The following is a 55499-nucleotide window of genomic DNA, read 5'->3' on the forward strand; positions in this document are numbered from 1 at the left end:
TGCAGTAGTACTTTATTTGCGCATGACCCAGAAAATCGAATTCGATTTTCTGGGTCATGCGCTGGTCCGCCCTGGCACTCGCCACTTGCCACCTCATGTTCTTGTCTGGCTTAAGGCAGGAGAACGATATGACCGGATCCGCCAAGGCCACCGTCTTCATCGACAATGAGCGCGTCATCGTCACCGAATACCGCTTCGCGCCAGGCGACAACACCGGCTGGCACCGTCATGGCCACGATTATGTCATCGTGCCGCTGATGGACGGCAAGCTCAAGCTCCTGACCAAGGACGGCGAATCCTTCGCCGAGATGAAGAAGGGGGCGCCCTATTTCCGCAAGGAGGGCGTGGAGCATGACGTCATCAACGCCAATGAGGGCGAGTATGCCTTCATCGAGATCGAGCTGAAGTAATCCACCAAGGCCGTCTCAGCCCGCCATAGGCCGGCGGCGCGGTCACCAATCCGCGATACGATCGCCTCCGACGAATTGTGCACTTTTCTCAGTATATTCAAACAGTTCTATCTTCACATCGTTAGGATCGCGAATCCATGCCTGGTAGGTATCATCGCACGCGTGTTTCTTTGAAGTGACGTCAACGCCTTTCGACCTTACGTGGGCGATCGCGGCGTCAATGTTTTCCACGTCGAGGCAGAAGTGGTTGATCTGGTTCAAGTCGCTAAAGCTGGCCCCATCTTTCCGGAACACCTCGATGTGGCTGCGGCTGCCGCAACTGAGGTAGAAACCCAAAATCTTGCCGTCGCGCAGGAAGTTGAATTGGGTGTCCATGCCGAGGACGTCCCGATAGAAGCTTCGCGTCGCCTCGAGGTCATCCGCGAAGATGCAAACGTGAGCGAGCTGCTTTACCTTGATCATGACTGGCTCCTCGCGGTGATCTGACGAAGTCCGCGTCATCGTGCCCTGGTCAACACGCGCCTCAAACCGGCGGCGTGCCGTTTTCGGCCAGCACTGCGCCGGCCAGATACAATGAACCGCTGATCAGGATGCGCGGCGGCGGTCCGTCCCATGTGTCGCGCAGCAGCATCAGCGCATTGGCGACGGAGGTCACCGGTTCGGCCGACAGGCCGGCCTCGACGGCGCGGATCGCCAGTTCGTCATTCGGCACGCTGGCCTCGCTGAGGCTCACCGGCACGGTGTAGACATGCCGCACCAGCCCCTTGAAGGCGCTGAAATAGCCGCTCTGGTCTTTGGTGTTGATCATGCCGGAAATCAGGAACAGCGGTCGCGGGTTCTTTTCCTCCTGCTCGGCAAGTGCTTCGGCGACGACCACGCCGGCGCCCGGATTGTGGCCGCCGTCGAGCCAGATGTCGGCGCCCTTCGGCGCCAGTTCCGTCAGTCTGCCTTGCGGCAATTTCTGCATCCGCCCCGGCCAGGCGACATTGGCCATCGCCTTGTCGGCGACGCGATGGCTGATCTCGAAGCCCGCCGCCTTGACCGCCGCAATCGCCGCCGCCGCATTGGCGAACTGATGGCGCCCCGGCAGGCGCGGCGGCGACAGGTCCATCAGCCCGTCTTCGTCCTGATAGACCATCCGGCCGTTTTCCTCGAAGGCGAGGAAATCCTGGCCATAGACGAAGGCGGGACAGTCAAGCCGCTCGGCGGTTTCGATAAGAACCTGTAGCGCCGTTTCGCTTTCCTGCGCGCCGATGACCACCGGGCAACCGCCCTTGATGATGCCGGCTTTTTCGGCTGCGATCAGTTCGACACGGTCGCCGAGAAAGGATTCGTGGTCGAGCGAGACCGGCATGATCACCGACACCGCCGGCTCGCTGATGACATTGGTGGCATCAAAACGGCCGCCAAGGCCGACCTCGATGATGACGGCATCTGCCGGATGTTCGGAAAACAGCAGGAAGGTGACGGCGGTGAGGATTTCGAAGACGGTGATCTTCTGGCCATCATTGGCTTTGGCGACGCGGCCGATTGCGTCGGCGAAGACCTTGTCCTCGACCAGCCTGCCGCCGCCATCGGCGGCCAGCCGGTAGCGCTCATGCCAGTTCACCAGATGCGGCGATGTGTGGACATGGACGCGGTGGCCGGATGCTTCCAGCAGAGCCCGCGAAAACGCGGCGCAGGAGCCCTTGCCGTTGGTGCCGGCGATGTGGATGACCGGCGGCAGATGGTCCTGCGGATTGCCCAGCCGCTCCAGCAGCCGCGAAATGCGGTCAAGCGAAAGATCGAAGCCCTTCGGATGAAGCGACATCAGGCTTTCGATTTCGCGGTCGGCGGCAAGCGTGGTCATGGGAGAATCCTAGCGCATGACCCCGAAAATCGAAATCGATTTTCGGAAAGGATCACGCGCGAAATCAACATGCTACAGCGCCACGGATGGCGCGCAATCGCGGTTCGCGACGACGGATGTCGCGTCAGGCTTGCGGGCGCGCTTCCGCCGGGAGCGCCACCGGCGGCAGGATTTCCGGTTCCAGCGGCTTTTCTTCCTCCGGCAGCTTGAGCAGCATCTTCAGGAGCCGCGCGATCGTCTGGCGCATCTCCAGCCGCGACACCACCATGTCGACCATGCCGTGCTCCATCAGATACTCGGCGCGCTGGAAGCCGTCGGGCAGTTTTTCCCTGATGGTCTGCTCGATGACGCGCGGCCCGGCAAAGCCGATCAGTGCGCCGGGTTCGGCGATGTGCACGTCGCCCAGCATGGCGTAGGACGCGGTGACGCCGCCGGTGGTCGGGTTGGTCAGGACGACAATATAGGGAAGGCCGGCTTCCTTCAGCCGATCGACGCCGATCGTGGTTCTCGGCAATTGCATGAGCGACAGGATGCCTTCCTGCATGCGGGCGCCGCCGGAGGCCGCGAACAGGATCAGCGGCCGCTTGCGTTGCACTGCGACCTCGAAGCCACGAACGATGGCGTCGCCGGCGGCCATGCCGAGCGAGCCGCCCATGAAGGCGAAGTCCTGCACGGTCACCACTACCGGCAGGCCTTCGACGGTGCCCAGCGCATTGATGATCGCGTCCTCCAGCCCGGTCTTGGCCTTGGCCTCCTTCAGTCGGTCGGTGTAGCGCTTCTCGTCGCGGAATTTCAGCGGATCCTGCACCACCTTGGGGTTTTCGAGCATCTCGTACTTGCCGTCGTCGAAGAAGAATCTCAGCCGCTCCTTGGCCGAGATCTTCATGTGATGGCCGGAAGACGGGATAACGAACTGGTTCTGCTCCAGGTCCTTGTGGAAGACCATCTCGCCGGTCTCCGGATCCTTGATCCAGAGGTTCTCAGGCATGTCGGTGCGCCGGCCGAGCATCGAATTGATCTTCGGGCGAACGTAGTTGGTGATCCAGTTCATCGCTTCGGCTCCTGTCCTGACGAAGAGTTAGACCATGATCCCGAAAAGTGGAAACCGGTTTCGCTGGGGATCATGGTCAACCAGAAGATCAAGACTATTCGGCGGCAGCAAGGCGGGCCGCGCGCACGCCTTGCGAGAGCCCGCTGACCAGCGTGGCGACCGCCTCGGCCGGGTCGGCGGTCTTTTCGCCCTTCGGTCCCAGAACATTGGCGACCGCATTGACGATCGCGGTGCCGACAACGACGCCGTCGGCCGAGGCCCCGATGATGCGTGCCTGCTCGGCGGTTTTGACGCCGAAGCCGACGCAGACCGGCAGGTCGGTATGGCCCTTGATGCGCGTGACCGCCGCCGCCACCTTGCCGGTGTCGGCAAGTGCTGAGCCGGTGATGCCGGTCATCGACACGTAGTAGACGAAGCCGGAGGTGTTCTGCAGCACCTTGGGCAGGCGCTTGTCGTCGGTGGTCGGCGTCGCCAGCCGGATGAAATTGATGCCGGCCTTCAGCGCCGGAATGCAAAGCTCCTCATCCATTTCCGGCGGCAGGTCGACGACGATAAGCCCATCTATGCCGCTGGCCAGCGCATCCCTGAGGAAGCGGTCGACGCCGTGGATGTAGATCGGATTGTAATACCCCATCAAAACGATCGGCGTTTCGTTGTCGGCGGCACGGAATTCCGACGCCATCTTCAGCGTCTTGACCAGCGTCTGACCGCCTTTCAGCGCGCGCAGGCCGGCCGCCTGGATCGCCGGGCCGTCGGCCATCGGATCGGAAAACGGCATGCCCATTTCGATGATGTCGGCGCCGGCCTTGGGCAGCGCCTTCATGATCGACAAAGCGGTACCGTAGTCCGGGTCGCCGCTCATGAAATAGGTGACCAGCGCCGGGCGGCCCTCGGCCTTCAGCTTGGCCATGCGGCGGTCGATGCGGGTGGTCATGATCAGATCTCCATGCCCAGCATATTGGCCACCGTATGCACGTCCTTGTCGCCGCGGCCGGACAGGTTGACGATGACGATCTGGTCCTTGTCCATGGCGGGTACGATCTTTATCGCATGCGCGATGGCGTGGGCGGATTCGAGCGCCGGGATGATGCCTTCGACGCGTGTCGTCAGCTGGAATGCCTCCAGCGCCTCGTCATCGAGGATTGGCACGTAGTCGACGCGGCCACTGTCGCGCAGCCAGGAATGCTCCGGCCCGACGCCCGGATAGTCAAGGCCGGCCGAGATCGAATGCCCATCCATGATCTGCCCGTCGGCATTCTGCAGGAGGTAGGTGCGGTTGCCGTGCAGCACGCCGGGGGCGCCGGCACTCATCGAGGCGCAATGCTCGATGCCGTCGAGGCCTCGGCCGCCGGCCTCGATGCCGATGATCTTTACGCTGCGGTCGTCGAGGAAGGGATGGAACAGGCCGATGGCGTTGGAGCCGCCGCCGACCGCGGCGATGATCGTGTCCGGCAGCCGGCCTTCCTGCTCGAGGATCTGGGCGCGCGCCTCGGTGCCGATCACCGACTGGAAGTCGCGCACCAGCTCCGGATAGGGGTGCGGGCCGGCGGCCGTGCCGATCAGGTAGTAGGTGTCCTCGACATTGGTCACCCAATCGCGCAGGGCTTCGTTCATGGCATCCTTGAGCGTGCCGTGGCCGGCGGTCACCGGCCGCACCTCGGCGCCGAGCAGCTTCATGCGGAAGACATTCGGGCTTTGCCGGGCGACGTCGGTGGCGCCCATATAGACGACGCAAGGAAAGCCGAAACGCGCCGCCACCGTGGCCGACGCCACGCCGTGCTGGCCGGCGCCGGTCTCGGCGATGATGCGCTTCTTGCCCATGCGCTTGGCCAGCAGGATCTGGCCGAGGCAGTTGTTGATCTTGTGCGAGCCGGTGTGGTTCAGATCCTCGCGCTTGAAATAAACCTTCGCGCCGCCGCCCAGGCCCTTCGTCGAGGAAACCTCGCGAAGATGCCGGGTCAGGCCTTCGGCGAAATAAAGCTTAGACGGCCGCCCGGCATAATGGGTCGAAAGGTCTGTTAGTTCGGCCTTGAAATCCGGATCGTCCTTGACCTCATTCCAGTGCCGCTCGAGGTCGAGGATCAGCGGCATCAACGTTTCGGCAACGAAGCGACCGCCGAAGATGCCGAACATGCCCTGCTCATCGGGTCCGGTGCGGAAGGAATTGGGTATGGCCGGCTTGTTCATCGCCGATCTCCTAGCTTGTGGTTTGAAGCACGGTCAGGCGGCGCGGTTGTCGCGTGCTGCCCTGACGGCCTGGAAAAACTGTTCGATCAGCGCCGGATCCTTGACGCCCGGCGCGCTTTCCACGCCCGAGGAAATGTCTAGTCCTGGCGGGTTGGCTAGCCGAAGGGCATCGCCGATATTGGCGGCGTTGAGGCCACCGGAAAGCATGTAATCGACGCCTGCGTCAAGGCCGGCCAAAACGCGCCAGTCGAAGGCAATGCCGTTGCCGCCCGGCAGTTCCGAACCCTTCGGCGGCTTGGCGTCAAACAGGAAACGGTCGGCAATGCCGACGAAGGGTCTTATCCGCTCCAGATCGGCAGCCTCGCCGACCAGCAGCGCCTTCATCATCGGCAGGCCATAGCGGGCCTTGATCTCGGCCACCCGCTCCGGCGTTTCCGAGCCATGCAGCTGCAGCATGTCCGGGCGCATTTTTTCGACGATTTCATCCAGGAACACATCGCCGGCGTCGACCGTCACAGCAACCGCCTTGGCCTTGCCGATTGCCGCTTCGCGCAAGCGGCCGGCTTCAGCCGGCTCGACATAGCGCGGGCTTTTGGCAAAGAAAATAAAGCCGACATGGCTGGCACCGCCGGCCAATGCCGCGGCCAATGCCTTGTCGGTCTTCAATCCGCATATCTTGATTCCGAGCGCCATGGCGCGGGGATTGGCACGAAACGGCAAAAGAGTCGAGAAAAAGCATCCTGTTTGCCGGCGTTGGGAATGGCCCTAGTTTCAATGGATGGATGAAGGCGGGAGCAAACCATGACGGACAAGACGGTTACAGAGCTCAGGCAGAAGGTCGCGCAGGCCCGCGAGGTCATCGCTCATCTGATGGACAAGGCCGCCTTCAACGGCGCCGAGGCACACCGCGCGCTCGACTATTTCAGCAACGACGCCTTCAAGAAGGACTTCTTGCCATGGCCGCGCCAAACCGACGAAGGCTTGCGGCCGGAGGAGTTGAACGCGGCGAATGACGATTGAGCGGCAGTGCAGAACCTGTTGATGCGGCAGGACAGAGGGGGGCGCGAAGGATCGCTACAGTTTTTATTCCGCTCCCTACAAGCATTCTATTCGAACATGATCGCTTGCAGCGCGCCGCCATTGCGCTTCAGCCAATCCTTGCAGCGCTCGGTGTCGGGGCAGAGCTGCTCGCACAGTTTCCAGAATTTCGGGCCGTGGTTCATTTCCTTGAGATGCGCCACCTCATGCGCGACGAGGTAGTTTATGACCGGTCGCGGCGCCATCATGATGCGCCAGGAGAACGAGAGGTTGCCGTCCGACGTGCATGACCCCCAGCGGCTCGAGGTGTCCTTGAAGCGGATTGCCTTGGCGCGCTTGCCGACCGCCCCGGTATGCTTGACCACCAGCGCCTCGATTTCGCGCTTGGCTTCGCGCTTGAGGAAATCGGCGATACGGCGCGGCAGGTGCACGCGGTCGCCATGGACGATCATCAGCGGACCGCGCTCATCACGCGACAGCGTGACCGTCCCGCGTTTCGAAGGCTCATGAACGATGCGGTGCGGCACGCCGCGCACCGGTATCTTGATGCCGGGCCGCACCTGCGGCCGGTTGGGCACCTTGGCCAGCCGCTGCTCCAGCCAGTCCTGATGGCGGTCGAGGAATTTTTCCACCTCGCCTCGCCGCAGGCCCGGTGGCACGGTGATGCGCAGGCCCCGGCCACCGGAATCGATGCGCAGCGTCAATCGCCGCGCCCGGTCGCTCTCGACGATCTTGAGCGGCAGCGTGCGGCCGGCAACACAATGCTCTCGCTCCACGACTGGGGCGGGCCTGGGTTTGGTCAGGTTGCGGAAGAAGCCGAATGACATGGCCGGGACGATACGTGATTCGAGGAAAACGAATAGAACAAAAAAGAAACGGCGCCGCTGACGCGACGCCGTTTTTGAATATTTATGTCAGGGCAAGTGCCTTACTCGTCAAGTAGGCCCGGCGTGGAATTGCTACCGCCGGTTGTGGGGCCGCCGGTTGTGGGCGACGTCGACTTGTTGCGGTTCGCCATGAAGCGGTCGAACTCTTCCTGGTCCTTGGCGCGACGCAATTCCCTGGCGTACTCGTCGAACTCGCTCAGCATCTCGTCGAGCTTGCGGCGCTCTTCATTGAGCCGCTCGAGTTCTTTTTCGCGCCAGTCGTCGAAAGCGACATTGCCGGTGCGGGCGGAGCCGTGGCCCCAGCGCGCCGCTCTGTCAGAACCACGGCGGCAGCCGGCGAAGATGCCGTCGGTCGCGCGGTTGACGTCGCGCTTGAAGCCGTCAAGCCGGTCGCCCCAGATGATATAGGCGAGCATGGCGAGGCCGAGCGGCCAGAACACCATGAAGCCGATCACCATCAGAGCGATGGTCGCCGGCGTCCAGGCCGGACGGATCAATGCAGATGTGTTCATTTTCTCCCAATCCTTCAGTTGGAGACAGCCAATCCCGGCTGCGTGGATTCGAAATGGGATGAGAAAAACGGCGATTCAAGACAATGTCGGCCAAAACCGGACAAGCATTTGAAATGCTTATTGCTTTTTGAGCGTTTCAAGGAAAAGAACGACCAGGCCCGCAATCAGCCCCCAGAACGCCGCGCCGACGCCGAACAGCGTCAGCCCCGAAGCGGTGACCGCAAAGGTGACGGTAGCGGCCATGCGCTCGCCGTCTTCCGTCAAGGCGATCGCCAGCGCGTTGGCGAGCGGCGCCATCAGCGCCAGCCCTGCAACCAGCACGATTAGGCTCTGCGGCAGCACGGCGAAGATCGCCACCAGCGAGGCGCCGAAAATGGCGAAGACGAGATAGGCAAGCGCATAGAAGGGACCGGTCTTCCAGCGCTCGCCCGGATCGGGATGGACGTCGGGGCCGGTGCAGATCGCCGCCGAGATCGCCGCCAGGTTGGTGGTCGAGGCCCCGAATGGTGCCGACAGCAGCGAAAGCAGACCGGTGACGCCTATCAGCGGGCCGGGTTCGGGGTGATAGCCCGCGGCTCTCAGCACGGCGAGGCCGGACAGGTTCTGCGAGGCCATGGTGACCAGATAAAGCGGCAGCGCCAGGCCGACGATCGCAGTGACGGTGAACTGCGGCGCAATCAGCGTCAAAGTCGAAAGTTCCGGGGTCGGCAGACCACCGACCCGGCCGGTAAGGAAAGCGGCAGCGCCGCCGCCGATCAGCACTGCCAGCACCGAGAGCGCCGGATTGAACAGGCGGATGACAAAGAAGGCGGCGATCAGCGGCAGGATCAGCCACGGGTCGACGGGAATCGCGTTCACCGCATTGATTGCGAAGGTGACGACGATGCCGGCGAGCATCCCCGACGCGACCGAGGCCGGTATCCTGGCGATCAGCTTGGTCAAAGGCCTGAACAGGCCGGTGGCAATCAGCAAAATCCCGGTGACGATGAAGGCGCCGACGGCCTCGCCGATCGAAAAGCCGCTCGATGCCGCGATCAGGGCCACCCCCGGCGTCGACCATGCGGCGATGACCGGCATCTTGGTGCGCCACGACAGCCACAGGCTCTCGATCGCCATGGCGAGGCAGATCGCCGTCACCCAGCTCGCGGTTTCGACCTGCGTCGCGCCGACTGCCTTGGCGGCGGCGATGACGATGGCCAACGTGCCGCCGAAGCCGACAATCGCTGCGACGAAGGCGGATACCGGAATGGAAATGCGCATGTCCTAGCCTGCCTGCCGCACCATGGCGTCGACCGCCCGCACCAGCATGTCGAGATCCTGGGGCCGCGACAGGCGGTGGTCGCCGTCGGGGATCATCGACAGCGTGACGTCGTCGGCCGGCAGCAGGCCGACCAGTTTAAGCGCATGGCTCGGCGGCACGTCGGCATCGGCCAGCCCCTGCAATATGTGGACGGGGCAGTGGGTGTCGATCGGCCCGGTCAGCACCCGGTTGTTGCGACCGTCCTCGATCAGCGCACGGGTGTAGATGTAAGGCTCGGCCGAATAGTCCGACGGCTCCTCGAAAAAACCCTTTTTGGCAAGATCGCGTTTCTGCGCTTTGGTCAGCGCCGGCTCGACCAGTTCGGCGGTGAAATCCGGCGCCGGCGCCAGAAGCACCAGGCCGGCGACGCGGTTCTCGCCTGGCTGGTGCAATTCCTGGCGCAATTCCTGGACCATGCGCAGCGCGATCCATGCGCCCATCGAGGAGCCGACCAGGATTTGCCTGCCTTGCGTGAAATGGCGGAAGACGGCGAGGCTTTGCGAAAGCCAGTTCGAGACTGTGCCGTCGGCAAAGGCGCCGCCCGATTCGCCGTGACCGGAATAGTCGTGGCGCAGGAAAGCGCGGCCTTGCCCGCTCGCCCATTGCGCCAGCGTCTCGGCTTTGGTGCCCAGCATGTCCGACTTGTAGCCGCCAAGCCAGACAATGCCTGGCGCGGCACCCGCAGCGCGCCTGACAGCGATGCTGGTTCCGTCGACATCGAGAAAAACCGGTGCGGTCATGGCTCACTCCTCACGCAGGTCTTTTGACACAGCGGACGGTTCAACGAAAAGTGCTCGGCAACTTTCTTCGTTTGGTACAGGCAGAAGTCAGGCAACAGGTGATTTCCTGTCAGCGCTGTGCTATTGACTCCGGCCGCGCGCTCACCACAGTGGCGCGTTCGCAATTCTGAATTGAAAACCCTGAACGAAACGGCTCAAGGAGACCACGACCATTCGCAGACCTTTCAAAGCAACGGCGCCTACCAAGGATGGCCCGCGCTCCAACCGTGACATCCGGGTTCCCCGGGTCCAGCTTATCGACGCCGAAGGCCACAACCACGGCGATGTCTCCATCAACGACGCATTGCTGCTCGCCGAAGAGGCTGGGCTCGATCTGGTCGAGATATCGCCCAACGCAGTGCCGCCCGTCGTAAAAATTCTCGATCTCGGCAAGCTGAAATACGCCAACCAGAAGAAGGCGGCCGAGGCGCGCAAGAACCAGAAGGTCATCGAGATCAAGGAGATCAAGATGCGCCCGAACATCGACAGCCATGACTACGAGACCAAGATGAAAGCGGTCCGGCGGTTTTTCGAGGAAGGTGACAAGGTCAAGCTGACATTGCGCTTTCGCGGCCGCGAGATGGCGCATATGGAACTCGGCATGCAGCTTCTGAACAAGGTTCGCGAGGAAGTGGCACCGATCGCCAAGGTCGAAGCCGAACCGAAGCTCGAAGGCCGCCAGATGATGATGGTGCTGGCGCCCCGCTAAAGTGATCCCGCTAAAGCGGTCCCGTCACAGCAAAGGCCGCTTCGGCGGCCTTTTGTTTGTTTTTGTCTTCGCCATGATTTCTCCGCAAGTTGCATCGACAAGCAGTCCGGTTGCCGGTCCTCGCGGCGAAAGGATTGTCCATGGCCGCTGCGGCACGTTCTCCGATTGAAAGATCGTTCGACGAAATGGGCCGCTATCAGCGGCGCCGGCGCGTCCTGCTGGCGCTGCTGATCGGTGCTTTTTGCGCTTTGCTGATCTTCGGCGGCTCCACGCACGATGAATTAGGCCACGAACGCATAGAGGGGCAGTACGGCATCGCCCTGATACTGATCGGGATCGGCGGCCGGCTCTGGTCGATCCTCTATATCGGCGGCCGCAAGTCGGCCGAACTGGTTGCTACCGGCCCATATTCGGTTATGCGCAACCCGCTGTATTTTTTCTCCACCGTAGCGGCCGGCGGCATCGGCGCCCAGACCGGCAGCGTGATCGTCTCGGTGGCGTCGGCTGTTTTATGCGCGTCCGCGTTCTACGTCGTCACGCTGCGCGAGGAACGGCATTTAACGACCGTGCTCGGGGCGCCGTACAAGGACTACATCGCACGGGTGCCGCGGTTTTTTCCCAATCCCCGGCTTTATCGCGATCAGGCCGAGGTCACCTTCACACCGCGCATCTTCAATCACACGCTGCGCGATGGCTTGATGTTCGTGGCTTCCATACCGTTTTTCGAACTCATCGAGTCCGGACAGGAAGGCGGCGTAATTCCCGTCCTCTTCTGGCTGTATTGAGCTGCGGATGCCGGCAAAAAGGCGACATGCATTAAATCCGCCTGAATCATCCTGCAGAGGCGTCCCGACGATCGGCGGGCGCCTGTTTTCTTGGCCAGACGCTGCGATCGCTGGCGAAATTCCTCGACGATCGGATTCCCGACATGCTCAATGAAGTTAAATCGGCGCGGGCCGAACAAGCGCAGGCCAGGCGTGCGCTGGGCAGATATCAGCACGCGCGCAGGATGGTGCTTGCCGCCCTCGTGGTCGTCATGTTCGCAGTGCTGCTGTTTGGCCAGTCTGCTTTTCCTCCCGAAAGCGTGCCGCACGAAACGATCGAAATGGTCGGCGTCCTGCTGATCATTCTCGGCGTTGTCGGGCGCTTGTGGTCGACGCTCTATATCGGCGGACGCAAATCCTCCGAGGTGGTTACCAGCGGACCCTATTCGATCACCCGCAATCCGCTCTATGTCTTCTCCTCGATAGCTGCCGCCGGCGTCGGCGCGCAGATGGGCTCGATTACTGCGGCGATCGGCTTCGCGGTGATTTGCGCCGCAGCCTTTCATGTCGTCATCCTGCGCGAAGAGACGTTCCTGAAGGAGGCCTTCGGAACTCCATTCCAGGCCTATATGGCGCGAGTGCCGCGCTTTTTCCCGAAGCTTTCGCTTTATCAGGAAGGCGACACCGGCGGCTTCAAGCCGCGCCTGCTGCGGACGACGCTGCTGGACGGACTGGTGTTCCTCGTCGCCATTCCGTTTTTCGAATCGATCGACGGCGCCCAGCAATCAGGCATACTGCCGGTGCTGTTCCGTTTCCCATAGGCCCAGGTGTGTCGGCACAAGGTGTGTCGGCACTGGGTGTGTTGGCACTGGGTGTTGCACGCCGGCCCGCTTTGACGTATAGCACCGCCGTTCCCAAAAACCGCCCGGCAGGGCATGCCGTGGCGGTTTCATTTGCTTTTCGGGCTTTGGTCGGCCTGAAGCGAACAAAAATGCGCGATGATGCGCACATAAACGGAGTAGCAAAATGCCCAAGATGAAGACCAAGTCAGCCGCCAAGAAGCGGTTCAAGATCACTGGTACGGGTAAAGTCCTGTCGGCTGCGGCCGGCAAGCGTCACGGCATGATCAAGCGTTCCAACAAGTTCATTCGAAATGCCCGCGGCACGATGGTTCTGGCTGAACCGGATGGCAAGAAGGTCATCAAGAATTTTCTGCCGAACGGCCTCTAAGGCATTCGGTCTGGACACGCATTTGTTTTACGCAATTCCGAACGGAAAACCGCTAGGCACTTTTCCTGGAATTGCTTTTTAAGGAGATCATGACATGGCACGCGTAAAAAGAGGCGTCACTTCGCACGCCAAGCACAAGAAGGTCCTGAAAGCCGCCAAGGGTTTTTACGGCCGCCGCAAGAACACCATCCGAATCGCCAAGCAGGCGGTAGAAAAGTCGCTGCAGTATGCCTACCGCGACCGCAAGAACCGCAAGCGTTCGTTCCGCGCTCTGTGGATCCAGCGCATCAATGCCGCGACCCACGAGCATGGCCTGACCTATGGCCGGTTCATCGACGGTCTCAACAAGGCCGGCATCGAGATCGATCGCAAGGTCCTGTCGGACATGGCCATCCACGAGCCGCAGGCATTTGCCGCGCTTGTGGCCAAGGCCAAGGTCGCGCTCGAGTACCTTAAGAACACCACGCCGAACGCTTTTGAAAGCGCTGTAGCCTAACCAGCGCCTTCCCAAGCACATCGACACTTGATTTGGGAAACCCGCGCTGGCAGGGCTGGCGCGGGTTTTTCTTTGCCTTCAATCGAGTCTGAAACATGAGTGACATGGAAACTCTCGAAAATTCCCTGATGAGCGACATTGCGTCGGCCGCCGACGAGCAGGCGATCGAAGCCGTGCGTGTTTCAGCGCTCGGTAAGAAGGGCACGGTCTCCGAAATGCTGAAGACGCTCGGCTCGATGAGCGCAGAAGAGCGCCAGATAAAAGGCCCGGCGATCAACGGTCTCAAGAACCGCATCACCGAGGCGCTTACCGCGCGCCGCGCCGAGCTGAAGGACGTGGCGATCGCGGCACGGCTCGCGGCGGAAAAGGTCGACGTCACGCTGCCGGTGCGGCAATCTCCGGCCGAGCGCGGCCGCATCCATCCGATCAGCCAGGTCAGCGACGAGATTGCCGCGATCTTCGGCGACCTCGGCTTCGCCATCGCCGAAGGTCCCGATATCGAGACCGACTACTACAATTTCACCGCACTGAACTTCCCGGAAGGCCATCCGGCACGCGAGATGCATGACACCTTCTTTTTCCAGCCGGACGAGAGGGGCGAGCGCAAGCTTTTGCGCACCCACACCTCGCCGGTGCAGATCCGCACCATGGAGGTGCAGAAGCCGCCGATCCGCATCGTCATTCCCGGAAAGACCTACCGCCAGGATTCCGATGCCACGCACTCGCCGATGTTCCATCAGGTCGAGGGGCTGGTGATCGACAGATCAGCCAACGTCGCCAACATGAAATGGGTGCTGGAGGAGTTCTGCAAGGCCTTCTTCGAGGTCCGCCAAGTCAAGATGCGCTTCCGGCCGAGCTTCTTCCCGTTCACCGAACCCAGCATGGAGGTCGACATCCAGTGCGACCGATCGCGGCCGGGCGAGGTGCGCTTCGGCGAAGGCTCCGACTGGATGGAAATCCTTGGCTGCGGCATGGTCCACCCCAATGTGCTCAGATATGGCGGGCTCGACCCCGACGAATATCAGGGCTTTGCCTGGGGTATGGGCATCGATCGCATCGCCATGCTGAAGTACGGCATGCCGGATCTGCGCGCCTTCTTCGACGCCGATGTGCGCTGGCTGTCGCATTACGGCTTCCGGCCGGTCGACATGCCGACGCTGTTCGCAGGCCTGAGCGCATGACGGCGGCCCACACCGGCGGCTGCCGCTGCGGCGCCGTGCGGTTCGAGGCTTCGGCCGAACCGCACCATGTCAGCTATTGCCATTGCGGCGATTGCCGGCGGGCCAGCGGCGCGCCGGTATCGGCTTTCGTCGGCTTCATCACCGAGCAGGTCGCTTTTACGGGCAAGGCGCTGAAGATGTTCGAGAACGGCCCGGTGACGCGCTCCTTTTGCGGCATCTGCGGCTCGCCGATCGCCTATGTCGACGAGCGGCTGGCCGACCACATCTATTTCATGCTCGGCGCCATGGACATGCCGGCCTATTTCAAGCCGACGCACCACGCCCATGTGCGCGAGCAGCTTTCCTTCCTGCACATGCCGGACGACTTGCCACGCCATTTGAAAACCAGCGTGCCCAGACCATCAGACGGAACACAGTCATGAAACTCACCCTCTCCTGGCTCAAGGATCACCTAGAGACCGATGCCACGCTCAACGAGATCGTCGAGCGGCTGACCTCGATCGGCCTCGAGGTCGAGCATGTCGACGACAGGTCGAGCCTGAAGCCCTTCGTCATAGCCAGGGTGCTGACGGCGGAGCAGCATGCCGATGCCGACCGGCTGCGCGTGCTGACGGTCGATACCGGCGACGGCAAGGCCCCGGTGCAGGTCGTCTGCGGTGCGCCCAATGCGCGCGCGGGCCTGATCGGCGCCTTTGCAGCACCCGGCACCTATATTCCCGGCATCGACGTGACGCTGACGGTCGGCAAGATCCGTGGCGTCGAAAGCCACGGCATGATGTGCTCCGAGCGCGAGCTCGAGCTTTCGGATGAGCATGACGGCATCATCGATCTGCCCGCCGATGCGCCGGTCGGCACCAGCTACGCCGCCTATGCGCATCTCGACGATCCGGTCATAGAGATCAATTTGACGCCGAACCGGCCGGACGCGACCAGCGTCTATGGCATCGCCCGCGATCTGGCTGCGAGCGGGCTCGGCCGCCTCGTCGGCGGCGCGATCATGCCGCATGCCGGCAACGGTATGTGCCCGGTGAAGGTGACGATCGAAGCCCCTGAGCTCTGCCGCGGCTTCGCCCTGAGATTGGTGAAAGGTGTGAACAACGGTCCGTCGCCGAAATGGCTGCAGCAGCGGCTGATCGCCATTGGGCTAAGGCCGATCAGCGCGCTGGTCGATATCACCAACTATGTCACTTTCGACCGCGGCCGACCGCTGCATGTGTTCGACGCGAACAAGGTCGCCGGCAATCTTACCGTACGCCGGGCGCGTGACGGTGAAAAGGTGCTGGCGCTCGACGGCCGCGAATACACGCTGACGCCAGACATGTGCGTGATAGCAGACCAGGACGGCGTCGAATCGATCGCCGGCATCATGGGCGGCGAGCATTCCGGCTGCGACGAGAACACCACAGACGTGCTGATCGAATCGGCACTTTGGGATCCGATGACCACGGCCCGCAGCGGCCGAACGCTCGGCATCATCAGCGATGCGCGTTACCGGTTCGAGCGCGGCGTCGACCCTGAATTCATGGTTCCCGGCGTGGAGCTGGCGACCAAGCTGGTGCTGGATTTCTGCGGTGGGACGCCGACCGAAACCGAAGTCGTCGGCTATGCCGGCCACACGCCGAAGGTGGTTGCCTTCCCGCTGTCGGAAGTGAAGCGGCTGACCGGCATCGAGGTGCCCAGGGACGAGAGTCTCGCCATCCTTTCGCGCCTCGGCTTCAAGCCGGAAGGCGCGGGCGATGTCGTCAATGTGGCGGTGCCGTCCTGGCGGCCGGATGTCGACGGCAAGGCCGATCTGGTCGAGGAAGTCATGCGCATCCACGGCGTCGACAATATCGCCCCGCAGCCGCTCGGCGCGCATGATGCCGTCAACGCCAAGATCCTGACCACGCTGCAGATCCGCACCCGCGCCGCCAAGCGGGCGCTGGCCGTGCGCGGGATGATGGAGGCGGTCACCTGGTCGTTCATTCCAGCAAAACACGCCGAACTGTTCGGCGGCGGCCAGACAGCTCTCAAGCTTGTCAATCCGATCGCCGCCGACATGTCCGACATGCGGCCGTCGCTGCTGCCGGGCCTGATCGCCGCCGCGCAGCGCAATGCCGACAAGGGCATCGGCGATGTCGCGCTGTTCGAAGTATCGGGCACCTATGAGGGCGATGCGGCCGACCAGCAGCGGCGCGTCGCCGCCGGCGTGCGGCGCGGCACGGCCAAGCTCGACGGCTCCGGCCGCCACTGGGCCGGCAATGCCGGTTCCGTCGGCGTGTTCGACGCCAAGGCCGACGCGATCGCAGCACTCGAAGCCTGCGGCGCGCCGGTCGAGCGGCTGCAGGTCGAGGCCGGCGGCCCGGCCTGGTATCATCCCGGCCGCGCCGGCACGATCAAGCTCGGACCGAAGGTCATCTTGGGAACGTTCGGCGAATTTCACCCGAAGACGCTGGAGGAACTGGACGTCTCCGGGCCGCTCTGCGGCTTCGAAGTGTTCATCGATGCCGTGCCCGAGCCCAAGGCCAAGCCGACGCGGACAAAACCGAAGCTGGAGCTGTCCGCCTTCCAGGCGGTCAAGCGCGATTTCGCCTTTGTCGTCGACAAGGCAGTCGAAGCCGGCACGCTGACCCGCGCCGCCCTTGCCGCCGACAGGAAGCTGATCACCAACGTCTCGGTCTTCGATGTTTTCGAAGGGGCATCACTGGGTGCTGCCAAGAAATCGATCGCCATCGAAGTGTCGATCCAGCCGGTCGAAAAGACGCTGACCGACGAGGATTTCGAGGCATTGGCAAAGCGCATTGTCGAGAATGTGCACAAGCAGACGGGTGGCGTGCTGCGGGCATAAGTTGCAAACCAAGAAGGGGCACCGCGCCGTCTTGCCTTCTCCCCTTGTGGGAGAAGGTGGATTGGCGCGCAGCGCCAAGACGGAAGAGGGGTGTTGGACGGAGCGCGGCTATTGCCAAGCTGGAACACCCCTCATCCGTCGCCTTCGGCGACACCTTCTCCCACAAGGGGAGAAGGGAGAGCGCGCGAGACCTAAACGCTGGCGAGACAAACGGCTCGCCCCGGAAGGGCAACTCAAGCCTGAAGCGATTTCATAGCCGCTGTCTATCCATTGACCAGCGCCAGCATTTCTTCAGTGTAGCGCTTGCCGACGACCTTCTCCGGCGACAGGGCGTCGCCAATGGCCGCCACTTCCGCCTGGCTCAGCCCAATCTGTGCTGCTGCCGCATTCTGCTCGAGATGGCGGATTTTTCGCGCCCCGGGGATCGGCACGATGAAATCGCCCTGGTGCAGCACCCAGGCCAGCGCCAACTGCGCCGACGTCACACCCTTCTCCGCCGCCATTGTATCAAGCGTGGCAATGACCGCCGCATTGGCCGCCATGGCGTCGGCCTGGAAGCGCGGCAATCCACGGCGCCAGTCGCCGGCGCCAAGAACCTCGGGGTTGGCGATCGTGCCGGTCAGCAGGCCGCGACCGAGCGGGCTGTAAGGGACAAAGCCGATGCCGAGCTCGCGGCAGACGGCAAACACCTCGTCTTCCGGATCGCGGCTCCACAGCGAATATTCGCTCTGCACGGCAGATATCGGATGCACGGCATGCGCCCGGCGGATGGTCGCCGCACTCGCCTCCGACAGGCCAAGCGCGCGCACCTTGCCTTCGCGCACCAGCTCGGCCATGGCGCCGACCGTATCCTCGATCGGCACGTTCGGATCGACGCGATGCTGATAGTAGAGGTCGATCACCTCGGTATCCAATCGCATCAATGAGGCTTCGGCGACCGCCTTGACGTGTTCGGGGCGGCTGTCGACACCCGCCATGCGCTCGGTGCCGCTTCCTTCTTCCAGAATCTTGAAACCGAACTTTGTCGCAATCGTCACCTGATCGCGCACCGGCTTCAGCGCCTTGCCGAGCAGGATCTCGTTCTCGTAGGGGCCGTAGACCTCGGCGGTGTCGAAGAAATTGACGCCGATGTCGACGGCACGGTGCAGCGTGGCAATCGCGTCCGCCTCCGGCTGGCCGCCGTAGACGAAGCTCATCCCCATGCAGCCGAGGCCGACCGGATAGACGTCAAGTTCATTTCCAAGCTTGCGGGTTTGCATCACGCGTCTCCTTGTTGTGATGCGGCAGAGATAGCGCCTTGCACTGCGATCGATAATCGGCTCTTACTTGCACGGGCTGTTCTAAAAGATAGATCAATGAAGCGAGCACATCTCTCTCAACTTGCGGTGCTGGCAACCGTCGCCCAGTGCGGCAGCTTCCGCGGTGCGGCCAAGGAGCTCGGCATTGCGCCCTCCGCAGTCAGCCATGCGGTATCCAGCCTGGAGGCACGTCTTGGCGTGCGGCTCCTGGCGCGCAGCACGCGCAGCGTCGCCCCGACCGAGGCAGGCGCACAACTGCTCGAGCGGCTAAGGCCGGCGCTGTCGGAAATCGATCTGGCGCTGGAATCGGCGGTCGAGGCGCGCGACCGGCCGGCCGGCAACCTCAGGCTGACGGTGCCGCGCACCGCAGCCCACCTGGCACTGACGCCGCGCCTCGGCGCCTTTGCATCGGCCTATCCGGACATCGTGCTGGAGATCGTCATCGAAGACCGTTTCACCGATGTAGTCGAAGGCGGCTTCGACGCCGGCGTCCGGCTCGGCGAAAGCCTGCAGCGCGACATGATCGCGGTGCGTATCGGGCCAAACCTTCGCGGCGCCGTCGTCGGCGCGCCATCCTATTTCGCAACCATGCCCAGACCGCGCCATCCCAACGATCTCGTCGGTCACCGTTGCCTCCGCTTTCGCTTCTCCAGCGGCATCCTCTACCGCTGGGAATTCGAGAAGGACGGCGAGGAGATCGAGCTGGCGGTGCAAGGGCCGCTGATCCTCGACGAGGACCATCTGATCGCCCATGCGGCGGTCGACGGCGCCGGTCTTGCCTTCCTGTTTGAGGATTATGTTCGCGAGGCGCTGGCCGCCGGCAAACTCGTTCGCGTGCTGGAGGACTGGTGCCCGCCCTTCGACGGCTTCTTCGTCTACTACCCGAGCCACCGCCAGATGCGGCCGGCGCTGCGAGCCTTCGTCGATTTCTTCAACATGACTGGATGAAAGCCGGACTCACCAGCGTTCATCGACAATGCCTGCGTCGATCACAAACAGCACCAGCCGCTACGGCTGGGCGGCGATCGTCCTTCACTGGCTGATCGCCGCGATCTTCATCGGCCAGTTCGTGCTCGGCCTCGTCATGATGCGGCTGTCCAGCCAGCGCACCGCCTTCGAACTGATCCAGCTGCACAAATCCTTCGGCTTTCTGCTGCTCGGGCTGGTGATTCTGCGCATCGCCTGGCGTCTCGGCAATGCGGTGCCGGCGCTGCCGCGCTCGGTCGAACCTTTCGAGCGCCGCGTGGCGCCGCTCGTCCATTTCGTGCTTTACGGCTTTCAGCTCGCGCTGCCGCTGTCCGGCTGGGCGCTGGTGTCGGTGTCGATGCTGGAGATCCCGAGCATGCCGTTCAACCTGTTCGTCATGCCGGACCTGCCACTGGCGGAATCGGACCCGGCGGAAAGCTTCTGGACCTCGGCGCATTGGTATCTCGCCTATGCCGGCATCGGACTTGTCGCCCTGCACATCGCCGCGGCGCTGCGCCATCATTTCTGGCTGAAGGACGCGGTGCTGACGCGCATGATCGCGCCTTCGTCGGATCACAACACGGAATAGAGCTGATGGCTCATTCGTTATTGGGGGAGGGCGCGAAAAACGTGTTGCCTCAACAAAAGGATCACGCCCATGGTTGCGCGCATCTTCGGATTTGCGGCGGTCGCCACCTGCCTTGCCATGCCTGTTTTCGCGGCGGTGGCGCTCAGCGACGCTGCCGGCAGCTACACGATCAGCCCGGCCGGTTCCAGCATCCGTTTCTCCGTCGGCAAGGCCGGCGGCGGCGGGCTCGCCGGCGCCTTCGCCCGCTTCAAGGGCAGCATCCGCATCGACAACAGCAATATCGGACGCTCCCAGGTCAATATCACGATCTTTCCCGAAAGCGTCGGCACCGGCCAGCGCCGCGTCGACGCCTTCCTTCGCTCCGACGCGGTGTTCGACGCCGCCAACAACCCGGAAATCCAGTTCCGCTCGACCAGCGTGAAACGCACCGGCGACACGTCAGCCCTAGTCACCGGCCGGCTGACGGCGCGCGGCAAGACTTTTCCGGAAAAGTTCACAGCCGAGCTTAGCGCCTTCAAGGCGGGCACAATAAGATTCCATGTCACCGGCAAGGTGCTGCGGTCGCGCTACGGCATGGATGTCGGCACGCCGATCTATTCGAACGTCGTCGACTTCGACATGATGCTGACGGGCAGGCGCCGCTGAATATCAGGGTTAGCGCCTGGTCATTGGCTTTTCCCCGGATTTGGGGCAAACCTCGTCATCTGCAATCGAGAGGGAGAAGCCTGATGTTCCGATGGGGTGTTTTGTCGACGGCCAAGATCGGTCGCGAGCATCTTTTGCCTGCAATGGTCGAAGCGGAGAACGGCGTGCTGTCGGCGATCGCCAGCCGCGACCTGTCGAAAGCCCGTGCCTTGGCCGACCGTTTCGGCGCGCCCCATGCCTTCGGTTCCTATGACGAGTTGCTCGCATCCAAGGATGTCGACGGCGTCTACATTCCGCTGCCGACCGCACAGCATGTCGAATGGACCGCCAAGGCGATCGAGGCCGGCAAGCATGTTCTGGTCGAAAAGCCGCTGGCGCTCGATGCCAAGGACATTCCACCGCTGATCAAGCTGCGCGACGCCAAAAACGTGCTGGTCTGCGAAGCGTTCATGGTCGTCTACCACCCGCAATGGATCAAGGTGCGCGAGCTGATCGCCAATGGCGCCATCGGCCGGCTGCGCCATGTCCAGGGCGCGTTCTCCTACTACAATGTCGATCCCAAGAACATGCGCAACCAGCTCGACCTCGGCGGCGGCGCGCTGCCCGACATCGGTGTCTACCCGACGGTGTCGACGCGCTTTTCAACGGGCAAGGAGCCGTTGCGCGTCCAGGCGACGATCGAGCGCGACAAGACCTTCGGCACCGACATCTACTCCTCGATCCGCGCCGATTTCGGCGACTTCGAACTGTCGTTCTATCTGTCGACGCAGATGGCGGCGCGGCAGGTGATGGTGTTCCACGGCGAGAAGGGCTTCATCGAGGTGCTTTCGCCGTTCAACGCCGGCATCTATGACCATCATCGCATCGAGCTGCACAACCAGAATCACAGCGAGGCGCAAGTGTTCCGCTTCCCCGGCATGCAGCAATACCGGCTGGAGGTCGAGGCGTTCGCGCGTGCGGCGCAGGGCGGCACGGATCGCGTCTTCACGTTGGAAGAATCGGTGCTCAACCAGAAGGTCATCGACGCCATCTTCCGCGCCGGCGAGAAGGAAGGCTGGGAGACGGTCTGACAATCGTCCAGCCGGGGAGGTGAGCCGGGGGAGGAGAAAGTGGCTGACGATGCGGATGCGATCATTGTCGGCGCCGGCCTTGCCGGGCTCGTCGCCGCGGCCGAACTGGCTGAGGCCGGCAAGAAGACCATCATTGTCGACCAGGAGCCTGAACAGTCGCTCGGCGGCCAGGCGTTCTGGTCGCTTGGCGGCATCTTCCTGGTCGATTCGCCGGAGCAGCGGCGCATGCGCATCCGCGATTCGCATGATCTGGCGCTCGAGGACTGGCTTGGCACCGCCGCCTTCGACCGTGCGGAAGATTTTTGGCCGCGCCGCTGGGCCGAGGCCTATGTCGGCTTCGCCGCCGGCGAGAAGCGCTCCTGGCTGACGCAGCGCGGCATGAAGTTCTTTCCAATCGTCGCCTGGGCCGAGCGCGGCGGCGGCAACGCCGTCGGCCACGGCAATTCGGTGCCGCGCTTCCACGTCACCTGGGGCACCGGGCCGGGCGTGCTCGAGCCGTTCGTCCAGCGTGTGCGCGAGGCCGAGAAGAGCGGGCTGGTCAGCTTCGGATTCCGCCACCGCGTCAACGAACTGACGCGGACAGGCGGCGTCGTCGACGGCGTGCGCGGCGACATGTTGGCGCCGAGCGATGTCGAGCGTGGCCGCAGGAGTTCGCGCGACATCGCCGGCGACTTCGAGCTCAAGGCGCAAGCGGTCATCGTCGCTTCCGGCGGCATCGGCGGCAATCCCGAGCTTGTCCGCAAGAACTGGCCGCAGCGGCTTGGCACGCCGCCCAGGCGCATGATCTCCGGCGTTCCCGACCATGTCGACGGCCGCATGCTGGCGATCACTGAACAGGCCGGCGGCAGCATCATCAACCGCGACCGCATGTGGCACTATGTCGAAGGCATCAGGAACTGGGCGCCGCTCTGGACCGACCATGCAATCCGCATCCTGCCCGGCCCGTCGTCGCCGTGGCTCGACGCCCGCGGCAAGCGCCTGCCGCCGCCGCTCTATCCCGGCTTCGACACGCTGGGCACGCTCAGCCACATCATGAGCACCGGCTTCGATTATTCCTGGTTCATCCTGACAAAAAAAATCATCCGGAAGGAGTTCGCGTTGTCCGGCTCCGAGCAGAACCCGGACCTCACCGGAAAAAGCTGGGGCCAAGTGCTTGGCCGCGCCACATCAGGCATTCCCGGTCCGGTGAAGGCGTTCATGGACAAGGGCGAGGATTTCATCGTCGAGCCTGATTTGCCGGCGCTGGTCGCCCGCATGAACGCGCTTGTCGGTGGCGAGCCGCTGGTTGAGCTGACGCAGGTCGAGCGCGAGATCCGCGCCCGCGACCGGCAGCTCGACAATCCGTTCTGCAAGGATATGCAGATCACCGCCTTGCGCGGCGCCCGCGCCTATCTCGGCGACCGGCTGATCCGCACGGCAAGGCCACACAAGATGCTCGACCCTGCCAATGGGCCGCTGATCGCGGTCAGGCTCAACATCCTGACCCGCAAGACGCTGGGCGACTTGCAGACCGATCTCGACAGCCGCGTCCTGGGTACCGATGGCCAGCCGGTCGGGGGATTGTACACGGTCGGCGAAGCCGCCGGTTTCGGCGGCGGCGGCATGCATGGCTATGCGGCGCTGGAAGGGACGTTTCTTGGCGGCTGCATTTTTTCAGGCCGCAGCGCCGGCCGCGCGGCTGCGCGGGCACTGGGGTAGGACCGTCACCAGATCCATTCGCCCCGTCCCAGAGCCGACACCGCGTCGACGATCCGGGTAAAGCTCGAGCGCGCACGACCGACCGTGTGCCGGGCTCTGAGAAAACTATGCACCAGCCCCGGCTCTTCCAACCAGTAGGCGTGGCCGTCTGCCGCGACGACGCGGTCGCGATAGGCCTCGCCGTCTGACGACAGCGGGTCGCATTGGGCGGTGATCAGCACGGTCGGCGGCAGATTGGCAAAATCGGCGTCGGCCAGCGGCGACAGCGTAAGGTCGCCGGTGCGGTCCTCGCCGCCGGTCCTGATATTCATGTAGAAATCGAGATCGCGCACCGTCAGCATCGGCGCTTCGGCATGGGTCACGTAAGAACCTTGCGATCGGTCGCCGCCAAGGCTGGGATAGATCAGTACGTGGCCGATCGGCCTTCGTGCATGGCCACGCGTCGCATGGCTGACCGCGGCGGCAATATTGCCGCCGGCGCTGTCGCCGCAAAGCAGGATCTGGCGCTTATAGGTTGTCGCCGCCCATTCGAAGGCGCTGATGGCATCGTCGAAGCCGGCCGGATGCAGATGTTCCGGCGCCAGCCGGTAGTCGACCGAAACCACCTCATAGCCGGTGCGGCTGCAAAGCTCGGCGCAGAGGTCGTCATGGCTGTCGAGCCCGCCGAGGATAAAACCGCCGCCATGGAAATAAAGCACCATCGCCGCCGCTTCCGGCGCGGGTGTGCGGTAGATGCGGATCGGGATGGGGTGCGAAGGCGTGGCAATGGCGGTGGTTTCCGCCGTAACATTGTCCGGGTGGCCGGCAGAGAACTCACGGCACATGCGGTCGTAGATGTCGCGCTGCCGATCGATCGTGTAGTCGATCGCATCAGGCGGATAATAGGAGTTGGTGCGCTCGATGAAGGCCCAGGTCTCGGCGTCGATGAGCTTTTTGTAGTCGGTCATGGACGCGGAAAGTGTTCTGACGACAGCGCCTGAGCACCCCCCTCTGGCCTGCCGGCCATCTCCCCCGCAAGGGGGGAGATCGGATGTCGCTTAGGCTTTCGCCAATCTTCAGCGCGGCAGGAAGGGCGGATGGGCCGAAGCTGCCAATCTCCCCCCCTGCGGGGGAGATGCCCGGCAGGGCAGAGGGGGGTGTGACGGATCGCCCTCATCTCCCCGTTACCTCCCCTTCCACACCGGGTCGCGCTTTTCGGCAAAGGCGCGAAAGCCCTCGAGATTGTCCTCCGAGCCGTACAGAGCGTCAACCGTCGGCAATTGGCGGCGCGTCACCCGGTTCATCGCGTCCTGGAAGGTGAGCGCTTCGGCGACCCGCGCCGTCTCCTTGATCGCGGCAAAGACCAGCGGCGGACCACCGGCCAGCAGCCGGGCGATCTCCCAGACGCGATCCTCGAGCTTCTCATTGGGCAGCACCTCGCTGACCAGGCCCCAGCGGTGCGCCTCGGCGACATCCATCCAGCGGCCGGTGAGCAAAAGGTCCATGGCGACATGATAGGGAATGCGCTTCGGCAGCTTGATCGTCGCTGCATCGGCCAGCGTGCCGGCGCGAATTTCCGGCAGCGCAAAGGAGGAGTGATCCGACGCGTAGATGAGGTCGCAGGACAGCGCCAGCTCGAAGCCGCCGCCGACCGCCATGCCGTTGACGCAGGCGATGACCGGCTTGTTGAGATCGCGCAGTTCCTGCAGTCCGCCGAAGCCGCCGACGCCATAGTCGCCGTCGACGGCATCGCCGCCGGCCGCGGCTTTCAGGTCCCAGCCGGCGCAGAAGAACTTGTCGCCGGCAGTCTTGACGATGGCGACCCGCAGATCCGGATCGTCGCGGAACGCCTTGAAGGTCTCGCCCATCAGCCGCGAGGTGTTGAGGTCGATGGCGTTGGCCTTGGGCCGATCGAGCGTGACTTCGAGGATCGTCCCCTCGCGGCGGGTGGTGATGACGTCAGACATTCTTGTTTTCTCCAAGCACCAGCAGCGCGTCGGCGATCCAGGCGCCTTTGCCCTGCGCGCAGACGATCAGCGGGTTGATGTCTAGCTCCTCGATCTCGCCGGCATTTTGCTGCACGAAGGCGGCAATGCCTGATATCGCCTCGATGGCCGCCGCGACATCGGCCTTGGGCCGGCCGCGATAGCCTTCGAGCAGCGGGAACAATTTGAGCCCGCGCAGCGCCGCCTCGATGTCGTCGCGGGTCGCCGGCAGCATCAGTGTGACGCTGTCGCGCAGCAGTTCGACCAGCACGCCGCCGGTGCCCAGTGTCATCACCGCGCCGAACATCGGGTCGCGGGTGAAGCCGACGAGCAACTCGGCGACGCCGTCGCGCACCATGCGCTCGACGTAGAGGCCGGTGCCTAGCGCATCGAGATCATGGGCGGCGGTGCTGACCGATTCGGCGTCCCTGAGGTTGAGCCGCACCGCCCCGAGCTCGGATTTGTGGGTGACCCCCAAAGCCTTCAGCGCAACCGGAAAACCGAGCGCCATCGAGGAGATGACCGCCTCGACCGCATTGCCGGCGCGTTCGCCGCTCGGCACGGGGAGCCCGGCCTCGATCAGCCGCGCTTTCGCCTCGGCCTCATCAGGCGTGACATGGTCGCCGGCCGGCGCTCCGGAAGCGGAGGTGTCGATCGGCTGCGCCTGCGGCTCGCGCCAGGCCCAGCCGATGAAGGCTGCCGCCTGGGCGGCGTCCATGGCCTCGGAAATGCCGAACAACGGCACCATGCCGCGTGCCATCAGCCCGGCGGTGTATTCCTCGGGCAGGTTTTCCGGCAGCGACGAGACGATCGCGCCCTGCGCCTTGTTGGTCTTCAGCGACGATTCGAAGGCGCGCAGCGTCGTCCACCAGTCGGTGTCCGAGCAGCGGTCGGGGCGCGGGAAATCGAGCACCAGCATATTGAGGTCGAAGCCACCCGACACCATGGCGGTGAAGGTGGCGGTCATCGCCGGCTCGTTGTTCCAGATGAAGGTATGGTAGTCGAGCGGGTTGGCCACCGCAACCAGCGGCCCGAGCGTCGATTTGACGTGGGCGCGGTGCGTGTCGGTCAGCGCCGGGAAATTCACCCAGCGGCCTTCTGCGCTGTCGGCCATGACAGACGCCTCGCCGCCCGAACAGCTCATCGACGACAGCCGGTAGCCGGGCAGTGGACCGGTGACGTGCAGCAGCTTGAGCGCCTCGATAAAGGCAGGGATGGAATCGACGCGGGCGATGCCGAGCCGCTTCAGGAAGGCGCCCGAGGCAGCGTCCGAGCCGGCCAGCGATGCGGTATGCGACACCGTCGCTTGCCGCGCCTGCTCGGAGCGGCCGACCTTCATGGCGACGATCGGCTTCTTCAGCTCGCGCGCCCGCGCGGCCAGCCTTTCGAAGCCGGCTACCGAATCGAATGCCTCGACGTGCAGGCCGAGCGCGGTGACGCGGTCGTCCTCGACCAGGCCGAGCGCCATTTCGGAAAGGCCGGTCTGTGCCTGGTTGCCGGCGGTCATCAGAAAGGCGATTGGCAGGCCGCGCTTCTGCATCGTCATGTTGATGGCGATGTTTGACGATTGGGTGATGATGGCGACCCCGCGGCCACCCTCGGCCAGCCGGATACCGCCATGTTGGTCGGGCCATAAAAGCGCGCCGTCGGCATAATTGATCAGGCCGTAGCAGTTCGGCCCGATGATCGGCATCTGGCCCGCCGCGGCGACCAGTTCCGCCTGCAATCGCTCGCCATGCTCGTCATAAGCCTCGGTCTCGAGAAAGCCGGCGGCAAAGCAGACAGCGCCGCCGGCACCGCGCTCGGCCAGCGCCTTGACCACCTCGATGGTCAAATGCCGGTTGACGCCGACAAAGGCGGCGTCCGGCGTGCCGGGCAGGTCCGCCACTGAGCGGTAGGCTTTGCGCCCGGCGACATCATCCTTGGTCGGGTGCACCGGCCAGATCTCGCCGGCAAAGCCCATCTTGATCGACTGCGCGACGACGGCGGCAGCCTGCGCGCCGCCGAACACGGCGATCGATTTTGGGCGCAGGAGACGTTCAAGCCTGTGCATTGTTCAGCCGCCGAACGGGCGCAGCAGCGCCCGTGAAATGATGTGGCGCTGGATTTCCGACGTGCCTTCCCAGATGCGCTCGACGCGGGCGTCGCGCCAGATGCGTTCCAGCGGCAGGTCGTCCATCAGCCCCATGCCGCCGTGGATCTGGATCGCCTCGTCGGCGACGAAGGCAAGCATTTCGGTGGCCTTCAGCTTGGCCATGGCCATGTCCTGATCGGTGACGGTGCCCTGATCGTACTTCCAGCCGGCTTCGAACACCATCAGGTCGGCCGCCTTCAGTTCGGTCGCCATATCGGCAAGCTTGAATGAAACGCCCTGGAACTTGCCGATCTGCTGGCCGAACTGCTGGCGCTGCGCGGCGTATTCGACGGCATGGCCAAGCGCCCGCTCGGCCCGGCCGAGACAGGTCGCGCCGACCTGCAGGCGGGTTGCGCCAAGCCATGAATTGGCGACGTCGAAACCCTTGTGGACCTCGCCCAGAACCTGGGCTCCGGGCAGCCGGCAATCGTCGAATTCGAGGATGGCGTTGGTGTAGCCGCGGTGCGAGACGTTGCGGTAGCCGTCACGCACCGTAAAACCCTTGGTGCCCTTGTCGACGAAGAAGGCGGTGATCTTCTTGCGTTTGCCACGCGAAGACTCTTCCTCTCCCGAGGCCATGAAGACGATGGCGAAATCGGCAAGATCGGCATGGCTGATGAAGTGTTTGGTGCCGTTCAGCACCCAGTCGTCGCCATCCTGCACCGCGGTCGCCTTCATACCGCGCAGATCGGAGCCGGCGCCCGGCTCGGTCATCGCCAGGCAATCCCATTTTTCGCCACGAATGCAGGGGAACAGATATTTTTCGCGCTGCTCCGGCGAGCCGGCCAACAGGATGTTGGAGGGCCGCGCTACACAAGTCCAGTGCAGCGCGTAATTGGCGCGGCCGAGCTCCTTCTCGTAAAGCAGCCAGGTCACCGTATCGAGGCCGGCGCCGCCGACCTCCGTAGGCATGTTGGCGGCATAGAGTCCGGCTTCGATCGCCTTGGCCTTGATCTCCTCGATCAATTCGCGGCGCAGCACGCCGGTGCGCTCGACCTCGCGCTCATGCGGGTAGAGCTCGTTCTCGACGAAGGCGCGCGTCGTCTCGACGATCAGTTTCTGTTCTTCCGAAAGACCAAAATCCATCGCCTCAGCCTTTCTTCTTTTTCTTCGGCCTTTCAGCCTTGGCCTTTTCGGCCGCCTTGGAAGTAGCGGGCTTCTTCGCCGCAAGCTTGGCGAGCTGCTTGGTATAGTCCTTGTGCAAGGCGCCGGCGCCCCAGCCCTTGCCCTTGTTCTGCTTCGACAGCGCATCCATGATCGCGACCAGATTGTCGTCGCGGATCTTTTCGAGCTCGCGGATCGACAGGCCATCCGCCTGGTCGTCCGACTGCCTGGCGATCAGGTCTACCAGTTCGTCGTTGAACTCCGGCACATCCATCAGCTTGGTCCACGGCCATTTCAGGCACGGCCCGAACTGCGCCATGAAGTGGCGCATGCCGGCCTCGCCGCCGGCGACGCGGTAGACCTGGAACATGCCCATCTGCGCCCAGCGCAGGCCGAAGCCATAGCGCATGATGTCGTCGAGCTCCTCGACCGTGCAGATGCCGTCCTTGATCAGCCACAGCGCCTCGCGCCATGCCGCCTCCAGCAGGCGGTCGCCGACGAACGCCTCGATCTCCTTGCGGATCACCACCGGCTTCATGCCGATCGAGGCGTACATCTCCTTGGCGACCTCGATCGCCTCGGGAAAGGTCTGCTCGCCGCCGACGATCTCGACCAGCGGCAGCAAATAGACCGGGTTGAACGGGTGGCCGACGACCAGCCGTTCCGGATGCTTCTTCATCGCCACCTGCATGTCGGTCGGCTTGATGCCGGAGGTCGAGGAGCCGACGATGGCATTGGCCGGCGCATAGAGGTCGATCTCGGCCAGCACGCGGTGTTTCAGATCGAGCCGCTCCGGCACGCTTTCCTGGATGAAATCGGCATCGGCGACGGCGTCGGCAATGGTCTTGGCAAAGGTCAATTTGCCTTCTTTTGGCAGGCCGTCGGGCAGCATCTGCTTGTAGGCGCGGCGCGCGCCTTTCATCACTTCGTCGACCTTGCGCGCGGATTCGGGGTCGGGATCGAAAATCGACACGTCGATGCCATTCAAGAGCAGCCGCGCCACCCAGCCGGCGCCGATGACGCCGCCGCCAATCGCAGCTGCCTTGGTGATGATGCTCATGCGGAGGCTCCGGTTCTTGTCCTGGCTACTTTGGAACCGATGAGAGGCACGCGCTCGCCGGCGCGGATCACGGTGGGGTCATAGGCCCTGCGCGCAAACACTTCGAGCACGAAGGGCCGGAAGAAGTCGATCGGCAACGTCTCATAATCCGGATCGAAGCTCGACTGGTCCCAGCGCTCGCAGAACTGGTCGCAATCGTCGAAATAAAGATGGCCGGCGAAACGGTCGCGCGCATGCGGATTGCCGCCGAGATGGTGGGCGTAATAGAGGCGCTGGAAGTCACCGTGCTTTTCCACCACCCAGGTGCACTGCTCGCGCACGAAAGGTTTTAGGATCGAAGCTGCATATTCGTCGTGATTGTACGGTGCGTAGATGTCGCCAATATCGTGCAGCAGCGCGCAAACGATCCAGTCGGTGTCGGCGCCGTCGCGCCATGCGCGCGTCGCCGCCTGCAGCGAATGGCCGAGCCGGGTGACCTTGTAGCCGGACAGCCCCTCGTCGAGCTGGACAAGCGCGTCAAGCAGCCGCTCGCCGGTCTTCGCCGCATAGTCGATCTCATGCTCGGTGAGGAAGGCGTAGTCGTCGCGGTCGCCATCTCTCATCGCGGTGAATTTCACGGTCTTCATCGGCGGCTCCTCCCTACCGAATCCCTTGTCAAAGCGGCGCGCGCTTCGTCAAATTGAGCTTCTTGCGCACTTCTTCCGGGCCGATGACCCGTGCCCCCATGTTCGACACGATGCTGACCGCCCGCTCGACCAGCTGCGCATTGGTTGCCAACACCCCCTTGTCGAGCCAGAGATTGTCCTCGAGCCCGACGCGGACATTGCCGCCGGCCAGCACCGCAGCGGCGGCATAGGCCATCTGGTTGCGACCGATGGAGAACGCCGACCAGGTCCAACTCGACGGCACATTGTTGACCATCGCCATGAAGGTGTTGAGATCGTCCGGCGCGCCCCATGGCACGCCCATGCACAATTGCACGAGAGCATCGGGGTCCAGCACCTTTTCCTCGACCAGTTGCTTGGCAAACCAGAGATGGCCGGTGTCGAAGGCCTCGATCTCCGGCTTGACGCCAAGCGCCGTCATCATGCCGCCCATGGCGCGCAGCATGCCGGGCGTGTTGGTCATGACATAGTCGGCTTCGGCGAAATTCATGGTGCCGCAGTCGAGCGTGCAGATCTCCGGCAGGCACTGGCGCACATGCGCCACGCGGTTGCTGGCGCCACCCATATCGGTGGCTTTTTCGTTCAGCGGGAGCGGGTTTTCCGGCGAACCGAACACCATGTCGCCGCCCATGCCGGCGGTCAGGTTCAGCACCACGTCGACGTCTGCCGCGCGGATGCGCTCGGTCACCTCGCGATAAAGCTGCACGTCGCGGCGCGGCTTGCCGGTTTCGGGGTCGCGCACATGGCAGTGGACGATCGCCGCACCGGCCTTTGCCGCGTCGATGGCCGAATCGGCGATCTGCTTGGGCGAGCGCGGCACATGCGGGCTGCGGTCCTGCGAACTGCCGGACCCGGTCACGGCACAGGTAATGAAAACCTCACGGTTCATCGCAAGCGGCATCGACTTTTCTCCCAATCGGCACAGACGGTCCTGATCAAACAAACATAGGGCCAATCAAACATGGGCCAAATCGACCAGACGGCAACAATGCCTGACTTGCCGGAAACTGCTTTGCGTTTTACGAAGGTCGCATGATGAAAAGCGAAAAGCCTTCGATCTTTCGCGCCGAACGCTCGCCGCTCAAGGTGACGCTGCTGGTATTTTCCGGTTCGTCGATCATGTGCGTGGCCTCGGCCGTCGATCCGCTGCGCGCCGCCAACCGTATTGCCGGCGAGACGCTGTTCGATTTCAGGCTGGTTTCGGTGACCGGCGAAGCGCCGGTCACCACATGCGGCCTGCCGGTTGCGGTCAGCGGCCGCTTCGATGCGGCGGAGACGACGGATGTGCTTGTCGTCGTCGCCGGTTTCGGCACGCAGAACTATGCCACATCGGCTCTGCTTGCCGGCCTGCGCCGCGCGGCGCGCGCCGCGCGCGCCTGCGGCGGCGTCGAAGCCGGTACCTGGCTGGTCGCCCGCGCCGGTCTGCTGGAAGGGCGCAGCGCCACCACCCATTGGGAGGATATGGAGGATTTTTCCTCGGCCTTTCCCGATGTCGATGTCCGCCCCGACCGCTACGTCATCGACGGGCCGGTCTTCACGTCCGGTGGCGCTTCGCCGACCTTCGACCTGATGCTGCATCTGATCCGTACGCGGCTCGGCATGGCCGTCGCGCTCGATGTGGCAAGCGTCTTCATCTACGACCAGGCGCGGGCGGCGACCGACGCGCAGCCGCTGGTCTCGCTTGGCCGCCTCGACGGTTACGATCCGCGGCTGGCGCAAGCCATCCGGCTGATGGAAGCTCATGTCGACCAGCCCCTGACCATCGCCGCGGTGGCAATGCGCGCCGGGGTGACGGCACGAACGCTGGAAAGCATCTTTCGCAAGTCGATCGGCGAGACGCCGGGCGCCTACTATCTCAGGCTGCGGCTGGGCGCCGCGCGCCGGCTGGTGGTCGACACGGGCGTGGCGATGGCCGATATTGCCGGGCGAACAGGCTTCTCGTCCGCCGCGGCGTTTTCCAGGGCGTTTTCAAGAGCTTTCGGCGAAGCGCCGGTCAGGCTGCGTAGGAGATAGCCGGGATCAGGCAGCGTTCCGGCGGTCGCTTTTGCCGTCGATTTGCGAGCGCATCTGTCTCGCAAGGTGGGTCTCGAAGCGGCTGGCGACCGCGCGATCCCATTCGTTTGCACCGCGGGCACCATGCTTCGGGTGCGGCAGCGCCATCAGCCGGTCGATGATCGATCCGGCCTCGCCAGATGAGAGCAGGGCGTCGATTTCGCGTTCGTGCTGCATATCGTTTCGCCTCCTTCTTTCTGTTTCCGCCACGAAACACATATACAAGATTCGTGACGGCTGTTTGAAGGCAAGAGCGAGGCGATTGAGGGGCGGTGCGAGACAAAACCTTGTCGTCGGTTCCGCCCTCGCGCAAAGCTGTTCCTGGCCGGCGGGTCGGTCAAGAGACCCGCCGGTGCGGCACCTCAGACGTACCGGTTGACGATATTCTCGAGCAGTTCCTGGCGGCCGGATCTCGGCTGCGGCTCGATCTTCTTCTTGACGACGCGCTCGGTGATCTCCTCCAGCGTCCGCTTGCCGGCAAGCATCGCCTTGGCCTCGGCCGAGTTCCAGCCGGCATAGCGCTCGGCCAGCGGGGCCGACAGCGCCTTGTCCCCGACCATGCGCGCGGCGGCCTTGAGGCCGCGTGCGCAGCAATCCATGCCGCCGATATGGCCAATCAGCAGATCCTGCGGATCGAGCGACTGTCGCCTAAGCTTGGCGTCGAAATTGGTGCCGCCGGACTTGAAGCCGCCGGCCTGCAGGACCTGATAGTAGGCCAGCGCCATCTCCGGCACATTGTTGGGGAACTGGTCGGTGTCCCAGCCCGACTGGTAGTCGTTGCGGTTCATGTCGATCGAGCCGAAAATGCCGAGCGCATTGGCCAGTGCCAATTCATGCTCGAAAGAATGGCCGGCCAGGATCGCGTGGCCCTGCTCGATGTTGAGCTTGACCTCCTTCTCCAGCCCGAAGCGTTTGAGGAAGCCGTAAACGGTGGCGACGTCATAGTCGTACTGGTGCTTGGTCGGCTCCTGCGGCTTCGGCTCGATCAGGATGGTGCCCTTGAAGCCGATCCGGTGCTTGTAGTCGACGACCAGGCTGAGGAAACGGCCGGCCTGTTCCTGCTCGCGGGCAAGGTCGGTGTTGAGCAGCGTCTCATAGCCCTCACGGCCGCCCCACAGCACATAGTTCTCGCCCTTCAGCCGCTTGGTGACATCGATGCAGTGCTTCACCGTCGCTGCCGCATAGGCAAAGACGTCCGGGTCGGGATTGGTGGCGGCTCCCGCCATGAAGCGGCGATTGGAGAACAGGTTGGCCGTGCCCCAGAGCAGCTTGACGCCGGTCTGCTTCATCTTTGTTGCAAAATAATCTGATATCTCGTCGAGCCGCGCGGCACTTTCAGAAAAGTCTTTTCCCTCCGGCCGCACATCGGCATCGTGGAAGCAGAAATGGGGAACACCCAGCAGCGAAAACATGTCGAAGGCGACATCGGCCTTGAGCTTGGCCAGTTCCATCGTGTCGGTGACACCGGCCTCGGCGAACCACGGCCGCTCGAAGGTCTGGCCGCCGAACGGATCGCCGCCCGGCCAGGCGAAGGAATGCCAGTAGGCGACGGCAAAGCGCAAATGGTCTTCCAGCCGCCTGCCGGCGACAACCTCCTCGGGATTGTAGAACCGGTAGCCCAGCGGATTGGTCGAATCCGGCCCCTCATATTTGATCTTCTGGATGTCGCCGAAAAAGCCGCTGGTCATGTCTGTCTGTCCTCTCGCAGGTTCCGTCCTGATTACCTCAGGCGTAATTGGTTTCGCGCTGGCGCTGGATGAAAAGGGTCATGTCAAAGCCACTCAACAACGGAGACAGACCATGACCGACATCAACACGATCGCCGAAAACTACATCGCCGCCTGGAACGAGAGCGACGCCGCGCGCCGGCAAGCCTTGCTCAAGGCGGCCTTCACCGAGGACGTCAGCTACCGCGATCCGATCATGCAGGGCGACGGCCATGACGGCGTCGCCGCACTGATCGACGGCGTCCAGCAGCGTTTTGCCGGCTTCCGGTTTTCGCTGAAGGGGAAGCCGGACGGGTTTGGCGACACGATCCGCTTCTCGTGGAATCTCGGGCCGGAAGGCGCTGATTCCGTCATCGAAGGCACCGACATCGGCGTCATCGACAATGGCCGCCTGAAAAGCGTCACCGGCTTTCTCGACAAAGTTCCGGCACAGTGACTCGGGCCGCAGCGGAGGTGTGAAACCACTCACGCCGTGGCCGCCTTGATAGCTGGGTAAAGCAAGCGGTAGCGCTGATAGGCATCAGCATAGGCGTTGCTTAGCGCGGCGACCGGTTCGATGGTGGCATCGGTGGCCGGCGCCGTGCACACTCTGAGCGGATCGGCACCCCTCGCCGCGATCAGGCCAAGCCTCGCTGCACCGAAGGCGGCGCCGAAATCGCCGTCGGCGGGAATGTCGACGGGCAGGCCGAGCGCGGTGGCGATTGCCTTCAGCCAGTAGTGCGAGCGCGAGCCGCCGCCGATCGCCGTCACCCGCGTCAGCGTCGTGCCGGCCTTGGCCAGGGCTTCGAGACTGTCACGGAAGGCGAAAGCCACGCCCTCCAGCACGGCCTGGGTCAACACGGCGCGGCTCGATTCATGCGCAAGCCCGGTAAACGAGCCGCGAATGGCCGAATCATTGTGCGGCGTGCGCTCGCCGGAGAGATAGGGCAGGAAGGACACGCCGGTCGGCGCCTTCAGCGTATCGCCAAGCTCGGTGGTCAGCTCGCCGGCGCCTTTGCCTGATATCTCCGACAGCCAGTTGAGCGAATCGGTTGCCGACAGGATGACGCCCATCTGGTGCCAGGTGTAGGGCAGCGCGTGGCAGAATGTGTGCACCGCGCTTTCCGGGTTGGGCAGATAGGACGCATTGGCGGCAAACAGCACGCCTGACGTGCCAAGCGAGACAAAAGCCTGGCCGGCGGCGACCGTGCCCATGCCGCAAGCCGACGCCGCATTGTCGCCGGCGCCGCCGGCGATCGGGATGGCCGCCTGCATTCCCCATTTCGAGGCCAGTTCGCTGCGCAACGCGCCGGCCTTCTCGGTGCCTTCGACCAGTGACGGCATCTGCTTCTCGTCGAGCGACGTGGCGGAAAGCAGGTCGGATGACCAGCCTCGCTTGCCGACATCGAGCCAGGACGTGCCGGCCGAGTCCGACATCTCCGAAATATGTTCGCCGGTGAGCCAGAGCCGCAGGAAATCCTTCGGCAGCAGGACCTTTGTCACCTTGGCGAAAACATCCGGCTCGTTGTTTTTCACCCAGACCAGCTTTGGCGCGGTGAAACCGGGAAAGACGATGTTGCCGGTCAGCTTGCGAAAGCGCGGGTCGGTGTCGAGCTTGGCCGCCTCGGCATGGCTGCGCGTGTCGTTCCACAGGATGCAGGGGCGCAGCACCTGGTCGCCGGCATCGAGCAATGTAGCGCCATGCATCTGGCCGGACAGGCCGATCCCTTTGACGGCGGCGAGCTGTTCTGGATGAGAACCCTTGAGCTCGGTGATCGCTTCCTCGCAGGCGCGGATCCAGTCGGCGGGGTTCTGCTCCGACCAGCCGGGGTGCGGCCGCGACACGTCGAGTGACGCGTGGCCGGAGCCGATGATGCTCTGCCCGGCATCGATCAACAGCGCCTTGACGCCCGACGTGCCCAGATCGAGGCCGAGATACATGGTGTCCTCCCAATGCCGTTAATTTTTTCGGATCTCGAAAAAATCTGACTGGCAGTTTTTAAGACAAGATCCGCCTCCGGTCAATTCTCCGACAAATCGGTGGCGCGCCGCGAAAGCAGCGCCGAGAGCGGGCTGTCGGGCCGCGCTAGCGCGCGTTCCGCGGCGAGTGCCCTTGCCAACGCATGGTCGCCCGACCGTAGCGCCGCCTCGATCAGCGTCAGGTCGACGACGTCGCGTTGCGCATGACTGCCGCCGAAGCGGTGGGCGATCGCCCGGATCGGCCGGATCAGGCGGACCGTCTCGGTGTAGGTGCCGTCGCCGAACGCCTTAATGGCGAGCGTCAGGGGATAGCCGACATCCCGGGTAAAGGCGGCGTTGTCGTCGTGGCCGCGCATGGCTTCGCGCTGCGCCTCGAGTAAGGCGCGAACAGGCGCTTCTTGGCCGGCGCCTACGAAGGCCATTATCGCGTGGGCATCGTTGAAGGCATAATTGCCGGCGCTGGCCTTGGCCCAGTTGGCGGCGAGCGCCGCCCAGCGGCCGCCGACAGCGACGCCACCGAGATGCAGTCGCCACAGGATCGCCGAGGCATCGACCATGTTGAGCGCCAGCGTCGAGCGCTCGCCATAGATCGGCCCGTCATAGAGCGCCAGCACCTCGTCGGTCTCGCCGAGATCGTAATGGAACAGCGCCAGATGCCACCAATTGTGCACTTGCAGGAAGCTTTCCCGCGTCCACGCTTCGGGGTTGGCGCGCATCCAAGCGATGCCGTCCTTTTGCCGGCTCTGCATTTCCATGACGTGGGCGACGGCGTGCTGTGCCCAGCCGTCACGTGGCTCGATGTCGACTGCCATGCGGCCAAGCTTTTCGGCGCGCGCATAGTCGCCCATTTCCTCCAGTCCGAACGCCTGCATGCCGAGTTTGGCGTGGTAGCCTGGCATGCCGCTTTGCCACGACGGCAGCGCGCGGCCGATGCGGTCGCGCAGCATGCGGGCATTGCCGGTGAAGAAATCGATCTGGTGCCCGGTCTGCAGCGCCAGCGCGTCGAGCGGAAACTCGATGACGATATCCTCGAGCAGACGAGCGGCTTCATGCCAGCGTCCTGCGGCAAGATGGCCAAGTGCTGCGACATGCGCCTGCTCGCGCGGCGTGGCGGCAAGCGGCAGTGCCGCCTCGTGGCATGTCCTGGCCACGGCTGCCGCCTCGCGCTCGGTGGCGAGGCCGAAGAGATAGCCCTTGAACACATGCGCCATGACGAAGCCGGGATCCTCGGCGATGGCGCGATCGACCGAGCCGACCGGATCGCCGATGAAGCATTGCAGTTCGCGCACAGCCTGGCTGTAGGACGAGAACCCGGCCTCAGTCGCGCCAGAAAATGTCAGCCCGAATGCATCCCTGACTGCCACGTCATGTCCTCAATTGCCCGAGCGTATCGCCACCGTGGCGATACCGGCGCCGACCAGCAGCGTGCCGCCGGTGCGGTTGAAGATGCGGATCGCCCGGGGATTACGCACGACGTTGCGCGCCCTTGCCGCGATCAGCGCGTAGCCGAAGGCATTGGCGAAGGCGAGCACCAGGAAGGTCGTTTCGAAGATCAGCATCTGCGTCCAGAAATCGGCGTGCCGGTCGAGGAACTGCGGCAGGAAGGCGACGAAGAAGGTGATGCTTTTCGGATTGAGCGCGGTGACCAGCCAGGCATGCGCCATCATCTTGGCCGAGGCCACCGCGTCCAGGCGCGGCTCCGCCTTGAGCGTGCCGCCGGCGCGAAACAGCTTTATGCCGAGATAGATCAAATAACCGGCGCCGACCACCTTCAGCACCGTGAACACGGTGGCCGACGCCGCCAGCAGCGCGCCGATGCCCAGCATTGACAGCGTCATCGCGGTAAAATCGCCAAATGCCACGCCAACCGCCATCGGCAGCGCCGTGCGCCAGCCCTGGCCGAGCGCATAGGACACGACCAGAAGGATGGTCGGGCCGGGAATGACAAGAAGGATCGTCGAGGCGGCGGCAAAGGCGGCCCAGTTTTCGAAGGACATGATCGTCTCCTTGAGCTCAAAGAAGAGGATAAATCCTTGGGCTCGCAAAGATGTAAAGGGGCAAAAATCGAAAATGTCCCTGGTTAACATCAGGCAGCGGTTCTTCACGCTTTTTCAACCATGATTGGTGAAAATGCACTCTATCCGGCCGGACCGTGTTTCCCGCCGACAGCGTAGGGTTTGGGTAGATGCGTGAGTTGCCGCAAGGTCTGACGCCGCCGCACGATGGCGACGAAATCGAAATTTCCGAAATCCAGCTTTCCCGCCGCGCAGTGTTGTCCGGCGCCGGTGCGCTGGCGCTGCTCGGCGTCACCGGCTGCAGCCAGACGCTCGACCTGTCGGCGCTGCAACTCGACGGCGTCACCACCGGCGCGATCACCCCTATCCGCCCGAGCATCAGCGTCGACAAGAACATCACCAGCCCTGGTGTGATGTATGCCTCCGTCACCGACGGCGGCTTCACGCTGCCGGAAGTGCCCTACCTCAAGGTTAAGCCGGAGTTCCGCCGCCAGATCGTCGTCGACCCGACCGGCGAGCAGCCCGGCACCATCGTCGTCCATTCGCAGGAGCGGCTGCTCTATCTGGTGCAGCCCGGCGGTGACGCGATCCGTTACGGCGTCGGCATCGGCAAGGAAGGCTTCCGCTGGTCCGGCCGCGCCAACATCCAGTACGGCAAGGAATGGCCGACCTGGAGGCCGCCGGCCGAGATGATCGCCCGCAAGCCGGAACTGGTGAAATGGCAGGCCGGGCAGCCCGGCGGCCTCGACAACCCGCTCGGCGCGCGTGCGCTGTACATCTACCAGAACGGCCAGGACACCGGCTACCGCATCCACGGTTCGCCCGAATGGTGGAGCATCGGCCAGGCGATGTCGTCGGGTTGCGTTCGCCTGATCAATCAGGACATCATCGACCTCTACAGCCGCGTCTCCAGGAAGAACCCGGTCGTCGTCGTCTGACCCTCCCGGTCATCGTCTGTAAACGATGCGGCTGGCGCGGCCGCTCGACTCTCCCGTTGCGCGATCTCGCAAGACAGGCGAATGTGCCTTGCAAAGCCACTGCTCGGGAGACGTGAAGCATGTCCGGAACTTTTGTCATCGCGCAAGGCGGCGGCCCGACCGCCGTCATCAACCAGACGGTGGTGGGCGCCACACTCGAGATTCGCAGGCGGCATCCCGGCGCCAAGGTTTTGGGCTCGATCCATGGCGTGCGCGGCATCCGCGACGGCAACTATGTCGATCTTTCGGCGATTGCCGAGGACCGGCTGCGGCTGATTGCGGCGACGCCGAGCGCCGCGCTTGGCTCGACCCGCGACAAGCCGGACGAGGCCTATTGCGAGATCATCCTCAACGGCCTGAAGAAGGCGGGCGCCGATGCCTTCATCTACATCGGCGGCAACGACACGTCCGGCACGCAGCAGATTCTGACCGACGCAGCCGGCGGCAAGATGGCTTTTGTCCATGCGCCGAAAACCATCGACAACGATCTCGAGGAGAACGACCACACGCCGGGCTTCATTTCGGCAGCCGAGTTCGTCGCCGGCGCTTTTCTCTCGGTCGACCTCGATTTCCGTGCCCTGCCGGGCATCTATGTCGGCATCGTCATGGGCCGGCACGCCGGCTTCCTCACCGCCGCCGCCGCCGCATGGCAGCTTGATCGCGACAGCGGCCCGCATCTCGTCTATGTGCCGGAGCGTCCGTTCTCGGCTTCAGCCTTCATCGACGACGTGCGCGCCACGCTCGATCGCCACAAGCGCTGCATCGTCGCAGTCTCCGAAGGCGTCAGCACCGCCGACGGCAAGGCGCTGGTCGAAAGCCTTGTGCCGCCGGACAAACTGGAGCGCGATGCGCATGGCAATGTCAAGCTGTCGGGCAGCGACCTGCCGGCCGCCCTCGAGCGCGCGCTGGCCGAAGGATTGCCGGGCAAGCGGGCGCGCGTCGATGCGCTAGGCTACATGCCGCGCGGCTATGTCGGCGCCATCAATGCCGTCGATGCGCAGGAAGCCTTCGATGCCGGCGCTTTCGCCGTCAAGGTGGCGGAAGAGGGAGGCGGCTCGGTGGCACTGCAATATGACGGCGAGAAAACCGTGCTTAACAAGGTGCCGCTGAAAAACGTCGCCGGCAAAACCCGTCACATGCCCGACGATTTCATGCTGCCGGATGTCAACCGGCTCTCCGACGCAGGAATGGCCTATCTGAAGCGGCTGGTCCCCGAAAAGTACAAGGTCGGAAAGCCGTTCGTCTGATGCCAGCTCGCCTCGGATGCCGGAAATCTCGTGATGCCGGATTTCTCCTAGATGCTTGACTGGTTCAGCAAGACCGTCGTCGACGCCGATACGACGATGCTGACCGAGCCGTTCGTGCATGATTTCGTGCGCGCCAACATCTGGCATCTGCGCGGCCGCGACGTCGACCTGCTTGTCGACACCGGCATGGGGATTTGCCCGCTGGCGCCACAGATCGACACGCCTGATGGCAAGCCGCTGCTCGTCGTCGCCACCCATATCCACCTCGACCATGTCGGTTCGCTGCACGAATTCCCGCTGCGGGCGGGACCGAGGATGAGTGCCGCGCAATTCGACAGCATGGACGACGCCGTCACCTACGCCCACATGTTTCATGATCTCGACGGCGCCGTCTCGAAGCTGCCGGCGCCCGGCTGGAAAGCGGCCGAATACAGAATCCCGCCGGCACCGCTGACGCGGACGCTTGACGAGGGCGATCTGGTCGACCTTGGCGACCGGCAATTCCGCGTGCTGCATCTGCCCGGCCATTCGCCCGATTCGATTGCGCTGTTCGATGAGGCCGACGGCCTGTTCTTCGCCGGCGACGCCATCTACGACGCCATGCTGATCGACGACCTGCCGGATTCCGACCGATCAGCCTATCGCCGAACCATGCAGCGGCTGCTCGATCTGCCTGTCAGCATCGGCCATGGCGGGCATGGACCAAGCTTCGACGCCAAACGGATGCGCGAGATCGCCACCGGTTATCTCAGGCGGGCAGACGGCGCATAGGAGCCTTCGATGGCCGGAAGGACGGAGCCGGGAAGAAATGCGGGCTCGTGATCCCGTCAGCAATTTTGTTCTTGTTTTGTGCCGGCAACTATGCTATCAATTTCTGCATGGCGCTGAATCGCGCCACCGACCCGCCGCGACGCGGTTTTTTGTTTCAGGTGGCGCCATTCCCCTCATCAGAGGTTCGAATGCAGCGAGCTGACGACACCGACCCATTAAATTAAATCTTCGCCATCCGCACAGCAGGGCCTTCGTGCTTCTGCGATCGGCTTCGGTCCGATGGACGTCACGCCGGATGTGCGACAGGCGATGAACCTGACGCCCAACTAGCGCGGCGCGCTGGTGGACAGCGTCGATCCTGACAGGGCGGCGTCGGCTTCCGGCATCCAGGCCGGCGCCGCTGCGGAAGTTGGCAGTCCCGCGAGGCTGAGAGCAAGCTTGGTCGCAGGTTCGGCCAAGAATCTGGTTGCCCGCCAGAGCATCTTCGAGAAGACTAGTGAAGGCCGACAGGCGGCCTGATGCAAACGGATTGTCTCGATGATCACCCGCGGCTTCTCTTCAGGACGAAAGCCCCCGACGGATGCGGATGCCCGTATCCCGCCGGGGCAGTATCTCGAGCAAGGGTTTCCGGTGCTGTCGGCCGGGCCGACGCCGCGCGTGCGCACCGAGGACTGGTCGTTCACGCTCAAGCACGGACCGCGGCCGATCAAGACGTGGAACTGGACAGAGTTCAACGCGCTGCCTTTGGCCAAGATGACGCGCGACATCCATTGTGTCACCGCGTGGACCAAGTTCGACACGGCGTGGCAAGGTGTGCTGGTCGACGATATTCTGGCGGATGCCGGCATCGAGCCACCGACGGCCTTCACACTGGCGCTGTCCTTCGACGGCTATACCACCAACGTGCCGACGCAGGATCTCACCGCCGGCAAGGCGATGGTGGCGCTGCTTTACGAAGGCAAGCCGATCACGCCGGACCATGGCGGCCCAGCCCGGCTGCTGGTTCCGCATCTCTATTTCTGGAAATCGGCCAAATGGCTGAACGGGCTGCAGTTCACCGAGCGCGACGAGCCGGGCTTCTGGGAACTGCGCGGCTATCACATCTATGGCGACCCGTGGCGCGAGCAGCGCTATACGAGCGATCCATGAGCGACCGGCCGGCGGCGCAGTCGCCCTGGCAGACGGTGACCATCAGCCGCATCGAGAAGCGCACGCCGCGCGTTACCAGCTTTTTCCTCGAGCCGTCGCGGCCCTTTGCCTATCGTGCCGGGCAGCATGTCGATGTCAGGCTGACGGCGCCGGACGGCTATCAGGCGCGCCGCTCCTACTCCATCGCCTCGGCGCCGGAAGCCGGCGAGACGATCGAACTGGCGATCGAAAGGCTCGATGACGGCGAGGTCTCACCCTTCTTCCACGATATCGCGGCGGTTGGCGACGAGGTCGAACTGCGCGGACCGCTCGGCGGCCACTTCGTCTGGTCCGACAGCGACGGCGGCCCGCTTCTGCTGGTCGGCGGCGGGTCCGGCGTGGTGCCGCTGATGGCGATGATCCGCCATCGCGCCGCGCGCAAATCGACGGTGCTCGTGGCACTGGTATTTTCCGCACGGGTCTGGGACGAGGTGATCTTTCGCGACGAGCTGATCGACCTCCACGATCGCCGGGACGGTTTCGATCTGGTGTTGGCGCTGACCCGCGAGTCCGCCCGGCGCCCGGCGGACTATTCGCGGCGGCTCGATGTCGCGATGATGGAGCAATCGATGCTGCGGCTGCCCGCGCCGCCAAGGTTCGCCTTTGTCTGCGGCTCGAATGCGTTTGTGTCGGCTGCCGCCCAGGCGCTGATCGATGCCGGCGTTCCGGCAAGCCTCATCCGCACCGAGCGCTACGGGGTTTAAGCTCCCCGCCGGTCAGGCGTCGATCTCGATCGCCGTCAGCGGCTTCGAACAGCAGGCAAGGATGAAGCCATCGTCGATCTCGTGATCGAGGATGCCGCCATTGTGGCTCATCTCGACTGTCCCCGAGACCTTTTTCACCTTGCAGGTTCCGCACAGGCCGAACTCGCAGGCCGCCGGGATGCGCACGCCCGAAGCGCGCGCCGTCTGCAGCACGGTTTGGCCGGCAACGCAGTCGGCATCGACATCCGAAAGCGAAAAGCGGATCGGCGTTGCGGCGTCGGCAGGTACCTCGATCCCGCCCTCTGCCGGCCCACCTCCTGCCGGCGAACCGAACGGGGCCGGTATTTCCTCCACCCCTGGGGCCGCAAAGCTTTCCTGATGATAGTTGGCCATGTCGAAGCCGGCCGCCTCCAGCATCTGCCGCACGGCGCGCATGAACGGGTCGGGGCCGCAGCAGAAAATTTCGCGCTCGCGAAAATCGGGCGCCAGCAGCGGCAGCCTTATCGCGTCGATCCGGCCCATATGGCCGAACCAGCCCTCACGGCTGGACCGCTCCTCGATCATGAAGCCGAGCGTCAGGCCCGGCATGCGGCTGCCGAGCAGCTCGAGCTCCTTGCGGAAGATGATCTCCTCGGGCTTTCGCGCGCAGTTGACGAAGCCGACGTCTGTCCATGGCGCGCAGTCGTTCAGCCAGCGCAGCATCGACATCATCGGCGTCACGCCGGAGCCGGCCGAAATGAACAGATACCTGGCCGCGGGATGGCTGTGCAGCGAAAAGTCGCCCGCCGGCCCATAGGCCTTCACATGAACGCCGGGTTTCAGATTGTCGAACATCCAGCGCGTGCCGAGGCTGCCGGCCTGCGCTTTCACCGTCACCGCGATCGAGAACGGCCGCGACGGCGAGGACGACAGCGTATAGGTCCGCATCAGCGGGCCCTCGGTGGTCGGCAGTTCCAGCGTCACGAACTGCCCTGGTCTGTAACGGAACCAGGTCTGGTTGTCGGAGCGGAAGGTGAAGGTCTTCACGTCAGGCGCCTCGTCGCTGACGCCGATCACTTCCAGCACCTGGAGCCTATCGTTCCAGGGCGCCATCTCGTCGAGATGGCGGTAGAGGCCAAGGTCCGTCATCGCATTCATCCCCTTGACCTCGTTCAGGCGACGCTGCGCAGCGCCGGCCGCCCGGCCTCGGCAAGGCGCGGCCCGATGAAGGTGGCGTACCATTCGACGAACTGGATGACGCCGCCCTCATGCAGTTCCGAATAGGGGCCGGGCTCATAGGCCGGCGACAGGATGCCGAAGGCGTTTTCCTCGACGATGCGACGGTCCTGGTCGTTGGTCTCGGTCCAGACATGGGTAAGCTCGGCGAGGTCGTAGTCGACGCCTTCGACCGCGTCCCTATGGACAAGCCATTTGGTGGTGACGGCCGTTTCCGTAGCACTGATCGGCAGCACGCGGAAGGTGACCGCATGATCGCCGAGGATATGGTTCCAGCTCGTCGGATAGTGATAGAGCAGCAGCGCGCCGATACGGTCGGTGGAAACGCTCTCGGAAAGGTTCTTCTTCACCGCGCGTCTGCCCGTCATCGTATAGCTGACGGCGTCGCGCAGCAGCGGCGCGCGGGTGGCGCGATACTGCCCGGCCGGATCGATACGGAACTTACTCGGCAAGCCCGCGGCCTCGCATTTCGCCCAGTGCGCGAGCATCTCCGGATCGCTGTCGGCGCCCTGCACGCCGGTCACGGTCGGCGCTTCCGGGAATGTCTTGCACAGTTCGGGATGGTTGCCGGCGCAATGGTAGCACTCGCGGTTGTTCTCCCAGACGAGCTTCCAGTTGCCCTTCTCGACGATGGTCGATTCGAAGGCGACCTTTGCCTCGCGCAGCCGGTGCGGCAGGAGGTAAGGCTCGATCATGGTGCGCATCGGCGCGAAGTCCGCCGGCTCGTTGGCCAGGCAGATGAAGATGTAGCCGCCAACGCTTTCGCAAGCCACCGGCTTCAGGCCGAACTGGCTCTTGTCGAAGCCGTCTGCCATCTGGCGAGCAAACAAGAGCCGGCCGTCCAACTCGTAGGTCCACTGGTGATAGGGGCAGACCAGCTTCGCCGCAGTGCCCTTGTCGGCATTGCAGACACGGCTGCCGCGATGCCGGCAGGAATTGTGGAAGGCATTGATCTTGCCTTGCTGGTCGCGGACCAGCACGAGCGGATAATCGCCGATCTGGGCGGTGATGTAGCTGCCAGGTTTCGGCAACTCGCAATCGTGACCGATGAACAGCCAGTCGCGATACCAGATCAGCTCCATGTCGAGCTTGAAGAAATCTGGATCGGTGTAGAAGGGCTGCTCGAGCGAATAGCCTTGCCTGCGGCCGTGCAAGAGCCTCAGCATGTCGTTGCGCGCGTCCATGTCCTGTCCTCGTGTAAGGACTGAACTGGTGGTGATGGAGGGAGGACCGCTTGCAGGCTGGCGACAGCGCCGGACATGCATAATCCACCTCTTGATCGCCCACCGCGATCAGTCGAGTCTAGAAATCTCGGGCTGGTTTCCGGGCTCTGGAGTGTCCTTGCGGACTCATCGCGACACCTTCCCAGGCTTGTGGCCCAGTGGTCTCCCGTTGCGACTTGAACTCCACCACCGTTGCGGGGGCAGCGCCGGGTTCTGACCGGCTTCCCAATTCTCCGCTTCGTCGTCACCAAGCGGCACCTGAGATGGCGTGATCTAATCATGCTGGCCGGCTGACTGTCGGCATGAAAGCGACATCGTATCCATGCGGCGCGACACGGCCGGCGAAACGTACAGGTTATAATTGCAGGGCTGAAACCTTACTTTGTCGGCGGCCATTGTCGGCTGGCGTGACATCGAATCCGCCCCGCGGCGGAGAGACTATTAGCCGCCTCTAAAATCGAACCGAACGGTTCGTTTCTGTTGACAATGCGTACAGCACGCGGTGAACGCAGGTCGGCCAATCCGTCAAATCGTCGAATGGCACATTTGGCATAAGTCATTGAAAAACCGCCCACAAAACCATTGCTGTGGATGTCTCTGGTACAATTTCAAGGTGTAGATTCTTGGTCCACACGGAACAACTTCGTGATTGGAATCCGCCGAATGGCCTTCCCACATCGGGGCTGTCCGAACGACGCGAATTCCTCCCAAGACACGCCGCTAGACGGACGGAAGACTAAGATACTGGAGTGCTAAAAATGAAAAAGATTGCTCTTACTGCCGTCGCCGTTCTGGCCATCACCGGCAGCGCCTTTGCCGGCAGCGACCATTATGGGTCCAACGCCGCCAACCAGCCGGCCGCTGCGGTCGACAGCAACTCGTACACGGCTTCGATTCGGAATTCGGCTTCGGCGCAGAATCCGGTTCCGGCTGACGAGAAACCCGTCAACGGCAGCGACCGTAACCTGTTCGGCAATAACTAACAGTCCGTTCCAACAGCAGCGGCGGCATTTGCCCGCCGCGCTGGTGGAATCAAGAAATCCAGGAGTTTTGAAAATGAAGAAGATCGTTCTTACCACCGCCGCGCTTTTGATTGCTGCCGGCAGCGCCTATGCCCGCAACGACAACGTTGGCGGAACCGATATCAACAAGCAGGCGACCATCAACGTCGACAACACGCAGACGTCTTCAGTACGCAATACCGGCTCGCCGGTCTACAAGCTGCTCAACGCGTCGGGCGACGTAGAGAAGTCCGCCCCGCAGGGCGCCGACCGGAACCTGTTCGGCCGCTAGAGCGGTCATCGTTTCACGGAAACGCCGAACCGCTCTATTTCTTTGTTTTTGCGCAATTCGCTAGGGAAAGCGCAATGCGCTTTCCTCGGGAAAACCGTTTCACACTTTTCCTGGAATTGCTCTAACAGCGACCGGAACGCACAAGAGCGGCGGGCTTTGCCCGCCGCTCTCGTTTTTGCGTCACCAAACATCCAGCAGTTCGGCTGCCGCTCTCAGGCTGCCTTTGCTTCCGCTTTGTGGAGCGTGAATGAATGTCCGTCGGCATCGAAAATATGCAGGTCCCCGGCATCGGCATTCAACCGCAGCGCAGCACCCCGCTTGACCTCGACATTGCCGGGCAGCTTGGTCACCAGCGGCAGATCGGCGCGGCCGATGTCGACATAGACGAGTTGGACCTCGCCGAGCTGCTCGACATAGTCCACCGTTCCCTCGAAAAGATAATCCGCACCAGTGGCGATCGTCAGATCCTCCGGCCGCACCCCGAAGCTCACGGAAGCGCCCGTCGCCGAGGCCGGCGTGGCGATCGGCACCGTCGCCTTGCGGCCGCCGACATGGCTGACGATGGTCGGGTTGCCTGATTTGTCGATCGTCGCCGGCAGGATGTTCATGGCCGGCGAACCGATGAACTGGGCGACGAACAGATTGCCGGGTCTCTTGTAGAGCTCCATCGGCGTGCCGACCTGCTCGATATGGCCCTCCTTGAGCACGACGATGCGGTCGGCCAGCGTCATCGCCTCGACCTGGTCGTGGGTGACGTAGATCATAGTTGTAGCAGGCATCGATTCCTTGAGCTTGGCGATCTCGATGCGGGTGGCGACGCGCAGTGCCGCGTCGAGGTTCGACAGCGGCTCGTCAAACAGGAAAACCTTCGGGTTGCGCACGATGGCACGGCCGATGGCGACGCGCTGGCGCTGGCCGCCCGACATCGCCTTGGGCAGGCGGTCGAGATATTTGGTCAGCTGCAGGATTTCCGCCGCCTGGCGCACCCGCTTGTCGATCTCGCCCTTGCTCTCCTTGCCGATTTTCATCGAGAACGCCATGTTGTCGTAGACGGTCATGTGCGGATAGAGCGCATAGGACTGGAACACCATGGCGATGCCGCGCTTCGACGGTGGCACGTCGTTCACCACCTCGCCGTCGATCTTGAGCTCGCCGGAGGTGATTTCCTCAAGCCCGGCGATCGACCGCAGCAAGGTCGACTTGCCACAGCCCGAAGGGCCGACGAAGACGATGAACTCGCCCGACTTTATGTCGAGGTCGATGCCGTGGAGAATGTTGAGATTGCCGTATGATTTCTTCACTTGCCGTAGCGTGACATCGGCCATGGGTTCCCTCCAGTGAATTGCCAACTCAGTCGATGCGCCCGAACCAGGCGCCGTAGCCGCCGAGGTGGATAGAGCCGGCGCCAGTCTGTCCCGAAAACCCGTGCCCCGGCAAGGGCTGCAGCGAGCGACCGCCGAAATTGACCTCGGCCGGTCGGCTGCCGAGATTGAAGGCGCAGACGATCTGCTCGTTGCCCTCGCGGCGCGTGAAGGCGACGGTATCGCCCTGGCTTTCGATGAACTCGATTTCGCCCTTGGCCAGCGCCGGATGGAGACGGCGGAAGGCGAGAAAGCGCCGGTAGTGTTCGAGCAGCGAGCTGTCGTCGCCCTGCTGCACATCGACCGCTTGCGAAAGGTGCTTGGCAGGCACGGGCAACCAGGGCTTTGCCGTGGAGAAGCCGCCATTGCTGTCAGCGCCGTTCCAGACCATCGGTGTGCGGCAGCCGTCGCGGCCCTTGAATTCCGGCCAGAAGCGGATGCCGTAGGGGTCTTGCAGATCCTCGAATTGCAATTCCGCTTCGCCAAGACCGAGTTCCTCGCCCTGATAGACGCAGACCGAGCCGCGCAGCGACATCAGCAGCGCCGAGATCACCTTGAGATAAGCGGTCTGGTCGGCCTCGCCGGCCGCCCAGCGCGAGGCAGTGCGCATCACGTCGTGGTTGGAGAAGGCCCAACACGACCAGCCGTCGCTGGCGACCTTGCCGAAGGCTTCCAGCACCGAACGCACCTTTGCGGCGCTGATCTTTTCGGGCGCCAGGAAGTCGAACGAATAGCACATGTGCACGCGCTTGCTGCCGGCGGTATAGGCCGCCACCACCTCCAGTCCGCGCTGCGAATCGCCGACTTCGCCGACCGCCGCCGTCGACGGATATTCGTCGAGCAGGGCGCGGAAGCGTTCGAGGAAGCCGAGGTTTTCGGGGCGGCTCTTGTCGTAGAGATGGTCCTGGTAGTTGTAAGGGTTGACGGAAGGAGCGGTCTGGTCGTTGCGCTGTTCGGGCGGCAGCGGCGGATTGTCCTCCAAGCCTTGGCTGTGGAAGTAAAAATTGATGGTGTCGAGGCGGAAGCCGTCGACGCCGCGCTCCAGCCAGAAGCGAGTGACGTCGAGCAGCGCGTCCTGGGCAGCGCGGCTGTGGAAGTTGAGATCGGGCTGCTCGGCCAGGAAATTATGCAAATAATATTGCTGGCGGCTGGTGTCCCACTGCCAGGCCGAGCCGCCGAAGATCGACAGCCAGTTGTTGGGTGGCGTGCCGTCGGGCTTGGCGTCGGCCCACACGTACCAGTCCGACTTAGGATTGGTGCGGCTCGAGCGGCTTTCCCTAAACCACGGATGAATGTCGGCGGTATGCGACAGCACCTCGTCGATCATCACCTTGAGCCCGAGCCTGTGCGCCTCGGCGGTCAAGGCATCGAAATCGGCCAGCGTGCCGAACATCGGATCGACGTCGCAATAGTCTGACACGTCGTAGCCGAAATCCTTCATCGGCGACTTGAAGAACGGCGAGATCCAGATGGCATCGACGCCGAGCGCCGCGATATAGGGCAGCCTGCCGATGATGCCCCTGAGGTCGCCGATGCCGTCGCCGTTCGAGTCCTGATAGCTGCGCGGATAGATCTGGTAGATCACGGCACCCCGCCACCAGTCGCGGTCGACGGCGAGGTCCGGTTTCAAGGTCGCCTTCACAGCGGATTGCATGATCTCAACCTCCCTTCACCGAGCCGGCAAGCAGCCCGCGAACGAAATAGCGCTGCAGCGAGAAGAACACGACCAGCGGCACGACAATGGTGATGAAGGCCGATGTCGTCAGGATCTCCCAGTCGCCGCCGCGCGAGCCGAGCAACGCGTTGAGCTTGGCGGTCAGCACGATCTGGTCGCCCTCGGTGCCGAGGAAAACCATCGCAACCAGCAGGTCGTTCCACACCCACAGGAACTGGAAGATGGCGAAGGAGGCCAGCACCGGGAACGACAGCGGCAGCACGATCTTGACGAAAATCTCGAAATCGCTGGCGCCGTCGATGCGCGCCGATTCCATGATCTCGCGCGGCAGGCCGGCAATGTAGCTTCTCAGGAGATAGATGGCGAAGGGCAGGCCGAAACCGGTATGCGCCAGCCAGATGCCGAGATAGGTTTTCGACGGCACGCCGAAGAAGCTGCCGACGCCGTTGTAGAGTTTTAGCAGCGGGATCAGCGACATCTGCAGTGGCACGACCAAGAGCCCGATGATCACCGCGATGAGCAACGCCCGGCCGGGAAAGCGCATCCAGGCCAGCGCATAGGCGGCGAACGCCGCGATCAGGATCGGGATGACCGTCGCCGGAATGGTGACGGTCAGCGAATTCATGAAGGAGCGGCCGATGCCTTCCGAAAACAGCACCGTATTGTAATTGTCGGTGGTGAATTTCGGCGGCGCCGACGAGGCGTAATAGACGCGCTGGCCGCGCTCGCCCTCGAACGGCTTGGTCGAGGTCATGACGAAACTGCCGTCGGCGTTGAGCTGCAAGGTCTCGCCGTCGCCGAGATCGGCTGTCGTGCCGGCGGGATATTGCGTCGGCGCCGATGACTTGACGCCGAAGGCGCTGATGTCGCGGGCCGGATCGTCGCCGAAGATGTTGCCCTCGAGGACGAACTTGCCGTCCTTCTCGACTTGCGCCGAGGCGGGTGGCAGCCGCCCCGCTTCCGTCTGCGTAGAACTGGCGAACGAGTTCCACCAGCCCGAGGCGATGATCTGATCCTTGTCGCGCAGCGACGAGACGAGAATGCCGAGCGTCGGGATCGTCCAGATCGCGACGAAGATGAAGACCGCGATATGGACGCCGAAACGGCTGGCAAAGGACTTTCCGGTCGCCACAGCCATCTCAATGCCCTCCCGTCTCTTTGTTGGCCTGACGGATGTTCCAGATCATGATCGGAATGACTGCGATCATGATGATGATGGCGATGGTGGCGCCGCGACCGAAATCGCCGCCGCCGCGGAACATCCAGTCGAACATCAGATTGGCCAGCACCTGGCTGTTCCATTGGCCGTTGGTCATCGTCAGCACGATGTCGAACACCTTCAGCACCAGGATGGTGATGGTGGTCCAGACGACGGCGATCGTTCCCCAGATCTGCGGCACCATGATCTTCCAGAAGATCTGGAACGGATTGGCGCCGTCGATGACGGCCGCTTCGAGCGTCTCTTCGGGAATACCCCGCAAGGCAGAGGACAGGATGACCATGGCAAAGCCGGTCTGGATCCAGATCAGGATGATCATCAGGAAGAAATTGTTCCAGAACGGCAGCGAGATCCAGACCTGCGGCTGGCCGCCGAAATACTGGATGATGGCGTTGAGCAGGCCGATCTGCGTCTGGCCCTCGCCGCGATACTCGTAGATGAATTTCCAGATGACGCTGGCGCCGACGAAGGAGATGGCCAGCGGCAGGAAGATCAGGCTCTTGGCGATGGTGCCCCACCAGATCTTGTCGGTGAGGACGGCGATGATCAGCCCGAGGAAGGTGCAGGCGGCCGGCACCACCGCCAGCCAGATGATGTTGTTGAAGATGGCGTTGCGGAACTCGCGGTCGCCGAACGCCCATTCATAGTTGGCGAAGCCGACGAAATTGTTGCCACCACGATCGAGGAATGACAGCCTCAGCGTCTCCACCACCGGGTAGATCAGGTAGATGGTGAGGATGATCATGGCCGGGCCGACGAACAGCCACGGCCGGATCATCCCCTGCCGGCGCAGATTGTCGATGGCCGCCGCACCTGCGACGCCGCGCGACGGGAAAATGACGTCCACCAGTTTGTTGGCGCCCCAGAAATAGGCGACGCAGCCGCCGACGCCGACGACGATGACAAATATGGCCGAAAAAATCTGAGCCGCCACGGGTCCCTCCCTCTGCGCATTGTCCGCCAGTCGAGCATGGCTTTGACGATGCGATATAGGCCGATTCAGTTGTTTGGAACGCGACCGGATGCAAGGCAGGGTTTTGCTCTTGCTGGTCGCGCGTCATGCCGGAATGTGCTCATAAAAAATTGCTGCGGCGCGGGCCGCCGGTTGGATCCGGGCCACTGAGGCCCGAATCCATGCAGGATCGTAGTGCGCACGTCAGCCGGGACGCCTACTTGATCGCGTCCCAGCTCTTCTGGATGTCGGTGGCGACATCCTGGGGGGACTTGCCGCCGACAAGATCGATCATACCGGTCCAGAAGGCGCCGGCGCCGATCTTGCCCGGCATCAGGTCGGACCCGTCGAAGCGGAAGGTCGAGGCCTCGGCAAGGATTTCGCCCTGCTTCTTCAGCGCGTCGCTGGCATAGGCCTCCTTGTTGACCGATTTGAACGGCGTCACGAAGCCGCCCTGGGCCATCCAGATCTCATGGGCGAGCGGCATCTTCAGGAATTCGATGAACGCGCGGGCACTCTTGCTATCCTTGGTGATCATGGCCAGCGTGCCGGCGCCGAGCACCGGGGTGCCGAGGTCGGGCTTGGCAGCGTAAGGCGGGAAGTAGAAGAAGTCGGCGTCCTGGCCGATCTCGGTGCCTTCCGGGAAGAAGGTCGGGATGAACGACGCCTGATGGTGTAAATAGCATTTCGGCGGAACCGAGAAGAGGCCCTTCGGGCTGTCGCGGAAATCGGTCGCCGCCACCGCCTTGGCGCCGCCGTCGACCATCTTGTCGTCGGTCGCGATCTTGCCGAAAATGTCGATGGCATTGACCACCGCGGGGTCGTTGAACGGAATCTCGTTCTTCACCCACTTGTCGTAGGTCTCGGGCGTCTGGGTGCGCAGCATGATGTCCTCGACCCAGTCGGTCGCCGGCCAGCCGGTGGCGCCGCCCGAACCGAGCCCGATGCACCATGGCGTGCCGCCGTCGGCGATGATCTGCTTTTCGAGCTCGGCGAGTTCTTCCTGCGTCTTCGGCACCTCGTAGTCGGCTTCCTCGAAATTGTCCGGCGAGTACCAGACCAGCGATTTCACGTCGGCCTTGTAGGGGAAGGCGAAGAAGCCCGGCTTGCCGTCCTTGTCCTTGAAGGTGCCGAGATCGACCCATGACTGGCCGGCGCCGTAATTGTCCTTGATCCAGTTGGCGGTGTCGTCGCCGAGCGGCGTCAGCAGGCCCTTGGACGCCAGATCCTGGATCAGGCCCGGCTGCGGCAGCACGGCGATGTTGGGCGGGCTGCCGGCTTGCGTGTCGATGACGATCTGCTGTTCGTAATTTTCCGACGATGAGTATTTGACCTCGGCGCCGGTGGCTTCCGAAAAATAGTCGAGAACGGTGCGGATGAGGCCCTCGTCCTCGCCGCGCCACGGCCCGAAGATCGACAGCGTCTCGCCCTTGAGGTCGACCTTCTTCAACTCTTCGTAGTTCGCCCAGTTGAAGCGAGGGTCTTCGCCCGGCTTGAACTTCAGTTCGGCTTGCGCCGGTGCGCCCAGGGCGAGCGCGACAAAGGCGGCGCTCAGCAGAAGCATTTTCTTCATTGGTATTCCCTCCCAGTGGTGACAAACACCGGACGGAACCTCCATTCCGTCCGCCGACGCCGCAGGACTGTGACTCACTCGGAAAGGAACCGCAACCTTTCGAAGAGCCTTCCAAAGCGCTTTGGGATTTCATCACGCCACTGAATGAATCAGAAGTCAAGAGGGCGGCAACTAATCGATTTAGCATCGTGGCCGCATGAGCAAACAATATGCGCTGCAGCACCGTTTTGGGCGCTGCAAAAGCAAATTTTGCTTCAAACCGGTTAAAAAGGGTGCTTATGATCTTCGCATCAGTAGCGCGGGCCGCCACGGCGCGAGCAATCCGTAGTTAAAGCGCTTTGGGGCTTGGAGGCCTTCGGTGAACCTCAAACAGCTCTCCCACATGCTGGCGCTTTCGCAGACAACGGTCAGCCGCGCGCTGAACGGCTACCCGGAAGTCAACGAGGAAACGCGCCGGCGGGTGATCGACGCCGCCAAGCGCCACGGCTACCGCCCCAACCCGAGCGCGCGCCGGCTGGCCACCGGCAAGACCGGGATGATCGGCTATGTCTTGCCGACCGGGACGGCCGTCGACATCGACCCGCATTTCGTCGAATTCCTGTCGGGTCTCGGCGACTACGCCCGTTCTCACGAACTCGACCTGGTGCTGTCCCCGGCCGATGCCGACGACCAGGAGACGACCTATCGGCGCATCGTCGCCAACCGGCAGGTCGACGCCGTCTACATCTCCTCGCCGAGGCCGGCCGACCGGCGGGTGGCGCTGGTCAGCACGCTCGGCATCCCGTTTATCGTTCATGGCCGCAGCGAAGGCCTCGATTTCGACTACCCTTTCACCGACATCGACAATGAGGGCGCCTTCCACGAGGCGGCACGGCTGCTCGTCCAGCTCGGTCACCGGCGGCTGGCGCTGATCAACGGCGACGGCCGCGAGACCTTCGCCATTCACCGCGAGCGTGGCGTGCGCCGGGCACTGGCTGCAAGCGGTCTGGCTCTTGGCCAAGGCCATGTCTGTTCCCTCGCCATGACCGAGGAGAACGGCTACCGCGCCGCCAGACGGTTGCTTGAGCGAAGCGATGCGCCGACCGCGATCGCCTGCTCCAGCCTGATCATGGCGCTCGGCGTCGTGCGTGCGGTGCGCGACCTCGGCCTCACCATTCCGGGCGACCTGTCGCTGATCGCCCATGACGATGTCTTCCCCTGGCTGAAGCCGGAGAATTTTTCGGTGCCGTTGTCGACGACGCGTTCGTCGATCCGGTTGGCCGGCGCGCGCGTCGCCGAGCGGCTGGCGGCGCGGATTTCCGGATCGGAGGAGGGCGCCCGCGGGGAAGTCTGGCCGGTCGATCTGGTGATCAGGGGATCGGTCGCCGGCGCGCCTGCGTAGAGGTTCGGAATAACCGCGTTCGAGCCATTTGCGACGTCTGCCACCCTCGTTCATATCATAAAAGCCGTCCTAGGGATTGAAACCCCTCGGTAAACTTGTCGTCCAATCTCCGTTGGGCCAATTTCACTTGATAGACGCTTCTCGGAGGCCTTCTCCGCCGCCATATGTTGAGAGATTTCGCGACCCGGTCGACAGGCGCGCGATCGGTCTCCGTCGCTGCCGTCATGGCGGTCGAGCCGCCTGGCTCCCTGTCTGCTCTGTTGCCCTATCGGCCAAAAAGGTTCGCCGCTTTCCGCCCGGATTTTCGAAAGCTAACCGAAGAGCGGAGAGGTTGCCAGAGTGTACCGTTCTCCTGGTTTTAGGGTCCTGTCTCGGTCAGGGGCGCCAAGCAAAAGGCGGCCGTCAGGGCTCGCAAGGCGGCGGCCATGACGCGGCTCATGCGCGTCGGGCAAGGTGCAGTCGTTCTGCCTCGGACGGAGCGTCATTGGGCGACACCGCGGCGCAGGGATTCCCGACAGTTTTGTAACTCACCGGTCCGCTGCCGGGCGACTAAG

Annotated in this window: 55 protein-coding genes and 1 riboswitch; of the genes, 25 read left to right on the forward strand and 30 right to left on the reverse strand. The window is 63.4% G+C overall.

Annotated features, from left to right (window positions below; translation table 11 throughout):
- Positions 1 to 128 precede the first annotated feature (128 nt).
- On the forward strand, positions 129 to 410 hold the full coding sequence (locus NMG70_RS08770) for a cupin domain-containing protein (protein ID WP_065011517.1): 282 nt from the start codon (positions 129 to 131) through the stop codon (positions 408 to 410).
- 42 nt (positions 411 to 452) lie between these two features.
- Here NMG70_RS08770 and NMG70_RS08775 read toward each other — a convergent pair whose 3' ends face one another.
- From NMG70_RS08775 to NMG70_RS08800, 6 genes are all read right to left on the reverse strand, one after another.
- A complete protein-coding gene (locus NMG70_RS08775; protein ID WP_254024132.1) occupies positions 453 to 872 on the reverse strand; it encodes a VOC family protein in 420 nt (139 codons plus the stop codon).
- A gap of 61 nt (positions 873 to 933) precedes the next feature.
- Positions 934 to 2259 (reverse strand): bifunctional folylpolyglutamate synthase/dihydrofolate synthase, encoded by a 1326-nt coding sequence (locus tag NMG70_RS08780; RefSeq protein ID WP_254024133.1) that lies wholly within the window; start codon positions 2257 to 2259, stop codon positions 934 to 936.
- Between the two features lie 124 nt (positions 2260 to 2383).
- Positions 2384 to 3310 (reverse strand): acetyl-CoA carboxylase, carboxyltransferase subunit beta, encoded by a 927-nt coding sequence (gene accD, locus NMG70_RS08785; protein WP_254024134.1) that lies wholly within the window; start codon positions 3308 to 3310, stop codon positions 2384 to 2386.
- Between the two features lie 94 nt (positions 3311 to 3404).
- Positions 3405 to 4244 (reverse strand): tryptophan synthase subunit alpha, encoded by an 840-nt coding sequence (gene trpA, locus NMG70_RS08790; protein ID WP_254024135.1) that lies wholly within the window; start codon positions 4242 to 4244, stop codon positions 3405 to 3407.
- 2 nt (positions 4245 to 4246) lie between these two features.
- Positions 4247 to 5497 carry a tryptophan synthase subunit beta gene (trpB, locus tag NMG70_RS08795; protein ID WP_254024136.1) on the reverse strand — a complete coding sequence of 417 codons (1251 nt, stop codon included), beginning with the start codon at positions 5495 to 5497 and terminating at the stop codon, positions 4247 to 4249.
- Positions 5498 to 5530: 33 nt separating this feature from the next.
- Positions 5531 to 6190: a phosphoribosylanthranilate isomerase gene (locus NMG70_RS08800; RefSeq protein WP_254024137.1), complete on the reverse strand. Its 660-nt coding sequence runs from the start codon at positions 6188 to 6190 to the stop codon at positions 5531 to 5533.
- 108 nt (positions 6191 to 6298) lie between these two features.
- Here NMG70_RS08800 and NMG70_RS08805 point away from each other — a divergent pair, with 108 nt between their 5' ends.
- Positions 6299 to 6517 (forward strand): hypothetical protein, encoded by a 219-nt coding sequence (locus tag NMG70_RS08805; RefSeq protein WP_254024138.1) that lies wholly within the window; start codon positions 6299 to 6301, stop codon positions 6515 to 6517.
- Positions 6518 to 6603: 86 nt separating this feature from the next.
- Here NMG70_RS08805 and NMG70_RS08810 read toward each other — a convergent pair whose 3' ends face one another.
- From NMG70_RS08810 to NMG70_RS08825, 4 genes are all read right to left on the reverse strand, one after another.
- The gene (locus tag NMG70_RS08810) at positions 6604 to 7362 is read right to left on the reverse strand and encodes a M48 family metallopeptidase (RefSeq protein ID WP_029347461.1); all 759 of its coding nucleotides are present in this window, start codon (positions 7360 to 7362) and stop codon (positions 6604 to 6606) included.
- 101 nt (positions 7363 to 7463) lie between these two features.
- Positions 7464 to 7934, reverse strand: a complete 471-nt coding sequence (locus tag NMG70_RS08815) for a DUF2852 domain-containing protein (protein WP_254024139.1) — start codon at positions 7932 to 7934, stop codon at positions 7464 to 7466.
- 117 nt (positions 7935 to 8051) lie between these two features.
- A complete protein-coding gene (locus NMG70_RS08820; RefSeq protein WP_254024140.1) occupies positions 8052 to 9194 on the reverse strand; it encodes a benzoate/H(+) symporter BenE family transporter in 1143 nt (380 codons plus the stop codon).
- 3 nt (positions 9195 to 9197) lie between these two features.
- Positions 9198 to 9974 (reverse strand): alpha/beta hydrolase, encoded by a 777-nt coding sequence (locus NMG70_RS08825; RefSeq protein ID WP_254024141.1) that lies wholly within the window; start codon positions 9972 to 9974, stop codon positions 9198 to 9200.
- Between the two features lie 211 nt (positions 9975 to 10185).
- On the opposite strand from NMG70_RS08825, the gene infC reads away from it, so the two are divergent.
- The 8 genes from infC (at position 10186) to pheT (ending at position 17220) form a co-directional block, all read left to right on the forward strand.
- A complete protein-coding gene (infC, locus tag NMG70_RS08830; RefSeq protein WP_254016371.1) occupies positions 10186 to 10722 on the forward strand; it encodes a translation initiation factor IF-3 in 537 nt (178 codons plus the stop codon).
- A gap of 140 nt (positions 10723 to 10862) precedes the next feature.
- Positions 10863 to 11507, forward strand: a complete 645-nt coding sequence (locus tag NMG70_RS08835) for a methyltransferase family protein (protein ID WP_254024142.1) — start codon at positions 10863 to 10865, stop codon at positions 11505 to 11507.
- 143 nt (positions 11508 to 11650) lie between these two features.
- The gene (locus NMG70_RS08840) at positions 11651 to 12307 is read left to right on the forward strand and encodes a methyltransferase family protein (protein WP_254024143.1); all 657 of its coding nucleotides are present in this window, start codon (positions 11651 to 11653) and stop codon (positions 12305 to 12307) included.
- Between the two features lie 205 nt (positions 12308 to 12512).
- Positions 12513 to 12716 (forward strand): 50S ribosomal protein L35, encoded by a 204-nt coding sequence (rpmI, locus tag NMG70_RS08845; RefSeq protein ID WP_006201248.1) that lies wholly within the window; start codon positions 12513 to 12515, stop codon positions 12714 to 12716.
- Positions 12717 to 12810: 94 nt separating this feature from the next.
- Entirely contained in the window at positions 12811 to 13212 is a 402-nt protein-coding gene (rplT, locus tag NMG70_RS08850; RefSeq protein ID WP_023796882.1) for a 50S ribosomal protein L20, read from the forward strand.
- Positions 13213 to 13307: 95 nt separating this feature from the next.
- The gene (pheS, locus tag NMG70_RS08855) at positions 13308 to 14393 is read left to right on the forward strand and encodes a phenylalanine--tRNA ligase subunit alpha (protein ID WP_254024144.1); all 1086 of its coding nucleotides are present in this window, start codon (positions 13308 to 13310) and stop codon (positions 14391 to 14393) included.
- Positions 14390 to 14815, forward strand: coding sequence for a GFA family protein (locus tag NMG70_RS08860; RefSeq protein WP_254024145.1), 426 nt, complete (start codon positions 14390 to 14392; stop codon positions 14813 to 14815). The genes pheS and NMG70_RS08860 overlap by 4 nt, the downstream gene beginning before the upstream one ends.
- Entirely contained in the window at positions 14812 to 17220 is a 2409-nt protein-coding gene (gene pheT / locus NMG70_RS08865) for a phenylalanine--tRNA ligase subunit beta (protein WP_254024146.1), read from the forward strand. Before NMG70_RS08860 ends, pheT begins: the two co-directional genes overlap by 4 nt.
- 263 nt (positions 17221 to 17483) lie before the next feature.
- Here pheT and NMG70_RS08870 read toward each other — a convergent pair whose 3' ends face one another.
- Positions 17484 to 18479 carry an aldo/keto reductase gene (locus tag NMG70_RS08870; protein WP_254024147.1) on the reverse strand — a complete coding sequence of 332 codons (996 nt, stop codon included), beginning with the start codon at positions 18477 to 18479 and terminating at the stop codon, positions 17484 to 17486.
- Between the two features lie 96 nt (positions 18480 to 18575).
- On the opposite strand from NMG70_RS08870, the gene NMG70_RS08875 reads away from it, so the two are divergent.
- From NMG70_RS08875 to NMG70_RS08895, 5 genes are all read left to right on the forward strand, one after another.
- Entirely contained in the window at positions 18576 to 19466 is an 891-nt protein-coding gene (locus tag NMG70_RS08875) for a LysR family transcriptional regulator (RefSeq protein ID WP_254024148.1), read from the forward strand.
- Between the two features lie 28 nt (positions 19467 to 19494).
- Entirely contained in the window at positions 19495 to 20073 is a 579-nt protein-coding gene (locus NMG70_RS08880; protein ID WP_254024149.1) for a cytochrome b, read from the forward strand.
- 69 nt (positions 20074 to 20142) lie between these two features.
- Entirely contained in the window at positions 20143 to 20718 is a 576-nt protein-coding gene (locus tag NMG70_RS08885; protein WP_254024150.1) for a YceI family protein, read from the forward strand.
- A gap of 83 nt (positions 20719 to 20801) precedes the next feature.
- Positions 20802 to 21788, forward strand: coding sequence for a Gfo/Idh/MocA family protein (locus NMG70_RS08890; RefSeq protein ID WP_254024151.1), 987 nt, complete (start codon positions 20802 to 20804; stop codon positions 21786 to 21788).
- Between the two features lie 39 nt (positions 21789 to 21827).
- Entirely contained in the window at positions 21828 to 23486 is a 1659-nt protein-coding gene (locus NMG70_RS08895) for an FAD-binding dehydrogenase (protein WP_254024152.1), read from the forward strand.
- A gap of 5 nt (positions 23487 to 23491) precedes the next feature.
- Here NMG70_RS08895 and NMG70_RS08900 read toward each other — a convergent pair whose 3' ends face one another.
- From NMG70_RS08900 to bcoG, 7 genes are all read right to left on the reverse strand, one after another.
- Complete coding sequence (locus NMG70_RS08900) at positions 23492 to 24433, reverse strand: alpha/beta hydrolase (RefSeq protein ID WP_254024153.1); 942 nt, start codon at positions 24431 to 24433, stop codon at positions 23492 to 23494.
- A gap of 216 nt (positions 24434 to 24649) precedes the next feature.
- Positions 24650 to 25432, reverse strand: a complete 783-nt coding sequence (locus NMG70_RS08905; protein WP_254024154.1) for a carnitinyl-CoA dehydratase — start codon at positions 25430 to 25432, stop codon at positions 24650 to 24652.
- Entirely contained in the window at positions 25425 to 27503 is a 2079-nt protein-coding gene (locus NMG70_RS08910) for an acetate--CoA ligase family protein (protein ID WP_254024155.1), read from the reverse strand. The genes NMG70_RS08905 and NMG70_RS08910 overlap by 8 nt, the downstream gene beginning before the upstream one ends.
- A 3-nt stretch (positions 27504 to 27506) precedes the next feature.
- The gene (locus NMG70_RS08915) at positions 27507 to 28670 is read right to left on the reverse strand and encodes an acyl-CoA dehydrogenase family protein (protein ID WP_254024156.1); all 1164 of its coding nucleotides are present in this window, start codon (positions 28668 to 28670) and stop codon (positions 27507 to 27509) included.
- A gap of 4 nt (positions 28671 to 28674) precedes the next feature.
- Complete coding sequence (locus NMG70_RS08920; protein WP_254024157.1) at positions 28675 to 29748, reverse strand: 3-hydroxyacyl-CoA dehydrogenase NAD-binding domain-containing protein; 1074 nt, start codon at positions 29746 to 29748, stop codon at positions 28675 to 28677.
- A complete protein-coding gene (locus NMG70_RS08925; protein WP_254024158.1) occupies positions 29745 to 30374 on the reverse strand; it encodes an HD domain-containing protein in 630 nt (209 codons plus the stop codon). Before NMG70_RS08925 ends, NMG70_RS08920 begins: the two co-directional genes overlap by 4 nt.
- 28 nt (positions 30375 to 30402) lie before the next feature.
- Positions 30403 to 31314 carry a 3-dehydrocarnitine:acetyl-CoA trimethylamine transferase BcoG gene (gene bcoG, locus NMG70_RS08930; RefSeq protein WP_254024159.1) on the reverse strand — a complete coding sequence of 304 codons (912 nt, stop codon included), beginning with the start codon at positions 31312 to 31314 and terminating at the stop codon, positions 30403 to 30405.
- A 131-nt stretch (positions 31315 to 31445) separates the two neighbouring features.
- Here bcoG and NMG70_RS08935 point away from each other — a divergent pair, with 131 nt between their 5' ends.
- On the forward strand, positions 31446 to 32426 hold the full coding sequence (locus NMG70_RS08935) for a GlxA family transcriptional regulator (protein ID WP_254024160.1): 981 nt from the start codon (positions 31446 to 31448) through the stop codon (positions 32424 to 32426).
- A 6-nt stretch (positions 32427 to 32432) separates the two neighbouring features.
- Here the strand turns inward: NMG70_RS08935 and NMG70_RS08940 are convergent, their stop codons facing one another.
- Together NMG70_RS08940 and xylA are read right to left on the reverse strand one after the other, a co-directional pair.
- On the reverse strand, positions 32433 to 32642 hold the full coding sequence (locus NMG70_RS08940; protein ID WP_254024161.1) for a hypothetical protein: 210 nt from the start codon (positions 32640 to 32642) through the stop codon (positions 32433 to 32435).
- 185 nt (positions 32643 to 32827) lie between these two features.
- Positions 32828 to 34153, reverse strand: coding sequence for a xylose isomerase (xylA, locus tag NMG70_RS08945; protein ID WP_254024162.1), 1326 nt, complete (start codon positions 34151 to 34153; stop codon positions 32828 to 32830).
- A 112-nt stretch (positions 34154 to 34265) separates the two neighbouring features.
- Between xylA and NMG70_RS08950 the strand changes: the two genes are divergently transcribed.
- Positions 34266 to 34628, forward strand: coding sequence for a nuclear transport factor 2 family protein (locus NMG70_RS08950; RefSeq protein ID WP_254024163.1), 363 nt, complete (start codon positions 34266 to 34268; stop codon positions 34626 to 34628).
- Between the two features lie 29 nt (positions 34629 to 34657).
- On the opposite strand, the gene xylB is transcribed toward NMG70_RS08950, so the two are convergent.
- The 3 genes from xylB to NMG70_RS08965 all read right to left on the reverse strand — a co-directional run bounded on the left by xylB (position 34658) and on the right by NMG70_RS08965 (position 38148).
- Entirely contained in the window at positions 34658 to 36112 is a 1455-nt protein-coding gene (gene xylB, locus NMG70_RS08955; protein ID WP_254024164.1) for a xylulokinase, read from the reverse strand.
- 80 nt (positions 36113 to 36192) lie between these two features.
- Positions 36193 to 37515 (reverse strand): tetratricopeptide repeat protein, encoded by a 1323-nt coding sequence (locus NMG70_RS08960; RefSeq protein WP_254024165.1) that lies wholly within the window; start codon positions 37513 to 37515, stop codon positions 36193 to 36195.
- Positions 37516 to 37524: 9 nt separating this feature from the next.
- Positions 37525 to 38148 carry a LysE family translocator gene (locus NMG70_RS08965; RefSeq protein ID WP_254024166.1) on the reverse strand — a complete coding sequence of 208 codons (624 nt, stop codon included), beginning with the start codon at positions 38146 to 38148 and terminating at the stop codon, positions 37525 to 37527.
- A gap of 188 nt (positions 38149 to 38336) precedes the next feature.
- Here NMG70_RS08965 and NMG70_RS08970 point away from each other — a divergent pair, with 188 nt between their 5' ends.
- From NMG70_RS08970 to NMG70_RS08990, 5 genes are all read left to right on the forward strand, one after another.
- The gene (locus NMG70_RS08970) at positions 38337 to 39104 is read left to right on the forward strand and encodes a L,D-transpeptidase (RefSeq protein WP_254024167.1); all 768 of its coding nucleotides are present in this window, start codon (positions 38337 to 38339) and stop codon (positions 39102 to 39104) included.
- A gap of 119 nt (positions 39105 to 39223) precedes the next feature.
- A complete protein-coding gene (locus NMG70_RS08975) occupies positions 39224 to 40390 on the forward strand; it encodes a diphosphate--fructose-6-phosphate 1-phosphotransferase (RefSeq protein WP_254024168.1) in 1167 nt (388 codons plus the stop codon).
- A 51-nt stretch (positions 40391 to 40441) separates the two neighbouring features.
- The gene (locus NMG70_RS08980; RefSeq protein ID WP_254024169.1) at positions 40442 to 41161 is read left to right on the forward strand and encodes an MBL fold metallo-hydrolase; all 720 of its coding nucleotides are present in this window, start codon (positions 40442 to 40444) and stop codon (positions 41159 to 41161) included.
- 537 nt (positions 41162 to 41698) lie between these two features.
- Positions 41699 to 42310, forward strand: a complete 612-nt coding sequence (locus NMG70_RS08985; RefSeq protein ID WP_254024170.1) for a molybdopterin-dependent oxidoreductase — start codon at positions 41699 to 41701, stop codon at positions 42308 to 42310.
- Positions 42307 to 43053 carry an FAD-binding oxidoreductase gene (locus tag NMG70_RS08990; RefSeq protein WP_254024171.1) on the forward strand — a complete coding sequence of 249 codons (747 nt, stop codon included), beginning with the start codon at positions 42307 to 42309 and terminating at the stop codon, positions 43051 to 43053. Before NMG70_RS08985 ends, NMG70_RS08990 begins: the two co-directional genes overlap by 4 nt.
- Before the next feature lie 12 nt (positions 43054 to 43065).
- On the opposite strand, the gene NMG70_RS08995 is transcribed toward NMG70_RS08990, so the two are convergent.
- Together NMG70_RS08995 and NMG70_RS09000 are read right to left on the reverse strand one after the other, a co-directional pair.
- Positions 43066 to 44181 carry an FAD-binding oxidoreductase gene (locus tag NMG70_RS08995; protein ID WP_254024172.1) on the reverse strand — a complete coding sequence of 372 codons (1116 nt, stop codon included), beginning with the start codon at positions 44179 to 44181 and terminating at the stop codon, positions 43066 to 43068.
- A 23-nt stretch (positions 44182 to 44204) separates the two neighbouring features.
- Entirely contained in the window at positions 44205 to 45452 is a 1248-nt protein-coding gene (locus NMG70_RS09000) for an aromatic ring-hydroxylating oxygenase subunit alpha (protein ID WP_254024173.1), read from the reverse strand.
- A 113-nt stretch (positions 45453 to 45565) separates the two neighbouring features.
- A riboswitch (cobalamin riboswitch) is annotated at positions 45566 to 45768 on the reverse strand.
- Positions 45769 to 46249: 481 nt separating this feature from the next.
- Between NMG70_RS09000 and NMG70_RS09005 the strand changes: the two genes are divergently transcribed.
- Positions 46250 to 46474 (forward strand): DUF680 domain-containing protein, encoded by a 225-nt coding sequence (locus NMG70_RS09005; protein ID WP_254024174.1) that lies wholly within the window; start codon positions 46250 to 46252, stop codon positions 46472 to 46474.
- A 73-nt stretch (positions 46475 to 46547) separates the two neighbouring features.
- Positions 46548 to 46784, forward strand: a complete 237-nt coding sequence (locus tag NMG70_RS09010) for a DUF680 domain-containing protein (protein ID WP_254024175.1) — start codon at positions 46548 to 46550, stop codon at positions 46782 to 46784.
- 212 nt (positions 46785 to 46996) lie between these two features.
- Here the strand turns inward: NMG70_RS09010 and NMG70_RS09015 are convergent, their stop codons facing one another.
- The 5 genes from NMG70_RS09015 to NMG70_RS09035 all read right to left on the reverse strand — a co-directional run bounded on the left by NMG70_RS09015 (position 46997) and on the right by NMG70_RS09035 (position 53564).
- Positions 46997 to 48109 carry an ABC transporter ATP-binding protein gene (locus NMG70_RS09015; RefSeq protein WP_254024176.1) on the reverse strand — a complete coding sequence of 371 codons (1113 nt, stop codon included), beginning with the start codon at positions 48107 to 48109 and terminating at the stop codon, positions 46997 to 46999.
- Positions 48110 to 48134: 25 nt separating this feature from the next.
- Positions 48135 to 49799 (reverse strand): beta-galactosidase BglA, encoded by a 1665-nt coding sequence (gene bglA / locus NMG70_RS09020; protein ID WP_254024177.1) that lies wholly within the window; start codon positions 49797 to 49799, stop codon positions 48135 to 48137.
- A gap of 4 nt (positions 49800 to 49803) precedes the next feature.
- A complete protein-coding gene (locus tag NMG70_RS09025; protein ID WP_254024178.1) occupies positions 49804 to 50958 on the reverse strand; it encodes a carbohydrate ABC transporter permease in 1155 nt (384 codons plus the stop codon).
- Position 50959: 1 nt separating this feature from the next.
- Entirely contained in the window at positions 50960 to 51973 is a 1014-nt protein-coding gene (locus tag NMG70_RS09030; RefSeq protein ID WP_254024179.1) for a carbohydrate ABC transporter permease, read from the reverse strand.
- Between the two features lie 235 nt (positions 51974 to 52208).
- Entirely contained in the window at positions 52209 to 53564 is a 1356-nt protein-coding gene (locus tag NMG70_RS09035; RefSeq protein ID WP_254024180.1) for an ABC transporter substrate-binding protein, read from the reverse strand.
- 358 nt (positions 53565 to 53922) lie between these two features.
- Here NMG70_RS09035 and NMG70_RS09040 point away from each other — a divergent pair, with 358 nt between their 5' ends.
- Entirely contained in the window at positions 53923 to 54945 is a 1023-nt protein-coding gene (locus NMG70_RS09040; protein WP_254024181.1) for a substrate-binding domain-containing protein, read from the forward strand.
- Positions 54946 to 55499 lie beyond the last annotated feature (554 nt).

This window comes from Mesorhizobium ventifaucium (assembly GCF_935822925.1).
GTDB lineage: Bacteria > Pseudomonadota > Alphaproteobacteria > Rhizobiales > Rhizobiaceae > Mesorhizobium > Mesorhizobium ventifaucium.

Excerpts from the sequence above, each read along its gene's own strand:
- NMG70_RS08770 (WP_065011517.1), top strand. The coding sequence starts at position 129 with ATGACCGGATCCGCCAAGGCCACCGTCTTCATCGACAATGAGCGCGTC.
- NMG70_RS08775 (WP_254024132.1), bottom strand. The coding sequence starts at position 872 with ATGATCAAGGTAAAGCAGCTCGCTCACGTTTGCATCTTCGCGGATGAC.
- NMG70_RS08780 (WP_254024133.1), bottom strand. The coding sequence starts at position 2,259 with ATGACCACGCTTGCCGCCGACCGCGAAATCGAAAGCCTGATGTCGCTT.
- accD (WP_254024134.1), bottom strand. The coding sequence starts at position 3,310 with ATGAACTGGATCACCAACTACGTTCGCCCGAAGATCAATTCGATGCTC.
- trpA (WP_254024135.1), bottom strand. The coding sequence starts at position 4,244 with ATGACCACCCGCATCGACCGCCGCATGGCCAAGCTGAAGGCCGAGGGC.
- trpB (WP_254024136.1), bottom strand. The coding sequence starts at position 5,497 with ATGAACAAGCCGGCCATACCCAATTCCTTCCGCACCGGACCCGATGAG.
- NMG70_RS08800 (WP_254024137.1), bottom strand. The coding sequence starts at position 6,190 with ATGGCGCTCGGAATCAAGATATGCGGATTGAAGACCGACAAGGCATTG.
- NMG70_RS08805 (WP_254024138.1), top strand. The coding sequence starts at position 6,299 with ATGACGGACAAGACGGTTACAGAGCTCAGGCAGAAGGTCGCGCAGGCC.
- NMG70_RS08810 (WP_029347461.1), bottom strand. The coding sequence starts at position 7,362 with ATGTCATTCGGCTTCTTCCGCAACCTGACCAAACCCAGGCCCGCCCCA.
- NMG70_RS08815 (WP_254024139.1), bottom strand. The coding sequence starts at position 7,934 with ATGAACACATCTGCATTGATCCGTCCGGCCTGGACGCCGGCGACCATC.
- NMG70_RS08820 (WP_254024140.1), bottom strand. The coding sequence starts at position 9,194 with ATGCGCATTTCCATTCCGGTATCCGCCTTCGTCGCAGCGATTGTCGGC.
- NMG70_RS08825 (WP_254024141.1), bottom strand. The coding sequence starts at position 9,974 with ATGACCGCACCGGTTTTTCTCGATGTCGACGGAACCAGCATCGCTGTC.
- NMG70_RS08835 (WP_254024142.1), top strand. The coding sequence starts at position 10,863 with ATGGCCGCTGCGGCACGTTCTCCGATTGAAAGATCGTTCGACGAAATG.
- NMG70_RS08840 (WP_254024143.1), top strand. The coding sequence starts at position 11,651 with ATGCTCAATGAAGTTAAATCGGCGCGGGCCGAACAAGCGCAGGCCAGG.
- rpmI (WP_006201248.1), top strand. The coding sequence starts at position 12,513 with ATGCCCAAGATGAAGACCAAGTCAGCCGCCAAGAAGCGGTTCAAGATC.
- rplT (WP_023796882.1), top strand. The coding sequence starts at position 12,811 with ATGGCACGCGTAAAAAGAGGCGTCACTTCGCACGCCAAGCACAAGAAG.
- pheS (WP_254024144.1), top strand. The coding sequence starts at position 13,308 with ATGAGTGACATGGAAACTCTCGAAAATTCCCTGATGAGCGACATTGCG.
- NMG70_RS08860 (WP_254024145.1), top strand. The coding sequence starts at position 14,390 with ATGACGGCGGCCCACACCGGCGGCTGCCGCTGCGGCGCCGTGCGGTTC.
- pheT (WP_254024146.1), top strand. The coding sequence starts at position 14,812 with ATGAAACTCACCCTCTCCTGGCTCAAGGATCACCTAGAGACCGATGCC.
- NMG70_RS08870 (WP_254024147.1), bottom strand. The coding sequence starts at position 18,479 with ATGCAAACCCGCAAGCTTGGAAATGAACTTGACGTCTATCCGGTCGGC.
- NMG70_RS08875 (WP_254024148.1), top strand. The coding sequence starts at position 18,576 with ATGAAGCGAGCACATCTCTCTCAACTTGCGGTGCTGGCAACCGTCGCC.
- NMG70_RS08880 (WP_254024149.1), top strand. The coding sequence starts at position 19,495 with ATGCCTGCGTCGATCACAAACAGCACCAGCCGCTACGGCTGGGCGGCG.
- NMG70_RS08885 (WP_254024150.1), top strand. The coding sequence starts at position 20,143 with ATGGTTGCGCGCATCTTCGGATTTGCGGCGGTCGCCACCTGCCTTGCC.
- NMG70_RS08890 (WP_254024151.1), top strand. The coding sequence starts at position 20,802 with ATGTTCCGATGGGGTGTTTTGTCGACGGCCAAGATCGGTCGCGAGCAT.
- NMG70_RS08900 (WP_254024153.1), bottom strand. The coding sequence starts at position 24,433 with ATGACCGACTACAAAAAGCTCATCGACGCCGAGACCTGGGCCTTCATC.
- NMG70_RS08905 (WP_254024154.1), bottom strand. The coding sequence starts at position 25,432 with ATGTCTGACGTCATCACCACCCGCCGCGAGGGGACGATCCTCGAAGTC.
- NMG70_RS08910 (WP_254024155.1), bottom strand. The coding sequence starts at position 27,503 with ATGCACAGGCTTGAACGTCTCCTGCGCCCAAAATCGATCGCCGTGTTC.
- NMG70_RS08915 (WP_254024156.1), bottom strand. The coding sequence starts at position 28,670 with ATGGATTTTGGTCTTTCGGAAGAACAGAAACTGATCGTCGAGACGACG.
- NMG70_RS08920 (WP_254024157.1), bottom strand. The coding sequence starts at position 29,748 with ATGAGCATCATCACCAAGGCAGCTGCGATTGGCGGCGGCGTCATCGGC.
- NMG70_RS08925 (WP_254024158.1), bottom strand. The coding sequence starts at position 30,374 with ATGAAGACCGTGAAATTCACCGCGATGAGAGATGGCGACCGCGACGAC.
- bcoG (WP_254024159.1), bottom strand. The coding sequence starts at position 31,314 with ATGCCGCTTGCGATGAACCGTGAGGTTTTCATTACCTGTGCCGTGACC.
- NMG70_RS08935 (WP_254024160.1), top strand. The coding sequence starts at position 31,446 with ATGATGAAAAGCGAAAAGCCTTCGATCTTTCGCGCCGAACGCTCGCCG.
- NMG70_RS08940 (WP_254024161.1), bottom strand. The coding sequence starts at position 32,642 with ATGCAGCACGAACGCGAAATCGACGCCCTGCTCTCATCTGGCGAGGCC.
- xylA (WP_254024162.1), bottom strand. The coding sequence starts at position 34,153 with ATGACCAGCGGCTTTTTCGGCGACATCCAGAAGATCAAATATGAGGGG.
- NMG70_RS08950 (WP_254024163.1), top strand. The coding sequence starts at position 34,266 with ATGACCGACATCAACACGATCGCCGAAAACTACATCGCCGCCTGGAAC.
- xylB (WP_254024164.1), bottom strand. The coding sequence starts at position 36,112 with ATGTATCTCGGCCTCGATCTGGGCACGTCGGGCGTCAAGGCGCTGTTG.
- NMG70_RS08965 (WP_254024166.1), bottom strand. The coding sequence starts at position 38,148 with ATGTCCTTCGAAAACTGGGCCGCCTTTGCCGCCGCCTCGACGATCCTT.
- NMG70_RS08970 (WP_254024167.1), top strand. The coding sequence starts at position 38,337 with ATGCGTGAGTTGCCGCAAGGTCTGACGCCGCCGCACGATGGCGACGAA.
- NMG70_RS08975 (WP_254024168.1), top strand. The coding sequence starts at position 39,224 with ATGTCCGGAACTTTTGTCATCGCGCAAGGCGGCGGCCCGACCGCCGTC.
- NMG70_RS08980 (WP_254024169.1), top strand. The coding sequence starts at position 40,442 with ATGCTTGACTGGTTCAGCAAGACCGTCGTCGACGCCGATACGACGATG.
- NMG70_RS08985 (WP_254024170.1), top strand. The coding sequence starts at position 41,699 with ATGATCACCCGCGGCTTCTCTTCAGGACGAAAGCCCCCGACGGATGCG.
- NMG70_RS08990 (WP_254024171.1), top strand. The coding sequence starts at position 42,307 with ATGAGCGACCGGCCGGCGGCGCAGTCGCCCTGGCAGACGGTGACCATC.
- NMG70_RS08995 (WP_254024172.1), bottom strand. The coding sequence starts at position 44,181 with ATGACGGACCTTGGCCTCTACCGCCATCTCGACGAGATGGCGCCCTGG.
- NMG70_RS09000 (WP_254024173.1), bottom strand. The coding sequence starts at position 45,452 with ATGGACGCGCGCAACGACATGCTGAGGCTCTTGCACGGCCGCAGGCAA.
- NMG70_RS09005 (WP_254024174.1), top strand. The coding sequence starts at position 46,250 with ATGAAAAAGATTGCTCTTACTGCCGTCGCCGTTCTGGCCATCACCGGC.
- NMG70_RS09010 (WP_254024175.1), top strand. The coding sequence starts at position 46,548 with ATGAAGAAGATCGTTCTTACCACCGCCGCGCTTTTGATTGCTGCCGGC.
- NMG70_RS09015 (WP_254024176.1), bottom strand. The coding sequence starts at position 48,109 with ATGGCCGATGTCACGCTACGGCAAGTGAAGAAATCATACGGCAATCTC.
- bglA (WP_254024177.1), bottom strand. The coding sequence starts at position 49,799 with ATGCAATCCGCTGTGAAGGCGACCTTGAAACCGGACCTCGCCGTCGAC.
- NMG70_RS09025 (WP_254024178.1), bottom strand. The coding sequence starts at position 50,958 with ATGGCTGTGGCGACCGGAAAGTCCTTTGCCAGCCGTTTCGGCGTCCAT.
- NMG70_RS09035 (WP_254024180.1), bottom strand. The coding sequence starts at position 53,564 with ATGAAGAAAATGCTTCTGCTGAGCGCCGCCTTTGTCGCGCTCGCCCTG.